The sequence below is a fragment of the Methylobacterium planeticum genome, from assembly GCF_008806345.1.
GTDB classification, from domain to species: domain Bacteria; phylum Pseudomonadota; class Alphaproteobacteria; order Rhizobiales; family Beijerinckiaceae; genus Methylobacterium; species Methylobacterium planeticum.
In genome coordinates, this window is the sequence record NZ_VZZJ01000036.1 from 1 (window position 1) to 50,067 (window position 50,067).

Genomic DNA, 50,067 nt, shown 5'->3' on the forward strand with positions numbered 1-50,067 from the left:
GCCTTCAGCGTCACCCCCGGCACCGCCCTCGGCGACGGCCCCTACGCGTTCACCGCCACCGCCACCGATGCGGCGGGCAATCTCGGCGCGCCCTCGGCGCCCGTCAGCCTCACCATCGATACGGCGGTCCCCGCAGCCCCGGTCGTGACGAGCGCAGGGGGCGCCACCAGCGACACCACGCCGGCGATCACCGGCACCGGCGAGGCGGGCGCGACCGTGACGCTCCTCGACGGCACCGCGCCGGTCGGCACGGCCACGGTCGGCCAGAACGGCGGCTTCACGGTGAGCCCGGGCGCGCCGCTCGGGGAGGGGCCGCACAACCTCTCGGTCCAGCTGACCGACGCGGCCGGCAATGTCGGCGCGCCCTCGCCGGCGGTGGCCGTCACGATCGATAGCCTGGCTCCCACGATCCCGGTCGTGACGGGGGGCGGCGGCGCGACCGCCGATACGACGCCGGCCGTCACGGGCACGGCCGAGCCCGGCGCCACCGTCACGCTCCTGAACGGCACCACCGCTCTCGGCACCGCCACGGTCAACCCGGACGGCAGCTTCACGGTCAGCCCGACCACGCCCCTGGGGCAGGGGACCTACGACCTCTCGGTCCGGGTCACCGACGCGGCCGGCAACACGAGCCCGGTCACGGCCGCCATCGGCGTCACGGTCGACACCACGCTTCCGACCACCCCGACCCTCACCGCACCCGCGGGTCCGACCAGCGACAGCACCCCGACCCTCACGGGAACGGCGGAAGCGAACAGCACCGTCACCATCGCCAACGGGAACACGGTGCTCGGCACGGTGACGGCCGATTCCGGCGGCGCCTTCAGCTTCACCCCGGTCCCTGCGTTCGGCGACGGCACCTACGCGCTCACCGCCACCGTCCGGGATGCGGCCGGCAATGTCGGCGCGCCCTCGGCGCCCGTCAGCCTCACCATCGACACGGCCGCCCCGGTCATGCCGGTGCTCACCAGCGCGGGCGGTCCGACCAGCAGCGCCGCACCGGCGATCACCGGCACCGGCGAGATCGGCGCGCGCGTGACGCTCCTCGACGGCACCGCGCCGGTCGGCACGGCCATTGTGGACCAGGACGGCAGCTTCACGGTGAGCCCGGGCGCGCCGCTCGGGGAGGGGCCGCACAACCTCTCGGTCCAGCTGACCGACGCGGCCGGCAATGTCGGCGCGCCCTCGATGGCGATCACCGTCACGGTGGACGTGACGGCGCCGGCCGCGCCGGTCTTCACCACCGCCTCGGGCGTCACCGCCGACGCCACGCCGGCCATCGCCGGCACGGCCGAGGCCGGCGCCACCGTCACGGTGTTCGACGACGGCACCCCCCTCGGCACGGTCCAGGCCAACGCCCGCGGCGCCTGGTCCTTCACCCCCGGGACGGCCCTCGCCAACGGCCCCAACCTCATCACCGCCACGGCCACCGACGCGGTCGGCAACATCAGCCCGGCCGCGACCGGCCCGACCTTGACCGTCGACACCGGCGCGCCGCCGGCCCCGGTCCTGACGATCGCGCCCGGCCCGACCAACGACAACACGCCGACCATCACGGGCACGGCGGAGGCCAACAGCACGGTCACCATCACCAGCGGGGGCATTCTCATCGCCACCGTCACGGCCGATGCCGGCGGCGCCTTCAGCGTCACCCCCGGCACCGCCCTCGGCGACGGCCCCTACGCGTTCACCGCCACCGCCACCGACGCGGCGGGCAATCTCGGCGCGCCCTCGGCGCCCGTGAGCCTCACCATCGATACGGCGGTCCCCGCAGCCCCGGTCGTGACGAGCGCAGGGGGCGCCACCAGCGACACCACGCCGGCGATCACCGGCACCGGCGAGGCGGGCGCGACCGTGACGCTCCTCGACGGCACCGCGCCGGTCGGTACGGCCACGGTCGGCCAGAACGGCGGCTTCACGGTGAGCCCGGGCGCGCCGCTCGGGGAGGGGCCGCACAACCTCTCGGTCCACCTGACCGACGCGGCCGGCAATGTCGGCGCGCCCTCGCCGGCGGTGGCCGTCACGGTGGACACCAACGTCGACGTCCCGCCGGCCCTCGCCTTCACGGTGGCGACGACGGCGGACGGCAGGCTCAACGCCACCGAGGCGCAGGCGACCGCCTTCACGATCGCGGGCCTCGATGCCGGCACGACCGGCACCGCCACCTTCACGGATGCCAGCACTGCCAGCGTGAGCGTCGCGATCGGGGCGAACGGCACCTACGCGGCGGACCTCTCCGGTCTCGACGGGCCGGTGACCACGAGCCTGCGCGTCACCGATCCGGCGGGCAACGCCGGCACGATCGCGGGGCCGTCGCTGACCCTCGACACGCTCGCGCCGGTCGGCACCGCGGTGGCCGACGCCTCCGGCGGCCCGGAGGTCGCGAGCTTCACCTACACGGTGAGCTTCCCCGAGGCGGTCGCCAATGTCGGCGCGGAGGATTTCACCCTGACCGGCACCAACGGCGCCACCGGCACCATCGCCGGCGTGACGGGCTCCGGCGGCACCTACACGGTCACGGTGGCGGAGGTCTCCGGCGCCGGCACGCTGAGCCTCGGCCTCGCGGCGGGCTCCGACATCACGGACCTGGCCGGCAACGCCGCGAGCCTGACCCCGGCCGACCGGGCGGTGATCGGCGTCGCCCCGGTGCTGCCGGTCATCACCGGCTACACGATCGATACCGGCGTGCCATCCGACGGGATCACTGGCGATCCCACCCCGACCCTCACGGGAATCGGAGCGGCGGGGTCCACCGTCACGGTGACCTACGCGACCGCGGCCGGCCCGGCGCAAGCCACCGGAACGGTCCTGGCGGACGGCACCTGGAGCCTGACCCTGCCGACCCTCGCGGACGGCGACTACAGCTTTACCGCGAGCCTCGCAACCGCGGGTGGTACCCCGATCGGGACCTCGGCCCCCCTCGCGCTCACGATCGACACCGGCGTGGATGCGGGCACGCCGACCACGCTCGTGGTCGACGGGACGGCCGACGGCCTCATCAACGCCGCGGAGGCGACCGCGGTCGCCTACACGGTGGCGGGGCTCGATGCCGGCACCAGCGGCACGATCACCTTCCGCGACGGGATCCGCGCGACGGAGGTCGCGGTGAGCCAGAACGGCACCTTCGCGGTCGACCTGTCGGGCTTCAGCGGGCCGGTGAGCGCGAATCTCGCCCTGCGGGACGTGGCCGGCAACGCCGCCACGCTGGCCGGCAACACCGTCAGCCTCGCGACGGGCGCCCCCGGAGCCCCGGTGATCACCGGCCTCGCCGACGATACCGGGACGCTCGGCGACACCCTCACCGCCGACACGAATCCGACCCTCAGCGGACTGGCCGACCCGGGCAGCGCGATCCGCCTCGACTTCACCACGGCGGCCGGTCCGCAATTCGTCGAGACGGTGGCGGGCGCGAGCGGAGCCTGGACCGCGACCCTGCCGCTGCTGCCGGACGGGGCCTACGCGGTCACGGCGTCGGCGCGCGACGCCGCCGGCAACGCCAGTGTGGCGAGCGCGCCCTTCCCGATCAGCATCGACGCGACGGCGCCGGCCGGCACCGCCGGCGCCGACACGGCCGGCGGACTGACCGCCGAGACCTTCACCTACACGGTGAGCTTCCCCGAGGCCGTCGCCAATGTCGGCGCGGAGGATTTCAGCCTGACCGGCACGAACGGCGCCACCGGTACCATCGCCGGCGTGACGGGCTCCGGCGGCACCTACACGGTCACGGTGGCGGGGGTCTCCGGCGCCGGAACGCTGAGCCTCGGCCTCGCGGCGGGCTCCGACATCGCGGACCGCGCCGGCAACCTCGCGAGCCTGACCCCGGCCACCCGCAACGTTGCCGTCGGCCCGGATGCGACCGTGCCGACGACGATCTCGGGCTTCACCGAGGATTCGGGCGTTGCCGGCGACGGGATCACCAGCGACGCCACCCCGACCCTGACGGGAACGGGCAATGCCGGCGGCACCGTCACGGTGACCTTCGCGACCGCGGCGGGCGCCCAGACCCTGACGGGCCCGGTCGATGCGCTCGGGAACTGGACCGTTCCCGTCCCGGAACTCGCCGACGGGCGCTACAGCTTCACCGCGACGACCTCGGGTCCTTCCGGGGCACCGGGCGGCACCTCGGCGCCGCTTGCCCTCACCATCGACACGGTGGCGGATGCCCTGCCGGCTGTGGCGCTCGCCCTCGACGGGTCGGCGGACGGCGTCCTGACCCCCGCCGAGGCCGCGACCGCGCGCTTCACCCTGAGCGGCCTCGACGCCGGCTCAGGGGCGGCCGTGACCTTCACGGACGCCGCGGGGACCCGCGTCGCGGCGACGGCTTCCGCCGACGGCACCTACACGGTCGACCTGTCGGGCCTCATCGGCCCCGTCACCTCCTCGGTCGTGGTCACGGATGCGGCGGGCAACAGCGCGGTCGGCAGCGGCAACCCGATCGTCATCGACGCGGGCACGACGACGCCCCCGCGGACGCCCGTCCCGACGATCACCGGCATCCAGGAGGATACCGGCACGCCGGGCGACGGGATCACCAGCGATGCGAGCCCGATCCTGGTCGGGACCGCGAGCCCCGGCAGCACCGTGACGGTGAGCTACACCGGCGCTGCGGGGGGCGCCGCGACGGCGACCGGCACGGTCGGCACCGACGGGGCCTGGCAGATCGCTCTGCCCGCGCTGGCGGATGGCAGCTACAGCTTCGTCGCGACCGCCCTGGCGCCCGGCAGCACATCCTCGCCGGCCTCGCAAGCCCTGCCGGTCGTGATCGACACGGTGGTGCCGGCCGCGCCGGTCTTCGGGGGAATCGTCGGCGATGACGGGGACGGGGTCGTCACCGACGCGTCCCCGACCCTGACCGGCACGGCCGAGCCCGGCAGCACGGTGACGGTCACCTACGAGACGCCGCAGGGCCCGGGTTCGGCCACCGGCACGACCGGGACGGACGGGCGCTGGACCGTCGACATCCCGACCCTCCCCGACGGCAGCTACAGCCTCACCGTGGGCACCACGGATGCGGCCGGCAATGCCGGCGCGCCGGCGGCTCCCGTCAGCCTGACGATCAACACCGGCACGGGAGGCGGCGGCACGGGAGGCGGCGGCACGGGAGGCGGCGGCACAGGTGGCGGCAGCACCGGCGGCGGTGGGACCGGCGGCGACGGGGGCACCGGCGGATCCGGCGGCTCGGGTGGATCCGGCGGCACGGCGCCCGTGCTGGTCGGCGACCTCAATCAGACGCTCGCCCACGCGCCGGCGGTCTCCGGCAACCTCCTGGCGAACGACACGGGCGCGGCCCTCAAGGTCACGGCCGTGCAGTTCTCCGGCGGGCTGCCGGTCGCGGTCCCGACCGAGGGCACCGTCAAGGTCGTGTCCGACCACGGCACCCTGACGGTCTCGGCGGATGGCAGCTACAGCTACCAGGCGATCGGCGCGAACAACCTCGACGACACCGTCAGGACCGCCGAGCACTTCACCTACACGGTGACGGACGCGGCCGGCGCGGTCGGGCAGTCGAGCCTCGACATCAGCCTCGGCGGCCAGGCGCCGCAGGCGAGCGCGAGCTTCGGCTTCGCCTTCACGGAGGCGCGGGTGACGCTCGCGGGCGAAGCCCTCGTCCTCGTCGGCCCCGACGGCGTGACGCGGGACATCAGCGGCATCGACACGCTGCGCTTCACCGACGGCGAGATCCAGAACAACGACGGGCATCACGTGGTGGACGACGTGTTCTACTACGCGAACAACCTCGACGTCTGGCGCGCGCATGTCGACGCCGACACGCATTACGAGACCTTCGGCTGGAAGGAGGGCCGGGATCCGAACGCCTACTTCCACACCCGCGCGTACCTCGCCGAGAATCCGGACGTGGCCGCGGCCAACATCAACCCCCTCGAGCATTACCTCACGTTCGGCGAGCGCGAGGGCCGCAGCCCGAGCCCGGGCTTCTCCGCCGAGGCCTATCTCCACGCCAATCCCGACGTGGCGGCGGCCGGGATCAACGCCCTGGCGCATTACCTGACGAACGGCCAGGACGAGGGCCGGACGGTCTTCGCGGGCGAGAGCGAGGGACCGGGCCGGGTGATCGGCGACTTCGACGCCGATTTCTACCTCGCCCAATACGCGGACGTGGCGGCGGCCGTGCCCGCCGGCCGGGAGGCCGCCTCCTACGCCCTGGAGCATTACCTCACCTTCGGGGCGCGCGAGCTGCGCAACCCGAATGCCGCGTTCGACACCGCGTACTACCTTCAGCAGAACCCGGAAGTCGCGGCCTCGGGCGCCAACCCACTGCTGCATTATCAGGAGGTCGGGTGGCACGAGGGCCGCAACCCGAGCGCGTCGTTCAACACGAACGCGTACCTGGCGAGCCATCCGGAGGTGGCCCAGGCCGGCATCGACCCGCTGGAGCATTACCTCCAGACCGGCGGCCACGCCCTGGCCTGAGGGACGCGACGCACCGCCGGCGGCGCCGAAGCCGCCGGCTCACCCGGAACGACCCGAGCCCTCCGCGCCGCCGCGCGGGGGACTCTCGTGCGGGCACCCGCCCCGGTGCCGACCGGGCCGTCAGGTCACCCGGGGAAGCGGCCGGCTGACGAAGCGCGAGCCGGCGAGCAGGAAGCGCCAGGGCGTCTCGGCGCCGCGGGTGATGCCGATCCGAGGCCCGGCAGCCGTCGCGACCGGCTCGGCCCGCGGGGTCCAGGCGAAGGGGAGCCGGTGCATCGGCAGGCCATCCTGCGCCCCCGTGATCCCGAGGGCCTGGCACAGGCGCCCGGGCCCGGCGCAGAGCCGGCGCGGATCGTCGAGGCCGCGGCGCGCCCGCATCCGATCGAGGCCGGCTCGCGGCTCGATCGCGCGGAGGAGCACGGCGCTGCCCGGCTCGCAGACGACGTTCAGGCACCAGTGCATGCCGTAGGAGCGGTAGACGTAGGCGTGGCCTGGCGGCCCGAACATGCTCGCATTGCGCCGCGTCGGCCCGATGAAGCTGTGCGAGGCCGGATCGCTCCGGTCATAGGCCTCGGTCTCGACCACGATCCCGCCGACGCCGTCGACGGCGAGCCCCACCCCGATCAGGTCGGCCGCCACGGACGCGGCATCGCGCGCGAAGAAGGCCTGTTCCACCCGAACCGCTCAGGCGCCGAGGACGGGACGGGAAGGGGGCGAACGGCGAGCGAGGCTCACGCCCGCGATCCTGGCCGGGATCGCGGGCGTTTTCGAGGAGCGGCAGGACTTCGCGGGGCCCGAGACCTCCGCCCCGACCGTCAAAAGAGCTGGACGACGGAGATGTAAAATTTCTGCGACATTGCCATCGGGGGAATGCAATTCTAAATGTCACTCTCGGTACAGAATCGTACGGCCGTCCCACGTTGATTCGGCTCTATTGGTTGTCTATCCAACCAATCAGCCGCAGAATCTTTCCGTGCCTTCGAATCACGTCCGACCTATCTTCAGTCCGATAGGAGTATCCGCACCTATGGCTCGATTTTTCTTCGACGTCTACGATCCCCGCGTCACCTATCACGATCCGGACGGCGTCGATTGCCCGGACCGCGCGGCGGTCTCGGAGGAAGCGCTCAGGGCCCTGTGCGAGATCGCGGCCGACGAGCCCGGCCGCTACGTCGACAATCCCCTGCGCATCGAGGTGCGGGATGCCGCCAATCGCGTCGTCATGACGGCGAGCGTCGGCCTGACGGCCGCGTGGCACGCCGAGGGCGAGAGCGCCGTGACGGCGCGGGATGCCGCCTGAGGCGGCGCGGAGCACCGCAAAACGAGCGGCCCGTGGTTTCCGAGGAAACCCGGGAGGCTCGCGGTGTTGGGACTGGCTCAGGCAGACCTGTTCGCACCGCTGATCGGGCTCGGCCCGGCGCGCGTCACGCTCGCCCACGCCCGGGAGACCAGGCCTGCGCCCGCCGCCCCGAACGATCGTCCGAGGCGCCGCCAAATCGTCAGTGCCGCAGCGCCCGGCCTCGAAGGGCCAGCGGTCAGTGCTCGAGGCCGGCGCGCGACTGCGCGAAGAGGTCGGCTCCGGTCTCGGCGCCGGCGGCCTTGATCAGCGTCGCCTCCTCGCAGGTGCTCGCGAGCTTCAGGGCCAGGGGCTGCAGCCGCTCCCGCTCGGTGCAGTAGGCGGCGATGCGGGCGCGGCCGTATTCCGGCATGGTGGAGACCAGCCGCCCGAACTCGCATTCGCTCGCCCGGTACAGAGCCGCGATCAGCTCGATCGGGATCGGATACTTGGCGAGGCTCGATGCCATGGGCCGGAGGGGGGTCGATGCCATGGGTCGCCTCATCGTGTTGCGGATGAGGCAGGATCTCCCGGCATGGTTAATGGACCGTTACGGGACCGGGTCCGACCGCTCAGGATTGCTGGCGCCGGCCGCTGCGGGCGATCTGGATCAGGTCATTGGTCGTGACGCAGCGATTGGCCGGAAGCAATCGCTCGAAGAGCGAGCAATCCTGGCTCGTCCACACGCTGACGGCGCTCGTAATATTGCGCCACGTGCGATCGAATCGCCCTGAAATCACCTGCGCTGCCATGGATCCGCCCCAACCCACACGCCCTGGGTCAAGACGGTATGCGCAACGCCGATCGGCCCATGCCCTCTTTTGTTAAACCCATCCGAAATTTCCGAATTGGCGCGAAACAGCTGCGCACATTTCGTCCGCTCCCGCACGATCCTCGTCAAAATCTGATCGAAGGTCTCTGAGTTCATCAAGCAGATCATCGGTCAGGCAAGATCATCGGCTCCGGAAGCGAGGTCGCAATTCGGCTTTCGCTCTTGCGAATGAGGATCCCGGACGCACCAGAACCGGTCGAGCGCGCGCAATACGAAGCCGTGTCGGCTGTTTCAGAGCGGTCAGTCGATGGGACTCTTCACGGCATCCGCGCCGCGCGCCGATCAGGCCGACGCGCCGGGCCGATCGTCGGTCTCCGGCGCGTGCGCGTTGAGCCAGCCGACCGCCCCGGTCAGGTCGAAGCCCCGGGCGGCGCCGAAAGGGAGGACGTCCGCGCGCCGCATGCGCCCGGCGAGCACCTCGCCGAGGACCCAGAGCGTGAGGGACCGGGTACCGCTGCGGCAATGGGCGAGGACCGGGCCGGAGGCGCCCGCGACCGCGTCCCGGAAGTTCTCGATCTCCGCGCGGGTGATCGTCGCGCCGGTCACGGGCAGGTGCCGGTAGGCGAGGCCGGCCGCCTCGGCCGATTCGCGCTCGGCCTCGGAGCCGGGCTGTCCCGCCTCCTCGCCGTCGGGGCGGTTGTTGATCAGGAGCGCGTAGCCCGCCGCTGCGAGCCCGGCGATGTCCTCGCCGTTCGGCTGGCCGGCGACCGTCAGGCCCGGCGCGATCTCCGTGCGTATCATCGGCGCTTCCACCTGTGCCCGTCGCCCGGCCAGCATAGAGCAAGGCGGCGGCGGGCACACCGTCATCGCCGCATCGCCAGCACGATGAAGCCCGAATAGGCGAAGGCCGCGGCCATGATGGTGAGGGAGAGGGAATCCATGGCCGGCCGATACGGCCTGGCCGGGGCTCCGGCCACGGCGCGTTCGGCCGCTGTGGCATCGTGACCCCGGCCTGGGACGGGGAGCCGACCCGGAGCCCATTCAGGCTCTAGCCTGCAGAATGAAACGTTGTTTATTCCGGCTGACAAGCAAAATTTCCCAGCCATAGCGAAAAAATTACACATAGGGACGCATTACCCCTTGATGCGGTGGCAGCAAGGTGATCATAGGCGCGCTGAGCAACTTCCAATGGGCCGTTGAAATGTCAGAAGAAAGCCAGGGGACGAACCCCGAATTCATTGCACTCGCCGGTGACATCGTTTCCGCCTATGTGTCCAACAACTCCGTTCCTGTCGCGGAGCTACCGAGCCTGATCGCCAGCATCCACACGGCCCTGCAGGGATTGTCCACCGGTGCCGCGACCGCCGCGGCCGCCGAGACGGTCGAGAAGCCGACCCCGGCGCAGGTCCGCAAGTCGATCACCCCGGACGCGCTGATCAGCTTCATCGACGGCAAGCCCTACAAGACCCTCAAGCGCCACCTCACCGGCCACGGGCTCGATCCCTACAGCTACCGCCAGCGCTACGGCCTGCCGAGCGACTACCCGATGGTGGCGGCGAACTACGCCGCACAGCGCTCCGAACTCGCCAAGTCGATCGGCCTCGGGCGCGCCGGCGGCCAGGCCGAGGATCCCGACGCGTCGCGGCCCCGCGGCCGCAAGGCGGGTTGAGGGACAACCCGTTCCAGGCGGCGGGCTCAGGGCGGCGGAACGGCCGCGCACGCGCCGCCTTAACGGCCCCGAAACCGGGGCCGCCTAGACCCGTCTCTCCGGTCGCCGTCACCGGCTCGCCGGGGCCGGAGAGAGGCTTCGCGTGCACGATCCCTTCGTTCCCGCCGTCCTGGCCGAGCGCCTGCGCGCCAAGCGCCGCCGGCCCTGCGCGGTCGCGGCCCTCGATCCGACGCCCGCCAAGCCCGTCTTCGCCGAACTCCTCGACGGCCAGGGCCGCGGCACCGGCCAGTTCGTGCGCCTGTCGCAGGGCATGGTCGAGCGCATCGCCCGCGCCGTGAAGGCCGCCGGCTGAGGGTGGATCGGGCGCGCCCGGGAACGCCGGGGGATCGCTGCCGTTGCGTTGATCGGACATCCATGCCGGGCGCGGGGCGCGCCGCCTCGCACCGGCCCCATCGAGGGACGCTCATGGTCGATCGATCGCAGGCAGGCCGCGCACCGGAACGCGCGCTGCCGAGCCGCTGGAGCCTGCTCGCGGAGGCCCTGCGGGCCGGCGGCGACCTGATCGGCAAGGAGCTGAAGCTGTTTCAGGTCGAGGCCGACGGCAATCTCCGCGCCATCGCGGCCCTGATCGCCCGCTTCGGCTTCGCGCTCATCCTGCTCGTCGGCGGCTTGCTTCTGCTGGTCCTGGCCCTCGTCAGGGCCATCGGCGCGCTGATCGGCTCGCAGGCGCTCGCCGCGCTCGGGGTCGGGGGCGCCTTCGCGGCCGTCACCGGGATCTTCCTCGTCCTCGGCCTGCGGCGCATGTCCCTCGACAATCTCGCCCCCCGGCGGACCGAGCGGCAGCTGACGCGGGATGCGGAGCTCGTCGGGGCCGGAGAGTAGAGCCGCCCCGGCGCCTCCGGCCCCGCTCAGGTGACGAGCCAGTCGCTCGGCACGTGGACCGTGAAGGCCTTGCCCTCGTCGACCCAGCCGGCCCCGGCGGCGCCCACCCGGATCGCGTCGGCCTCGCCCGCGCTCCCGGCGAAATGGTGGACGCCGCTCTGCGTGTTGAAGAACCGCTCGAGGGTGACGGCACCGGGGCCTCCCGCCGCCGGGCTCGCGTAGGCCTCGAAGGCGACGCCCTCGTAGACGTAGCTCGGCAGGGTCTTGATGATCTGGTCCCGCTCGGCGACGCCGGTGGTGTAGAAATGCGTGCCGTGGGCCGTGTCGAAGAAGCGGAACACGTCGATGGTGCCGGGGCCGGCATCCGGGGTCGCCCAGGCGACGCCCTCGTAGACGTAGCCGATCTTGCTGTTGATCAGCCAATCCCGCTCGGCCACGCTCGAGGTGTAGAAATGGTCGTTCGTGGCCGCGTTGAAGAAGCGGAAGCTGTCGTGCAGCCCCGCCGACGCGACGGTCGGCGACGGGACCGCGGCCGCCGTGGGGATCGCCGGAACCGGCGCGGGGCTCGCGCTCGCGACCGCGGGGGCGCCGTAGAGCGCCTGGATGCCGCTGATGTCCGAGGCGGTGAGGTCGGTCACGGCGCTGCTGAGATAGGGGTTCATTACCGCCGTCGCGCCGCTGTAATGATCGAGGCCGAGGGCGTGGCCGATCTCGTGCAGGGCCACGAGGAAGAGGCTGGCCTTGTGGTTGCTGACGATGCCGCCCGCCGCGGCGTGCCAGCCCTCGCCGCTGTCGAAGGTGATGTCGGCGGAGGTGAAGCGATTGCCGAAATAGGTGTAGCGCGTCTGGCCCAGGACGTTGTCGAGCCCGTCGATGGCGCCGTTGCTGAACCGGATAGCGGCGCCGGATGCCGAGGCGGCCTGCACGAAGGTGATGTTCGCGTGCGCCGACCAATCGGCGAAGGCCGCGGTCAGGATGGGCTGGAACGCCGCCGGGATGCTCGCGTCCACAGCCCAGGACACGGTCGCCCCCGCGCCCCAGAGCGGTCCCTCCAAAGCGTATGCTGCCATGCGTCACCTCCCTGGCGCCTGTCGGGACGGTGCGTGTGACTCCTTAATGCGGGGATAATGCGACGAAGCCGGTCCCGCCCCGCCGTATGCCGTCCTTGCGTCCGAATACGCACCGGCATCCCAGCGTTGTTCCCTTACAATCCGTTTATCATGGATCATTCTAAGAAAACATTCCAAATAAAAAACCCGATAGCGTCCAGCATCTGCCGGGTAAAGGCGTGAGTTCAACGTGAAATTGTCGCTGATAGGCTTTAAATTTCGGGAGTTCCTGCGGATGATTGCGTCGCTCGGGCTGATCGAAAACTGAAGGTTGACGTTTTCCACTCAGGAGCAAAGCTGGTCGCCAGGTCTCTTCAGAATTCCCGGTCTGGAAGCCGGCGCCGTCCGGCCCGATGACGAACTGATGCTTAGCCTCGTCCCTTCCGACGATCGCGCAGTGCTTGAAGGCAGCGCCGAGATCGTGCGCACGAGCCTCCTCGGCGACCGGGCCGTCCGGATCACCCGGCGGGACGCGACGATGCGGCTGGTGATGAGCCGGGGCGGGGTTTTCCACAGCGCGGACGGCGAGCCCGTCCGCAGCCGCCGGGACGCCGTCGCGGCGCTGCGCGCGGCCGGCATCGACGTCTTCCGCATGGCCGGCGAGGCCGTCGCCACCGCCAAGGTCGGCTGACAGCTGCCGGGGCCGGGCCGGGCCGGGGCCGGGCCGGTCTCGGGCGCGCGGCATCAGCGGGCCAGGATGCGGGCCGCCTCCTTCGTGGTGGCCACGGCCTGGGACACCCCCGAGAGGGAGCCCGAGATCGCCCGGACGTTGCCGGAGATCGCCGCCACCGCGTCGGCGGCCTCCTGCATGTTGGAGGAGATGTCCCGCGTCACCACGCTCTGCTCCTCCACCGCGGCGGCCGCGCTGACGACGTGGTCGCGCAGGGTCGCGACCGAGGCCCCGATCCCCCCGAGGGCGCCGACGACCTCCCCGGCGACGGCGCGGATGCCGTCGATCTCGCCCGCGATCTGCTCGGTCGCCCGGGCGGCCTGGTTGGCGAGGCTCTTCACCTCGCTCGCCACCACGGCGAAGCCGCGGCCGGCCTCGCCCGCCCGCGCCGACTCGATGGTCGCGTTGAGGGCCAGCAGGTTGATCTGGCCCGCGATGGTCTGGATCAGCCCGACGATTCCCCCCATGGCGCTCGCCGCCTGCGCGAGCCGCTCCGTGAAGGCGTTGGCGGCGGCCACCTGCGCATGGGCGTCGTCGGTGGCCCGGCGCGACTTCGCCATGCCCTCGGAGATCTCGCTCACCGAGGCTGCGAGCTCCTCGGTCGCCGCCGCCATCGTCTGGACGGCCTGGGCGGTGCTGCCCGCGGCCTGCGTCGCCGCGGTGGATTCCGCGTCGGTCCGGGCGATCGCCCCGTCGATCTCGCCGAAGTTCTGCGCGATCAGGCGCTGGAGATCGGCCAGGAGGGTGACCTGCGGGGTGATGTCGGTGGCGAACTTGACCACCTTGTAGGGGCGCCCGCCGGCATCCAGGATCGGGTTGTAGGAGGCCTCGATCCAGACCGCCCGGCCTCCCTTGCCGATGCGCTTGTACTGGCCGGCCCGGTAGCGGCCCTGGCGCAGGGTCTCCCAGAACGCCCGGTAGGCCGCGCTCTCCCGGTCGGCGGCCTCCACGAACAGGCCGTGATGGCGCCCGACGATCTCCGGAAGGGTGTAGCCGAGGGTCTTCAGGAAGTTCTCGTTGGCGTCCAGGATGGTGCCGTCGAGGGCGAAGGCGATCACCGCCTGGGAGGTCCGGATCGCGTCGATCTGGCCCTGGCGGTCGGCGTCCTCGGCCTTCTGGCGGGTGATGTCGGTGGCGAACTTGACCACCTTGAAGGGCCGGCCGTGCCGGTCGAGGATCGGATTGTAGGACGCCTCGATCCACACCTCACGGTTGTTTTTGCCGATGCGCCGGAACTGGCCGGCCTGGTAGCGGCCCTCGCGCAGGGCCGCCCAGAACGCCCGGTACTGCGCATCCTCGCGCATCGCGGGCTCGACGAACAGGCCGTGGTGCCGGCCCTGCACCTCCGACAGCGCGTAGCCGAGGACGCGCAGGAAATTGTCGTTCGCGTTCAGGATCCGCCCGTCGAGGTCGAACTCGATGATGCCCTGAGAGCGGTCGAGGGCGGCGAACTTCGCCGCCATCTCGACCGCAGACCGTTTCAAGCCTCCGAACATCCCGACAACTCCAAGCCTTCGGGCGCGTCGGTAGCGGCTCCGCGGTTCCGCAGGTTCCGCACGCGCCACCGGCACCACAACTGACAGTAGAACTTGCGCGCCGCAGACCTGAAGGTTCGGTTAACTCAGGTCGAATTTCGGCCAACATCCGAACCTGCGGTGCCGGAACGAAGCCCCGAAACCCGCCCGATGGACGGGCGAAGCCGGCTATTCGCGTGTCGGGGCGCCAGGGACTCGCAGCATTGGCCGAAGATCAACCTGGGACCGCGGGGGTGAATCGCGGCGAGATCCTGGCCGAACGGTGTCCGCTCGGATTCGAACAGAGCGATTAAGGGCCCGTCAAGCACCGGCGGGATAGCGTTGCACCTTAGGGTTACAGGTGTCGCGCGGATGCAGACAACCACAGTGAGCACGTTCCCGCTCTCCACGGCGGCGCCGTCGTTCAAGGCCTCGGTGGCCGAGGCGGCAGCGTTCCCGCGCCTCGTGCAGACGGTGGTGCGCAACATGATCGAGGCCTGGCCGGCCGAGGTCTACCGCGAGAGCCTGGTCGAGGCCCGCTTCCTCGGGCGCAAGACCGTCTTCGTCAGCGATCCGCGCCTGATCCACGACCTTCTGGTGACGCAGGCCGCGCAGCTCGGGCGCGAGGAATTCTTGACCCGCTCCCTCAAGCCGGCCCTCGGCGACGGGATCCTGACCTCGGACGGCGAGCGCTGGAAGGCGCAGCGCCGCACCGCCGCGCCGGTCTTCCGCCACGACCGGATCAGGGAATTCGTGCCCGCCATGACGGGCGCCGCCGCCGCCACCCGGGCGCGCTGGGACCGGCAGGGCGCAGAGCGCGGGGCCGCGCGCGGGGCCGAGTCCGCGCCGTTGGATGTCCTCGCCGAGATGATGCGCACGACCTTCGACATCATCGTCGCCACGATGATGTCGGACGAGGTCGGCCTCGATGTCGGGGCCTTCGGCCGGGCGATGAACGCCTATCTCGACCAGACCCGCTGGAAGATGGCCCTGACCCTCGTGGGCGCCCCGGCCTGGATGCCGCATCCGGGCTATTTCCGGGCGGTCTCGGCCGCGCGCTACCTGCGCGGCACCGTCGCGGCGGCGGTGGCGAGCCGCCGCCAGCGCGGCAAGACCGGCTCCGATCTCCTCGGCCTGATGCTGCAGGCCCGCGACCCGGAAGGGGGGGCGGCGATGTCGGATGAGAGCCTCACCGACAATCTCCTGACCTTCATCGCGGCGGGCCACGAGACCACCGCCATCACGCTCGCCTGGACCCTGTGGCTGCTGGCGGAGCACCCGGAGGTCGAGGCCCGCGTCGTCGCCGAGATGCGCGCCGCGGCCCAGGCGGGGCAGGGCCCGAACCTCGAGGTGCTGACCTATACCCGGCAGGTGCTCATGGAGGTAATGCGCCTCTACCCGGCGGCCCCCCTCCTGGTGCGCAAGACCCTCGGGGAGATCAGCCTCGGCGGCACCCGCATCCCGGCCGGGCGCTCCGTCCACGTGCCCGTCTACGCGCTCCATCGCCACGCCAAGCTCTGGTCCGAGCCCGCGCGCTTCGACCCCGACCGCTTCGGCCCGGCCCAGTCCGCCGCCCGCGACCGCTACGCCTACATGCCCTTCGGGGCCGGCCCGCGGATCTGCATCGGCATGGGCTTCGCCATCACGGAATGCCTCGCGATCCTGGCGGAGCTTCTCCCGGCCTACCGCTTCAGCCGCAACGGCTCGGGCCGCCCGGACGCGCGCTTCAGCGTGACGCTGCGTCCGCATGGCGGCGTGCGCATGGTCGTGACGCCGCGCCGGCTGCACTGATCGCCATGGCAAGTCCGCGACAGACGAAGACCGGGCCCGGCGCCGCCCGGCCGCGGCCGGCACCGCGGCCCGCGTCCTTGCCGGGCCGCCTCGGCGCGACGGGGGGGCGGCTGCGGCGCTGGCTCTGGCCGGGGCCCGCCGCGCAGGCGGCCCCCGAGGCCTCCGAGACGGCGCCGGCCGAGTTCGAGCGCTACGTCCTGGCGACGCGCTTCGGCCAGCTCGACGAGACCCTGAAGCTCGCCAACTACTCCGCCGTGACCCACGTGATCGTGGCGGCGGCGGTGCTGGTCTTCTTCTGGGGCGAGGCGTCGGCCAGCTACCTGATCGGCCTGTTCGTCGTCGTGACGACGACGAGCTGCATCGCGGTGGCGGCGGCCTGGGCCCATCGGCGCCAGCATTCCGAGTCGATGTCGGATGCCGACATCGCCCTCGGCTACCGGGTCTCGAACCTGATCGCCGTCGCCCTCGGGGCCGCCTGGGGCACGATGCCGATCGCCCTGTTCTCGTCGTCGGACAGCGACCACCGCATGCTGGTGGTGGCGATCGCCGCCGGCCTGATCGCCGACGCCTACGTGATCGGGCCGATCCTGTCGGTCGCCCTCGTCTTCACCGTGCCGCTGGTGGCCGGGAGCTTCCTCGGCCTCGCCCGCAGCGGGGAGCTGATCGGCGCGCACCTGGCGATCCTGCTCACGGTCTACGCCGCCTTCGTGCTGTTCAGCGTGCGGCGGATGAGCCACCTGTCCTACCAGCGCATCCTCGACCGCGTCCGCGTCAGCGATCAGAACGAGACCATCGGGCTTCTCCTGCACGAGTTCGAGGAGAGCACGAGCGACTGGCTCTGGGAGACGGACCGTGCCGGCTGCTTCAACCACGTCTCCCCCCGGGTCGCGCAGGTGGCCGGCCGGACGGTCGAGGCGCTGCAGGGCTCGCCCTTCGCGGCGTTCCTGGCCGGCGGGGCGGACCGCGCCCTCGGGGCCGGCGGTCCGGAGGTCCTGGCCCTGATCCGGGGCCGGACCGCCTTCCGCGACCACGTGGTCGAGCTGCCGCGGGGCGAGGAGACGCGCTGGTGGCAGCTCAGCGGCAAGCCGGCCTACGACAAGGCCGGCCGCTTCACGGGCTTCCGCGGCGTCGGCTCGGACATCACGGCGAGCCGCAAGTCCGAGGACCGCATCGCCTTCCTGGCGAGCTACGACCCCCTGACGGGCCTCGCCAACCGCGCCCTGTTCCAGGACCGCGCCACCAGCGAGTGCGCCCGGGCCGCCGTCTCGGGCACGTCCTGCGCGCTGCTCTACCTCGACCTCGACGGCTTCAAGGTCGTCAACGACACCTTCGGGCACGGGGTCGGCGACCAGCTCCTGCGCAGCGTCGCGGCCCGGCTCCAGCCCCTGAACGGGGAGGGCGTCTGGATCTTCCGCCTCGGCGGCGACGAGTTCGCGGTGCTGCAGCGCTGCAACGGCACCGCGGAGGCGATCGCGCTGGCCGAGCGCCTGATCGCCCTCGTCAGCGCCTCCTACCTGATCGACGCCGTCAAGGCCGAGATCGGCGTCAGCGTCGGCATCGCCCTGACGCCCCAGAACGCCGAGGACCCCGAGAGCCTGCTGCGCAAGGCCGACCTCGCCCTCTACCGGGCGAAAGCCAAGGGCAAGGGCAGCTTCTACGTCTTCGAGAACGAGCTGGAGGTGACGCAGCGCGCCCGCCGCGAGCTCGAGGCGGACATCAAGCTCGCCATCGAGCGCAACGAGCTCGCGCTGCACTACCAGCCCCTGACCAGCCTGCGCGACGGGCGGGTCGTCTGTTTCGAGGCGCTGCTGCGCTGGAACAACCCGGCCCGCGGCTCCGTCTCGCCGGTGGAGTTCATCCCCGTGGCGGAGGCGACCGGCATGATCGTCGCCATCGGCCGCTACGTCCTGCGCCAGGCCTGCCGCGAGGCGGCGCGCTGGCCCCGCCACATCCGCGTCGCCGTCAACATCTCGCCGATCCAGTTCCGCACCACCGGCTTCGTCGAGGACATCGCGGCGGCGCTCGCGTCGACCGGGCTCGACCCGGACCGGCTCGAGATCGAGATCACCGAATCGGTCTTCCTCGACAAGACCGCCATCACGATGACCAACCTCAACGAGCTGCGCGGCATGGGCATCCGCATCGCGCTCGACGATTTCGGCACGGGCTACTCGTCGCTCAGCTACCTGGCGAAGTTCCCCGTCGACAAGATCAAGATCGACCGCTCCTTCGTGCGCGACATCAACTCCTCGGACGAGAGCCTCGCGGTCATCGAGGCGATCCTGGCGATCGCCCAGAAGCTGTCGATCTCGGTGACGGCGGAGGGCGTCGAGACCGCCGAGCAGGCCCGGATCCTGAAGGCCCGCAACTGCAGCGACATCCAGGGCTACATCCTGAGCCCGGCCCGGCCCGCCGGCGAGATCTTCGACATCATCGACCGCATCCCGCAGGATTTCGCGCGCCTGCTCCCCGCGGAGGCGCCCCGCATCTGGGCGAGCCCCGTGCGCGCCGTCGGGGCCTGACCGGGCGCCCACCGCCCCACCGCCACCACCAGACCTCGGGCGCATCGCCGCAGCCGCGATCCGGAGCCGGGCGTTGCCTTGTCGGGACGTGTTGCCCGGCGGGGACAGACGCCGCCGGCCCGAGGCGCCATGATGGGGTCCGGTACCGTACGGGTGATGGCCCCCGAGGCGCGGGGGCGGCGGGGGGCTCCGCGTCGCGACGGCCCGCCGGCCGGGCGGCCCGGGGTCATCGCCCCCGGTCATCGCGTGCGAGGATCGATGACTCTGCGGACGCTGCGCTCCCTCGGTTGGGCCCCGACGATCGGCCTGTCCTGGCTCTGGGGCCTCGGCTTCTTCTACTCCATCCACGTCACCCTGACGTATGGCTGGCTCGGCTTCCTCGCCTTCGCGGGGCCGAACGCGGCGGGGCTCTACCTCTTCGGCCACGTCCTCGGGGCGCCCCACCGGAACCCCGCCGAGATCGTCCGGCGGGTGGAGGGCCGCTTCACCGGCCTGTTCCTGCTGGCCCAGGTCGCGGCGGTCGGCGTGACCGCCTACGGGCTCGTCGCCTACGTTCTGCTCCCGCTCTTCGGCCCGAACGCCCCGCTCGCGGCGATCCTCGTCCTGCTCGTCGGCGCCGCCACCGGACACGCGGCCTCGGTCCGGGCCCTGCGCTGGCTCCATGCGGGCTACCTCGCGGTCGGCGTCGCGGCGGCCCTCGTGGCGCTGGCGGGCCTCGCGGCGGGGCCGCCGGCGCCCCCCGTCCCCCTCGCGGCCTTCGACGAGCGCTTCTACGGCCTCGTCCTGCCCTCGCTGGTCGGCTTCCTCCTCGGCCCCTGGAGCGACGTGCAGCAATGGCAGCGGGTGGTGGCGATCCACCGGGACGGGGGCTCGATCCGGGTGGCCTATGCGGGCGGCGCGCTGCTGTTCCTCGGGCTCCTCGTCCTCAACGCGTCGCTCGCCGCCCTGTCCGGCCCCGGCGTCCTGATCCCCTCCGCCGACGGGATCCCGGGCGCCCAGGCCGCCGTGACCGGCGCGGTTGCCCGCGCGGGGATCGCCCCGGTGATCGGCGCCTACCTGCTCTGGACGCTCCTCGCGATGGTCTCGACCATCGACAGCTTCTACGCCGCCACCCGCTGGCTCCTGACCTCGGTGACGACCCGCAGCGTCAGCCCGATCCTCGCCTTCGTGCCCGCCGGCCTCGTCGCCTCGCCGCTCTGGACCCTCGCGGCCGCCCTCGCGGCCGCCGGGGCGGTCTGGTTCGCCGGCCTGTCGATGATGTACCTGATGCTGCCCTTCGCGACCCTGTTCGTGGGCGCCTCGCTCTGCCTCGTCTGCGAGACGGTGAGCGGGCGGCAGGGCTATGACGGCGTGCTCTGCGGCATGATCGGGCTCGCCGCCGCCCTGGTGTTCCTGGCGGGCTACATCGCGCCCGAGGGCGCGCTCCTGGGGATCTCCCCGATCGTCGGCGCCATCGGGGCGCTGCCGGCCCTCGGCGCCCTCGTCGGCCGCGCGAGCCCGCAGCCCCCGGCCGAGGCCGCCGGCGGGCCGCAGCCGCGGGCGGTCCCGACCCTCGTGGTGCCGCCGGAGGAGGCGGTGGCCTCCCACGGCTTCGACGGGCCCTGGTTCGTGCTGCAGCTGATCCCGACCTACGACGACACCAACTCGGTCGGGAACATCTACTTCGCCAATTACTTCCGCTGGGTCGGCAAGGCCCGGGAGCTGTTCTTCAACGTCTGCATGCCCGATTTCGACCTCGCCACCACGGGCTTCTACGTGTTGACGCGTTCCTTCACGCACGATTTCCGGCGGGAGGCCCGGGAGTTCGAGCCGATCTTCGTGCGCATCCGCATCGCGAGCCACAACCGGAAGTTCGTGACCCTGAGCCACGAGATCCACAGCCGGACGCAGGGGCTCCTGGGGCGGGGCGAGCAGACCCTGATGTTCGTCGACACGGTCCGCTACCGGCCCCTCGACATCCCGGCGAGCATCATGGCGGGCTTCATGCCCCACTTCGTCCGGGACGAGGCGGCCCCGCCGCTGCGGGCCCGCAGCGCCGCCGCGCTGATGCCCGAGGACGGCTGAGCCCCGCGCCGCACCCGTCCGGGGCCGGGCCTGACAGAGGTCCCGCCCTGTTGGGGACGCGTGCAATCTTCGCGTGCAATGCCGCGCCGCCCTCTTCAGTATGGGGTCGAGCCACGGACCACGGGCCGCTCCACGAGCCCGGGCCACGGCCGAGGGAACGCGCGAGGGCAGCATGACGGGTGATCGACGCGATTTTCTGAAGGCGACGGCGGCGGGGCTCGCCACCGCCTCGGTCGGCGGCCTGCCGGCGGCGGCGCAAGGACAAGGACAAGGCGGCAGCGGCGCCGGCGCCAGGGCGGGGGCAGCGGCCCGGACCTTCGCGATGCCCCGCGGCCTGACGCTCCTCAACCTGCGGCGCGCGGGCGGCTACGGCCTCGGCGTCAAGCTCGCGGGGGGCGTCCTCGACGTCACCGCCGCGGCCGAGAATCTCGGCCTGCCGGCGCCCGTCGACATGGACGACCTGCTGCAGAACGGCTGGGGCGCCGAGCTCGCGGCCGTGGTCGAGGCGGCGGGCAGCCGGCCCGACGCCCAGCTCCTCCTCGACCCGGACAAGGTCGCCTACGCGCCGCTCGTCACCCGGCCCGAGAAGATCATCATGATGGGCTTCAACTACCGCAGGCATGCCGAAGAGACGGACACGCCGATCCCCAAGGATCCGCCGCTGTTCAACAAGTACAACAACGCCCTCAACCACCACGGCGGCACGATCAAGCTGCCGACCGCCGCGGCGCGGGAGTTCGACTACGAGGTCGAGCTGGTGATGGTGTTCGGGCGCGAGTGCCGCGACGTCTCGGAGGCGGACGCGCTCGACTACGTGGCGGGCTACGCCACCGGCAACGACTTCAGCGCCCGCGACCTGCAGACGCTGACCTCGCAGTTCATGATCGGCAAGACCAGCGACGGGTTCGGGCCGCTCGGGCCCTACCTCGTCACCAGCGACCTCGTGAAGGACCCGAACAACCTGCGCCTCGAGACCCGGGTCAACGGCGTCCAACGCCAGGACTGGAACACCAACGACATGATCTTCAATTGCCGCCAGCTGATCAGCTTCGCCTCGAAGATCATGACCCTCAAGCCCGGGGACATCTTCTACACCGGCACGCCGCAGGGGGTGATCTTCGGCGAGAAGATCCCCCGCGCCGAGCGGCAATGGCTGAAACCCGGCGACCAGATCGCCTGCAGCCTCGAGGGCCTCGGCGAGCTCCGCTTCAGCCTGACCTGAAGCCCCGGCGCGGGCCGGAGAACGCAGGCAGGAGAACGCAGGCCGGAGGACGCTGGGCGTGGAACGCCGGGGCGCGCCAGGAGGGCGCGCGTCTCGGCACGGATCCGGACGGAACAAGATCTCGCCGCGCCGCTCCGGAGCCCTATCCTTTGAACCCGGCGCGCCCGGCTCGACCCGCCCGGGCCCAATCGGGAGACCGAACCATGGACGACGAGGCCTACGCCATCCGGACGCGCCCCGCGCACGAGATCGGCCAGAAGCTCGACGATCTCTCGGTCGACGATCTCGACTTGCGCATCGCGGCGCTCCGGGCCGAGATCGAGCGCCTGGAGGCGGCCCGCGCCGCCAAGCAGGCGGCCCTCGCGGCGGCCGGATCGATCTTCCGGCTCTGATCGCCCGCGGCGGCGGAGACGCCGCCGGCCCGAGCGGGAGCGCGCCCGCCCCGCCGACATCGTCGGCCCGTCACCCCGTCAGCACGGCCTCGATGCGCTCCATCGCCCAGTCGATCTCGTCGCGGGTGATGACGAGGGGCGGGGTGATGCGGATTGTGTGCTCGTGGGTGTCCTTGGCCAGCAATCCCCGCGCCCGCAGGGCCTCGACCACGGGGCGCGCCCCGCCGGCCTCCGGGTGGAACTCGATGGCGAGCATCAGGCCGCGCCCGCGCACCGCCCGGATGCGGTTGCTGCGCAGGGCCCCGAGCCGCTCCAGGAAGTAGGGCCCGAGGGTGGCGGCGTTCTCGATCATGCCCTCCTCGACCAGGACCCTCAGGGCCGCGCGCGCCACCGCGCAGGCGAGGGGGTTGCCCCCGAAGGTGCTGCCGTGCTGCCCCGGCTTCAGGGTGCCGAGCACGGCCGAGTTCGAGAGCACCGCCGAGATCGGGTAGAAGCCGCCGCCGAGCGCCTTGCCCACGAGGGTGACGTCGGCCACGATCCCCTCGTGCTCCTCGGCGAGCAGCCGCCCGGTGCGCCCGAGCCCGGTCTGGATCTCGTCGAGGATCAGGGTGATGCCGTGGCGCGTGCAGATCTCGCGCACCCGCCGCAGGTAGCCCGCGGGCGGGATGACGACGCCGGCCTCGCCCTGGATCGGCTCGACCAGGAACGCCACCGTGTCGGGGGTGATCGCGGCCTCCAGCGCCTGCGCGTCGCCGAAGGGCACGATGCGGAAGCCCGGCAGGAACGGGCCGAAGCCGCCGCGCGAATCCGGGTCCGTCGAGAACGAGACGATCCCGAGGGTGCGGCCGTGGAAATTGTCGGCGCAGACGATGATCTCGGCCCGGTCCTCGGGCACGCCCTTCACCTCGTAGCCCCACTTGCGGACGGCCTTGATGGCGGTCTCGACGGCCTCGGCGCCGCTGTTCATCGGCAGCACCTTGTGGGAGCCCGTCAGCCCCGCGAGCTCCTCGTAGAACAGGCCGAGCTGGTCGTTGCGGAAGGCCCGCGACGAGATCGTCAGGCGCCCGGCCTGCTCGGTGAGGGCGGCCAGGATCCTCGGGTGGCAATGGCCCTGGTTCACCGCCGAGTAGGCCGACAGGCAGTCGAGGTAGCGCCGCCCGTCCGTATCCGTGACCCAGACGCCCTCGCCCCGGGTCAGCACCACGTCGAGGGGCTTGTAGTTGTGGGCGCCGAGGCGGCTCTCGATCTCGATGAAATCCGGCTGGTACATCGTCGCGGGCCTCCTCGGCAGCGCGCCCGGCCGCGGGGCGGGCCGGCCGCGGCATCGGCCGTGCCCCCATCATAGCAGCCCCGGGGGCGCGGGGCAGGCCCGGGCCCCGGCGATTCCGGGCCTTTGCAGGCCTATGCCGGGCGCACGACTTCGAAGCCGGGGATCCGGGCCGTGGCTCTGGGCCGGCGAGACGCGACTGGCTCCCGTCTTGCCTGTACGCTCCGATTCGGAGATTCGGCGCGGCGACAGGCCCGGCCCGGCACCCCTGGCCGGCACCCCTGGCCGGCAGCCCCGGCCTGCGGGGAGGAACCCATGACGAGCGTGGCAGCGGCGGTCCCGGCCCGGCGCGCGGGGCTGCACCGATCCCTCTTCGTCCAGGTCCTCGCCGGCCTCCTCCTCGGCATCGCCCTCGGCATCCTGGCGCCGGATTTCGCGCAGGGGCTGAAGTTCTTCAGCGACGCCTTCCTGCGCCTCATCGGCATGATCGTGGCGCCGATCGTGTTCTGCGTCGTCGTCCACGGCATCGCGGGGGCGGGCGACCTCGGCAAGGTCGGGCGGGTCGGGGTCAAGGCCCTGATCTATTTCGAGGTCATGACGACGCTGGCCCTCGTGATCGGCCTCGTCCTCGCCTACGCGGTCGGCCCCGGCCACGGCATGAACATCGACCCGGCGAGCCTCGACCCGAAGGCGATGGCGGCGGCCTCCGAGAACGCCCGCAAGCTCCAGGGCAGCGGCGTCGGCAGCTTCATCCTCAACGTCCTGCCGCTGACGATCTTCGACGCCTTCGCGCGCAACGACGTGCTGCAGGTGCTGGTCTTCGCGATCCTGTTCGGGGTCAGCCTCGCGCTGGTCGGGGGCGAGACGGCCCGCAGCGTCAGCGGCTTCATCGAGAAGCTCTCGACGGTGCTGTTCCGGGCCATGGGGCTGATCGTGCGGCTCGCGCCCGTCGGCGTCCTCGGGGCGGTCGCCTACACGGTCGGGCGCTACGGCGTCGGCTCGCTGCAGCAGCTCGTCTCCCTGGTGCTGCTGTTCTACGCCGCGGTGCTGTTCTTCGTCCTCGTGGTGCTCGGCGCGGTGATGCGGCTCGCCGGCTTCTCGATCCTGCGCTTCCTCGCCTATCTGCGGGAGGAGCTGACCATCGTGCTCGCCACCGCCTCCTCGGACGCGGTGCTGCCGCAGGTGATGCGCAAGCTCGAGGCGATGGGCATCCGCCAATCCGTCGTCGGGCTCGTGGTGCCCACCGGCTACTCCTTCAACCTCGACGCCTTCTCGATCTACCTGACCCTCGCGGTGGTGTTCATCGCGCAGGCGACGAACACGCCGCTCGCCTTCACCGACCTCCTCGTGGTGCTCGGCGTCTCGCTCATCACCTCGAAGGGCGCGCACGGGGTGCCGGGCTCGGCCATCGTGATCCTGGCCGCGACCCTCAACGCGGTGCCGAGCATCCCGGCGATCGGCCTCGTGCTGGTACTCTCGGTGGATTGGTTCGTCGGCATGGCGCGCGCGGTCGGAAACCTCGTGGGCAATTGCGTCGCCACCGTCGTGGTGGCGGCCTGGGAGGGCGACATCGACCGGCCGCGGGCGCAGGCGGTCCTGGCCGGGGAGGACGTGCCCGAGGATGTCGCCTGAGGCGTCCCCGGGGATCGCCCGCGGACCCCGCGGGGCCCAACTCGACAGGCCGCCGGAACGGTGCGAACAAGGGCGCGGACGCCCCGCGCGAACCGGCCCGGGGCCAGGCCGATCCGCGGATCGCCGCGGATCATCGAATCACCGGAGCGCGCGCACGCATGTCGCCGGAGTTACGCGAATCGCGCGCGGCCCTGATCCTGCTCGCCGTGGCCGTGCTCTCCGTCCTCGTCTTCGGGGCGGTGACCCTGTTCAGCCAGATCGGTTGAGGCCTCGCCCGGCACCCGGGCGGCCGCGAGGGCGGTTGCGCGGCTTGGCCGCGCCAGAGAGCAACCTGCTGCATTTGAGCAAGTTTTTTTCAAGTGCCGTACGCCGGGTGCCGCGTCCAGACCTGCCGGATCGCCAGCATTCGCAAGCCATACCTGCCGGAATTAACCCTATTCGCAGGGATGCCACCGTACCGTGGCGAGCCCTGCAACTTCCCCGGGGCTGCCGCGTATGACGGGATCGCAGCTGTGCTCATGGCCGGCACAGCTTGAATAGTTTTTGCATTTGCGGACCTCGAAATGTATCCCCCGAGCCTCAGAGGAACCTCGCCGCGGAGGAAGGTCTTGTTCGTGAACGCGATCGACGGCGCCCGCGAGCCGCTCGACCATCTGAAGGCGGCCCTCGACGCCTCCGGAGTCGTCGGCACCTGGGCGTGGTCCGGCAGCCAGGACCAGTGCATCCTCGATGCCGGCGCCGCGAGTGTCCTCGCCGGGGACCCGGGGCTCGCCGGAACGCCGATCCGGCTGGAGCGCGCCAAGGCCTGCGTCCACCCCGACGACCGGGACGCGCTGTTCCGCCAGTTCCGCGCCCTCGGGCGCACCGGCGGCCTCTTCGTCGCCGAGTACCGCACCCTCTCGCCCTCGGGGCAGCTGCGCACGATCCTCGACCGCGGCCGCATCTTCCGCGACGCCGCCGGCACCGTCACGCACGGCCACGGCATCATCCTGGACGTCACCGAGAGCAGCCGCGCGGTGCCGATCCCGGAGGCGGCGCAGCAGCCCCTCGAGCGCGCCGCCGGCCACGCCATCGCCTGCCGGAGCGCCATCGACGAGCTCGGCGTCGCCGATCTGCGCCTGCTCGTCGACATGCTGCTCCTGCGCCTCGGGCAGGAACTCGGGCGGAGCGTCCGCGCCAGCGCCGGCGACCTGCACTGATCGGTCCGGCGAATCCCGTCTCGGGGCGCGTCACGCCGGGTGACATGGGCCGGCTTTCGGGCCACACTCGCGGCCCGGTCCAGGGTGGCGAAAAGCCCGGGCCTCGGTTGGGGGCAGGGCGACGGAAGCTGCCATGCCGAAATACTTCTTCGACGTCCGGACCCCGTCGGGGGTCGTCTGCTCCGATTACCAGGGACTCGATTGTCCCGACGCCGCGGCGGCCCTCTCGGAGGCCCAGCACGGCGCGCGCTTCGTGACACCCGGGGATTGCGCCCGGAACCCGATCTTCTCCGGCTACAGGTTCGCCGTCACCGACGAGGCGCACGAGCTTCTGTTCACGGTGCCCTTCACCGACCTGCAGCTCGACGACGACCCGCCGCCCGCCAAGGCTCCCATGCAGGCCCCCGTGCAGGCCCAGGCCCCCGTGCAGGCCCAGGCCCCCGTGCAGGCGGCCGCCCGGCGCAAGCGCAGCCGCACCGGCGCCCCGGCCCGCGCGAGCCGCGCCGCCCGGCCCGCCTGACGAAGCCGGCGACGGCCCGCGTCCCGGGGAGCGGGCGACGGCCCCCCGTGTGGCTTCCCGGCGACAGGTGCCGGACACGCGGTCCCGCCCCGGGGCCGCCGCCGGACCGATGTGCAGAATCGCACGCCATCGCGGCATCCGCGTCCTTAGACATGAGCGCGCAACACAGGTTCCAGGGCCGGTCCGCGCTCAGCCGCGGACGGCCGAAGCGAAGATGCACGCCCCATGAAGACGCCCCTGTCCGCAGCCACCCTGGCGCTCGGCATCGTCCTCGCGCTGCCCCTGGCCCCCGCCCTTGCCGAGGGCCGCAAGCCCACCGGCCGTCCCTCCCTCGACGCGACCAGCCAGAGCTTCGCGGTCCGGATGAACCGGCTCGATGCCCTGATGGGCGCGCCGCCCTCCGCGAGCCTCCTGTCGCGCGCGGCCGCCCCCGGCGCCGTCCGCCACACCGGCCGCATCCGCGACGCCAACGCCGAGCGCTGAGGCGGCCGGCGTCCCGGCCCCGGAGAGATCCCGCGCCGGCCGGTCCCGCACCCGCGGGGCCGGCCGTCTTCCTGTCGGGGGCCCCGTGAGGGGCCCCCGACAGGGCCGATCCGTGGCATGATGCGTGCCCGCCGGAGGGGATGCGGCCGGAGGCGGCCGCCCCCGGGACCCGAAGCACGAGGCTGCCCATGACCGAGACGCGTCCCCTCACGCGCTATGGCGTCGAGCCCCTGTCCGCCCTGACGCGCCGGCTCGCCGATGTCGCGGGGGGACGCGCCGAGCCCGACCTCGTGATCACGGGCGCGCGGGTGCTCTCGGTCTATTCGGAGCGCATCCTGCCCGAGCGCGAGGTCTGGATCGTGGGCGGGCGCATCGCGGCGGTCAAGCCCGCCGGGGTGCACCGGGGCGGGGCGCCGCGCTACGATGCCCGGGGCGGCCTGCTCGGCCCCGGCCTCGTCGACCCGCACCTGCACATCGAGAGCAGCATGGTCACGGCCTGCGCCTACGCGGAGGCGGCGCTCCTCAACGGCACCACCACGATCGTCTGCGACAGCCACGAGATCGGCAACGTGCTCGACGCGAAGGGCATCGCCTGGATGCTCGAGGACGCGCGGGCGGCCGCGCTCAACATCTACCTGACGGTGCCCAGCACGGTGCCGGCGACCTCGCCGGACCTCGAGACCGCGGGGGGCGACCTGACGCCGGAGAAGATCGCCGCCCTGTTCGATGCCTGGCCCGAGGCGATCGGCCTCGGCGAGAAGATGGATTTCGTGGCGGTCGCCGAGGGCGATCCCCGCGCCCACGCCATCCTGCGGGCGGCGCTGGAGCGCGGGCGCCCGGTCTCGGGCCACATCTACGGCCGGGACTTCGTGAGCGCCTACGCGGCGAGCGGCGTCACCGACACCCACGAGGCCATCGACCGGGACATCGCCGACGACCTGCTCGAGGCCGGGCTCTGGATCTACCTGCGGGGCGGCCCGCCGACGACGCCCTGGCACAGCCTGCCCAAGGCCATCGGGACGATCTCGGATTACGGCGCCGCCTGGAAGCGGGTCTGCGTCTGCACCGACGACCGCGATGCCGACGACCTCCTCGAATTCGGCCTCGACTACGTGGTGCGCGAGGCGGTGCGCCACGGCATCCCGAAGCCCGCCGCCTGGGCCATGGGCTCGCTGCACCCGGCCACCCGCTACGGCCTCGACGGGGAGATCGGCGGGTTCGGCGGCGGGCGCCGGGCCGACCTCGTCCTCCTCGACGACGACCTCGTGCCCCAGGCGACGTGGTACGGCGGCGAGCTCGTGGTTGAGAACCGCCGCATCACCCCCCGGCTCGAGGCGGCCATGTCGCGGCCCTACCGCTACCCCGAGCCCGCCTACGCCACCGTGCACCTGCCCGCGCCGCTGCCCGCCCTGGTGCCGGCGCTGCCCGCCGGCCCCTGCACGGTCAACGCCATCCGCACCACCCTGCCGGGCATCGAGCTCGTCCACGAGCGCGTGCCGGTGACGCCCGGGCCCGACTGGGCCGCGACCCTCGCCGGCAACGACCTCTGCCACGTGGCCGTGGTGGAGCGGCACGGCCTGCGCGGCAGCGTCGCGCACGGGCTGCTGCGCGCCTTCGGGCTCCGGCGCGGCGCCGTGGCGAGCAGCGTCGGCCACGATTCGCACAACCTCGTGGTGGCGGGGCTGGACGAGGCCGACATGCGGGTCGCCCTCGACGCCATCCGGGCGAGCCAGGGCGGCGTCTGCGTGGTCGAGGCGGGCCGGGTCGTCGCGATGGTGCCCCTGCCCGTGGCCGGGCTCCTCTCGGACAAGCGCGTCGGCGCCGTCGCCGCCGAGGTGAGGGCCCTCAAGGCCGCCTGGACCGAGGCCGGCTGCAGCATCCCCTATATGGGCTTCAACCTGATCCCCCTCTCGGTGATCCCGCAGATCCGGCTCACCGACCGGGGCCTGGTGCTGGTGCCGGAGATGCGCCTCGTGCCACTGTTCGAGCCGGCCTGACGCCGCCCCGCTCAGCCGAGGCCCCCCGCCGTCTCGATGAAGCGCGCGACGACGTCCGCCCCGTGGCCCTCGCGCAGCGAGGCGAAGACGTAGGGCCGGCTGCCGCGCATGCGCCGAGTGTCCGCCTCCATCACCCCGAGATCGGCGCCGACGAGGGGCGCGAGGTCGGTCTTGTTGACGATCAGCAGGTCCGAGCGGGTGATGCCGGGGCCGCCCTTGCGGGGGATCTTCTCGCCGCCGGCCACGTCGATGACGTAGAGGGTGAGGTCGGCGAGCTCCGGCGAGAAGGTCGCCGCGAGGTTGTCGCCGCCGGATTCGATCAGAACGAGGTCGAGCTTGGGGAATTTCCGGCGCATCTCCGCCACCGCCGCGAGGTTGATCGAGGCGTCCTCGCGGATCGCCGTGTGCGGGCAGCCCCCGGTCTCGACGCCCATGATGCGCTCCTCCGGCAGCGCCCCCGCCACCGTGAGCAGGCGCGCATCCTCCTTGGTGTAGATGTCGTTGGTGATGGCGCAGATCTCGTAGCGCTCCCGGAAGCGCTTGCAGAGCTGCTCCATCAGCGCCGTCTTGCCGGAGCCGACGGGGCCGCCGATGCCGACGCGCAGGGGACCGTTCTGGCCAGTCATGTCAGTGCCTCACGAGCGGAAGATGCGGGAATACTGGGTCTCGTGCCGGAGGGTGCCGAGATCGAGGCGCAGCGTCGCGGAACCGAGATCGTCGAGGCCGGCCCCCCTGACGGATTCCGCCAGCGCGGCGACCCGGGGGCTGAGGGCGGCGACGACCCGCATGCCGGCGCTCTGGCCGATCGGCGCGATCCGGAGCGCCGCCGAGACGAGGTTCTGCACGAAGGCGAGGCCGCTGGCCGCCGTGAGGGGACCGAGCGCCATGGCGTGCGCGCCCGCGGCGGTCCCGAGCGCCACCGGGTAGGCCACGGCGCCGGGGAGCGCGCCGGCCAGCGCCTCGAGGGCCGGGCAGGGCCAGGCGGCGCGGGTCGCGTCGAGGAAGCTGCGGCCCTGCTGGCTCGTCTCGAGATGGAGCTCTCGCGATGGGGCCAGCGCCAGCGCGAGGTCGTTCAGCGCGGACAGCTCCGCGTGGTCGCCCGCCCGGGCGGCGCGGTGGGCGTGGCCGAGCAGGATCATGTCGTTGCGCCCCGCCCCCCGCTCCAGCACGTCGGCGAGCCAGGCCTCGAGGCTCGCGGCGTCGCGCACGTCGCCGGCCTCCACGGCCCATTCGAGGCCGTGCGAGTAGGCGTAGGCGCCGACCGGGTAGGTCGGCGACAGCCACGCCATCAGCCGCAGCGCCTCAAGCGTCGGCAAGTGGGTGGACATGGGGGTGGTCATGGGGGTGGGCATGCGGGTGGGCATGCGGGTGGTCATGACCCTGCGCCGGGTCGTGTCCGTGCCCGCCCGCGTAGGCGCCGCCCTCGGGGCGGAACGGGCGGGTGACGGGCTCGGCGCTGCCGCCGAGGCCCCGCACCATCGCGGCGAGCACGTGGTCGTCCCCGATATAGACCGCGTCCTCGGTGATCTCGGCCGGGATGTGGCGGTTGCCGATGTGCCAGATCAGGCGCTGGAGGGCGAGGCGCGAGGGCGCCCGGATGGCGAGCAGGCGCTCGGGCGCGGCCTCGACCCAGACGAGGCGCCCGTCCTCGAGGGCGAGGGCGTCGCCGTCGTCGAGGATGGCGGGCTCGGGCAGGTCGAGGAGGAACGCGAGCCCGCCGACGCCCCGCATGGCGAGGCGGCGGCGGTGGCGGTCGCCGTGGTCGAGGACGATGCGGTCGACGATCTCGGCGGCCCCGAGATGGTCGCGGCGGACGACGCGGATGGCGCGCAGCATGGTCAGGACCGGGGCCGGCTCAGAACAGGAAGTAGCGCTGCGCCATCGGCAGCACCTCGGCGGGCTCGCAGACCAGCAGGGCGCCGTCGGCGCGCACGTCGTAGGTCTCGGGGTCGACCTCGATCACCGGGGTGGCGTCGTTGAGGATCATGCTCTTCTTCGAGATGCCGCCGCGCACGTTCTCGACGGCGACGAGGTCCTTCTGCACGCCGAGGCGCCCGCGCAGATCGTCCTCGAGCGCGGCCTTCGAGACGAAGGTCAGCGCGGTGGCGTAGGGGGCGCGGCCGTAGGCGCCGAACATCGGGCGGTAATGCACGGGCTGGGGCGTCGGGATCGAGGCGTTGGGGTCGCCCATCGGCGCCACCGCGATCATGCCGCCCTTGAGCACGAGGTCGGGCTTCACCCCGAAGAAGGCCGGGGTCCAGAGCACGAGGTCGGCGAGCTTGCCCGGCTCCACCGAGCCGACATGCCGCGAGACCCCGTGGGCGATGGCCGGGTTGATCGTGTACTTGGCGATGTAGCGGCGCGCCCGCAGGTTGTCGTTGCCTGACGCGTCGCCCGGCAGGCTGCCGCGCTGGCGCTTCATCTTGTCGGCGGTCTGCCAGGTGCGGATCGCGACCTCGCCGACCCGGCCCATGGCCTGGCTGTCCGAGGACATCATCGAGAGCGCCCCGAGATCGTGCAGGATGTCCTCGGCCGCGATCGTCTCCCGGCGGATGCGGCTCTCGGCGAAGGCCAGGTCCTCGGGGATCGACGGATCGAGGTGGTGGCACACCATCAGCATGTCGAGATGCTCGTCGATGGTGTTGCGGGTGTAGGGCCGCGTCGGGTTGGTGGAGGAGGGGAGCACGTTCGACAGCCCCGCCACCTTGATGATGTCCGGCGCGTGGCCGCCCCCCGCCCCCTCGGTGTGGAAGGCGTGGATGGTGCGGCCCCGGAAGGCCGCGATCGTGTCCTCGACGAAGCCCGATTCGTTGAGGGTGTCGGTGTGGATCATCACCTGCACGTCGTGGGCGTCGGCCACGCTCAGGCAGGTGTCGATGGCCTGGGGCGTCGTGCCCCAATCCTCGTGCAGCTTCAGCGCGCAGGCCCCGGCCCGCACCATCTCGACGAGGCTGTCGGGGCGCGAGGCGTTGCCCTTGCCGGCAAACGCGAGGTTCATCGGGAAGGCGTCGACGGCCTCGATCATCCGGGCGATGTGCCAGGGCCCCGGCGTGCAGGTGGTGGCGAAGGTGCCGTGCGCCGGCCCGGTGCCGCCGCCCAGCATCGTGGTGATGCCCGAGCACAGGGCCTCCTCGATCTGCTGCGGGCAGATGAAGTGGATGTGGCTGTCGAAGCCCCCGGCGGTGAGGATCTTGCCCTCGCCCGCGATCACCTCGGTGCCGGGCCCCACGATGATGTCGACTCCCGGCTGCACGTCCGGGTTGCCGGCCTTGCCGAGCCGGACGATGCGCCCGCGCTTGATCCCGACATCGCACTTCACCACGCCCCAATGGTCGAGCACCACCGCGTTGGTGATCACCGTGTCGACGGCGCCGCCGGCATTCGTCACCTGCGACTGCCCCATCCCATCGCGAATGACCTTGCCGCCGCCGAACTTCACCTCCTCGCCGTAGGTGGTGAGGTCGCGCTCCACCGCGATCTCGAGGCTGGTGTCGGCGAGCCGGATGCGGTCGCCGACCGTCGGCCCGAACATCGCCGCGTAGGCGGCGCGGGGGAGGGCGGCGGGCTTCGGGGTGTTCGGCGGGCGGGGGGCGCTCGGGGGATTGGTGGGGTTCGCCATGGCCTTCAGAGCTTTCCCATCACGTCGCCGCGGAAGCCGTAGACGGTGCGGCCGCCGGAGAGGGGCACCAGCGCGACCTCGCGGGTCGAGCCCGGCTCGAAGCGCACGGCGGTGCCCGGCGCGATGTCGAGGCGCTGGCCCCGCGCCTTCTCGCGCTCGAAGACGAGCCCCGGATTGACCTCGTAGAAGTGGTAGTGCGAGCCGACCTGGACCGGCCGGTCGCCGGTATTGGCCACCGTCACCAGGGTGCGGGGGGCGCCGGCGTTGAACACGATCTCGCCGGGCAGGGTCGTGACCGTCCCGGGCACGTCGTCCGAGGGGGCGCCGCGGATCGGGTGGTGGACGGTGACGAGCTTGGTCCCGTCCGGGAACGTCGCCTCGACCTGGATGTCGTGGATCATCTCGGCGATTCCCGGCATCACCTGGTCGGCGGTGAGGACCTGCGCGCCGGCCTGCATCAATTCGGCGACGCTGCGCCCGTCCCGCGCCCCCTCGACCACGCAATCGGTGATCAGCGCCACCGCCTCCGGATGGTTCAGCCTGACGCCCCGCGCGAGCCGGTTCCGGGCGACCTGCGCGGCCATGGCGACGAGGAGCTTGTCCTTCTCGCGAGGGGTGAGCAGCACGATGCGGGTCTCCGGGGGCGGGCCGGCCGGGGCCGGTGCGGGGGGAGAGCAAGGATCATGCTGGGCCGGGGGTCAAGGGGTGGCGGGCTCGCTGTGCGCGGCGCCGATTCAGACGACATTCGGGCAACGATCAGGGATCGGGCCGATCGGGGCATTCTCCCGAAAACAGGAGGGACGCACGATCCGACGTCTCGGATGACGGGGCCGGCGCCGACGAACGCCAAAGCCCCACCTCTCCCGCACGGGAGAGGGGGCGCGTCGCGCCGCCCGCGCCCATCAACCCGTCCTCCCGGAACGGCGGCCCGCCCCACCTCTCCCGTCCGGGAGAGGTCGAGTGCGCGACAGCGCACCGGGTGAGGGGTGCGACCTTTCCGGACAAGGCGCATCCCTCACCCCAACCCTCTCCCGCACGGGTGAGGGGGCGCGTCGTGCCACCCGCGCCATTTCCGACACGTGCGCCCTCATCAGAACTCACCGGCAAGCGCCCCGGAGCGACGCCCTGGCGCGAATGGCGGTGCGCCCCCCCTCTCCCGGACCGGAGAGGGGACCCGCGGTGGGGCCGGTCGTCGCGGTGACGGACTTGCGAGGGGCCCCCCTCACATCTGCCACACCCGCGGCAGCGCCTCGTCGCGATAGCCCGTCCAGAAGGCCGCCACGGCCCGCCGGAGGGCGTCCGCGTCCGGGGCCAGCATGCGCACGGCCAAAAAGCCGTTCCAGGCGCTGGCGCCCGCCTCGACGCCGCCGGGACTGTTGGTGCCGGCGGCCTCCAGGAGGGCGCGGGCCTCCGCGAGGCGGGATTCGGCCTCCGGCGAGAGGTCGAGGAGGGTCGCCAGCGCCCGGGCGCCGCCGCCGAGGGCCGGGCGGGCGAGGCGCTCCGTGACCGGGCCCGAGAGGGCGAGGTGGTCCGCGTAGACGAGGCGGCCGCCGCGGCGGATGCGCCAGACATCGGAGAAGAGCCCGGTCTCGACGCGCTCCCCGTGGGCGGCGCGGCCGAACAGCACCGCCTCGCCGACGAGGAGCCGGGCGTCGGGGGCGAGGTCGGCCTCGAGGCGGCGCGCGAGCCGGGCCCGGTCGTACAGGATCGTCTCCTGCGGCAGCCAGGCGAGGCGGGCGCCGGCCCCGAGGCAGAGGCGGTTCGCGATGCGGCTCACCGGGCCGTCCGAGCGGTAGACCTTCTCCGCCGCCGTCGTGGTCAGGACGAGGTCGGCGCCGGGCTCCAGGGCGACGTCGACCGAGACCTCGTCGCCGCAGGCGATGCCCCCGGCCGTGTTGACCAGGATCGCCTCCACCCGCGGGCCCGTCCGCCGGGGGAAGCGCAGGCGCGACGGGCCGGATTCCGCGAGGTCGCGGATGATGCTCGCGCCCCCGGGGACGGCCACCCCGACGCGCAGGCTCACCGCGCCCTGCGAGCGCTGGCGCCCGGGCGGGGCCGGACCCTCCGCATCCGCCCGCGCCGCATCCCCGGGCACCGGGCCCGCCGCGCGCTCCGTCATGCGTGGGCCCGCCGGATGCGTGTCGGGGTGGGGGCGGCACGCCGCGCCCCCTCTCCCGTGCGGGAGAGGGTTGGGGTGAGGGGTGCGACGTATCCGGAGGGGTCGCACCCCTCACCCGGTGCGCGTGCCGCGCACTCGACCTCTCCCGTGCGGGAGAGGGTTGCCCGCGGAGCGGGCCGGATCAGGCGAGGACGGGTGCGCCGCCCCGGGGCGGGACCGGGCAGGGGGGTGGGCATGCGGGGATCCTCGGGGCGCGCGGGGTCAGGCGCCCGGGTCGCGGGGGACGGCCTCGATGACGGGGGTCGGGCGGTCGAGGATGCGGCGGCCGAACAGGCTCGCCACCAGCTCCACCAGCACCCGGGCGCTGCGGCCGCGCTCGTCGAGGAAGGGGTTGAGCTCGACCACGTCGAGGGAGCGCACCAGCCCGGAATCGCAGAGCATCTCCATGATCAGGTGGGCCTCCCGGAAGGTCGCGCCCCCCGGCACCGTGGTGCCGACCCCCGGCGCGATGCCGGGATCGAGGAAGTCGATGTCGAGGCTGACATGCAGGTGGTCGCCCGCCGCCGCCACCCGCTCCAGCACCCGCCGGAGGGGGGCGACGACGCCGAACTCGTCGATCGCCCGCATGTCCGTGACGGCGACCTGCCGGGCGGTGACGAGGGCGCGCTCCCCCGCATCGATCGAGCGCAGGCCGAACAGGTGGAGCTGCCGCGGGTCGAGGCGGGGCCGGTCGGCCTCGTCCGCGAACAGCCCGTCGAAGCCGGGCTCGCCGCAGAGGGCGGCGAGCGGCATGCCGTGCATGTTGCCCGACGGCGAGGTCTCCGGCGTGTTGAAATCCGCGTGCGCGTCGAGCCAGAGCACCGTCAGGGTCCGCCCGGTGCGGGCGCAGTGGCGCAGCGCCCCGTCGACCGAGCCGAGGGAGAGGCTGTGGTCGCCCCCCGCCACCACCGGCAGGTCGCCGGCCGCGAGGCTCGCCTCGACCCGCCCCGAGAGCGCCCGGGTCCAGGCCGCCACGGCGGGCAGGCCGCGGGCGTCGCGCGGGCAATCCGGCACCACGTCGCCGAGATCCGTCACCGCGTGGCCGAGATCGGCGAGCGTGCGCACCAGCCCCGCCGTGCGCAGGGCCGCCGGACCCATCAGGGCGCCGGGCTCGCTGGTGCCGACCTCGATCGGCGCCCCGATGATCGCGATCCTGGCGGTTGCATCCATGTCGGGTCCCGGCATCCTGTCTCGGCGCGTGCGGGCCCGATCCTAGCCGCGGTTGCCGACCGCGCGAAGGCGGCGCGAGACCGCCGGACCGCTCATGAACTGGTCCAAGCCGCGTTCCGGGGTCCGGACCCGCTCGGACGGACCTTGACGGGACGGTCCGCAGGCCGTTTCGCTCGCGCCCTGAGCCCCTGCCCTCGAGACCCCGCTCTGCAAGGCGAATGCCGTGACCTATCCCCGCGACCTGATCGGCTACGGCCGCACCCCGCCCCGGGCGGACTGGCCCGGCGGCGCCCGCATCGCCCTGCAGATCGTCCTGAACTACGAGGAGGGCGGCGAGAGCTCGATCCTCCACGGGGACCCGGCCTCCGAGGCCTTCCTGTCCGAGATCGTCGGCGCCGAGCCCTGGCCGGGGCAGCGCCACATGAACATGGAATCCCTCTACGAATACGGCTCCCGCGCCGGATTCTGGCGTCTTCACAGGCACTTCACCGAGCGCCGGATCCCCCTGACGGTGTTCGGCGTCGCCACCGCGCTCGCCCGCAACCCCGAGGCCGTCGCGGCCATGCGGGAGGCCCGGTGGGAGATCGCCAGCCACGGCCTCAAGTGGATCGACTACCGGGGCTTCACGCCCGAGGCCGAGGCCGCCCACATGGACGAGGCGATCCGGATCCACGCCGCCGTCACCGGCGCGCCCCCCGAGGGCTGGTACACCGGCCGCTCCTCGGCCCACACCCTCGACCTCGGCATCGCCCGGGGCTTCACCTACCTGTCGGATTCCTACGCGGACGACCTGCCCTACTGGCTGCGCACCGGGGCTGGCACCGGCCTCGTCGTGCCCTATACCCTCGACGCGAACGACATGCGCTTCGCCACCCCCCAGGGGTTCAACGCGGGCGACCAGTTCTTCAGCTACCTGCGCGACAGCTTCGACGTGCTCTACGCCGAGGGCGCGACCACCCCCAGGATGCTCTCGGTCGGCCTGCATTGCCGCCTCGCCGGGCGGCCCGGCCGGACCGCGGCCCTCCTGCGCTTCCTCGACCACGTGGCGGCGCACGAGCATGTCTGGATCGCCCGGCGCGTCGACATCGCCCGCCACTGGATCGCCCGCCACCCGGCCTGATGGCCGCTTGCGCAGCATCAGCACAGATTTTCATCATGTCTGCGGACCGCGACGGCAGATTTCCGGGCCTCCCCGGGGCCGGACGGCCGCGATCGGTGCGGATCCGGACCGAATCTCCGCCTTCGCCTAAAAAATAGCCTGATCGCCTAGAAGGTTATCGAGCTTGGCACATCCTTTGCCATGCGGGCCTGCATCCGAAAAGGGCAGGGGAACCGCATGAGCAAGATGAAGCAGATCACGCGCCGGACCGCGCTCGGGGGCTGGCTCACGGCCGCCGCCCTGGCGGGAAGCCTGGGGCTTGCCGCCTCCGGGCCGGCCGCCGCGCAGGAGACCATCAAGGTGGGCATCCTGCACTCGCTCTCGGGCACGATGGCGATCTCCGAGACCACCCTCAAGGACGCCATGCTGATGCTCATCGCCGAGCAGAACAAGCGCGGCGGCCTGCTCGGCAAGAAGCTCGAGCCGGTGGTGGTCGATCCGGCCTCGAACTGGCCGCTCTTCGCCGAGAAGGCCCGCGAGCTGATCTCCAAGGACAAGGTCTCGGCGGTGTTCGGCTGCTGGACCAGCGTCTCGCGCAAGTCCGTGCTGCCGGTCTTCAAGGAGCTCGACTCGATCCTGTTCTACCCGGTCCAGTACGAGGGCGAGGAGAGCGAGCGCAACGTCTTCTACACTGGCGCCGCCCCGAACCAGCAGGCGATCCCCGCCGTCGACTACCTCGCCAAGGACGAGGGCATCCAGCGCTGGGTGCTGGAGGGCACCGACTACGTCTACCCGCGCACCACGAACAAGATCCTCGAAGCCTACCTCAAGGCGAAGGGCGTGGCGCCGGAGGACATCTCGATCAACTACACGCCCTTCGGCCAGTCGGACTGGCAGACCCGCGTCGCCGCGATCAAGGCCTTCGGCTCGGCCGGCAAGAAGACCGCCGTGGTCTCGACCATCAACGGCGACGCCAACGTGCCGTTCTACAAGGAGCTCGCCAACCAGGGCATCAAGGCCACCGACATCCCGGTGGTCGCCTTCTCGGTGGGCGAGGAGGAGCTCGCCGGCGTCGACACCAAGCCGCTCCTCGGCCACCTCGCGGCCTGGAACTATTTCCAGTCGATCGAGACGCCCGAGAACAAGGCCTTCATCGAGCAGTGGCGCGCCTTCACCAAGAACCCGAAGCGCGTCACCAACGACCCGATGGAGGCCCATTACATCGGCTTCAACATGTGGGTGAAGGCCGTCGAGAAGGCCGGCAGCACCGATCCCGACAAGGTGATCGCGGCGCTGCCCGGCATCGAGCAGAAGAACCTCACCGGCGGCACCGCCACCATGCTGCCGAACCACCACGTCACGAAGCCGGTCTTCATCGGCGAGATCAAGGATGGCGGCCAGTTCGACGTCGTCTGGAAGACCGAGGGGCTGATCCCCGGCGAGGCGTGGTCGAAGCAGCTCGAGGGCTCGAAGGACCTCGAGGCCGACTGGGTGAAGCTCAATTGCGGCAACTACAACACCAAGACCAAGAAGTGCGGCGGCGCCTGAGGCCGTGAGCAAGGCTCCTCCCCCACCCGGGGGCGGGGCCGGGACGGACGCCCCGCGCCGCGCGCGGATCTCTCCCGATCCATCCCCATCACCGGCTCCTCCCCGCCCGGGGGAGGAGAGGCCCCGCCCCAGAGCCGAGCCCCGATGATCCGACGCCTCGCCCTCCTCTGCCTGCTCCTCGGGCCGCTCCTGGCCGGCCCCCTCCCGGCCCGGGCGCAGGCCCCCGCCGACGCGGCCTATGCCAGGCTCGCGAGCGACAGCTACGCCGACATTGAGGCCGGCATCGTCGGGCTCGCGGCGAGCGGCGACCCGCGCGCCGGCGCCGTCGTGGCCGCCCTCGCCGACGGGCGCCTGCTCTACCGCCCGGCCGACAAGGCGCTGTTCCTGCGCGAGGGAGCCGGCCTCGTCGAGGCCCGCACCGGCGCGCCGGCGAGCGCCGAGGGCCTGAAGCCCGTCCGCGCCAACAACAAGGTCCGGCGCGCCCTCGACGCGGCGACCGGCGCCCTCAACCTGACGAGCCCCGACCTCGGCAAGCGCCGGGAGGCGGCGGATGCCGTGTTCAAGGCCCGCGACGCCGCGGCGCTGCCGGCCCTCGACGCCGCGCTCGCCCGCGAGACCGACCCGGGCATCCGCCGGGTCGTCGGCGAGGCCCGCGCGGCGGTGATCCTCGGCCGCGCATCGGCGCCGGAGGCCGAGCGCGTCGCCGCGATCCAGACGATCGCGGGGCGCGGCGACGGCGACGCCCTCGGCCTCCTGCGGGCGCTCTCCGCCGATCCGAGCGAGGCCGTGAAGGCGGCGGCCAACCGCGGCATCGGGACGATCGAGACCCGGCTCGCCCTGATCGGGGCGGCGCAGAACGTCTGGTACGGGATCTCCCTCGGCTCGGTGCTGCTGCTCGCGGCCATCGGGCTCGCCATCACCTTCGGGGTGATGGGCATCATCAACATGGCGCATGGCGAGATGGTGATGCTCGGCGCCTACACGACCTACCTGGTGCAGGACGCGATCCGCGCCCGGGCGCCCGGCCTGTTCGAGTGGTCGCTCGCCATCAGCATCCCGGCGGCCTTCCTGGTGGCGGGCGCGGTCGGGGTCGCGATCGAGCGCGGCATCATCCGCTACCTCTACGGGCGCCCGCTCGAGACGCTGCTCGCCACCTTCGGGGTCAGCCTCGTGCTGCAGCAGGGGGTGCGCTCGATCTTCGGGCCGACGAACCGCGAGGTCGGGGCCCCGGCCTTCATGACGGGCGCCTTCGATCTCCTCGGCCTGTCGCTGACCTGGGGCCGGCTCTGGATCGTGCTGTTCTCCCTCGCGGTCTTCCTCGGCCTGCTCTTCGTGCTGCGCCGGACCTCGTTCGGGCTCAAGACCCGGGCCGTCACCCAGAACCGCCGCATGGCCGCCGCCATGGGCATCCGCACCCCGTGGGTCGACGCCCTGACCTTCGGGCTCGGCTCCGGCATCGCCGGCATCGCGGGCGTGGCCCTGTCGCAGATCGACAACGTCTCGCCCAATCTCGGCCAGGGCTACATCATCGATTCCTTCCTGGTGGTGGTGTTCGGCGGCGTCGGCAACCTCTGGGGGACGCTGGTGGCGGCCCTCACCCTCGGCGTCGCCAACAAGCTGTTCGAGCCGTATTTCGGCGCGGTGCTGGCCAAGATCGGGCTCCTGATCTTCATCATCCTGTTCATCCAGAAGCGCCCGCGCGGCCTGTTCGCGCTGAAGGGCCGGGCGGTGGAGTCGTGACCATGGGCCCGCGCACCCCGCTCCTCGCCCGGATCGACCTGAAGGGCTGGATCTTCCTCGGCGCGCTGGCGGCGGCCTGCCTGATCGTGCCGCTGCTCAATCTCGGCCTGCCCGAGGGCTCGGCCCTGCACCTGCCGACCTACCTCGTCTCGCTCTTCGGCAAGTACCTGGCCTTCGCGCTCCTGGCCCTCGCCCTCGACCTCGTCTGGGGCTATTGCGGCATCCTGTCCCTCGGGCACGGCGCCTTCTTCGGCCTCGGCGGCTACGCCATGGGCATGTACCTGATGCGCCAGATCGGCCCGCGCGGGGTCTACGGCGACCCGGTCCTGCCCGATTTCATGGTGTTCCTGAACTACAAGGAACTGCCCTGGTACTGGCTCGGCTTCGATCATTTCGGCTTCGCGGCCGTGATGGTCCTGCTCGTGCCCGGCCTCCTGGCCTTCGTGTTCGGCTGGCTCGCCTTCCGCTCGCGGGTGACGGGCGTCTACCTGTCGATCATCACGCAGGCGATGACCTACGCGCTGATGCTGGCCTTCTTCCGCAACGACATGGGCCTCGGGGGCAACAACGGGCTCACGGACTTCAAGGACATCCTCGGCGTCCCGGTCCAGGCGCAGGGGGTGCGGGTCGGGCTGTTCGTGGCGACCGCGCTCGCCCTCGGGCTCAGCTACCTGATCGCCCGGTTCATGACGGTCTCGGCCTACGGCAAGATCCTGGTCGCGGTGCGGGACGCGGAATCGCGCACGCGCTTCCTCGGCTACCGGCCGGAGCACTTCAAGACGCTCGCCTTCGTGGTCTCGGCCATGATGGCGGGGGTGGCGGGCGCCCTCTACGTGCCGCAGGTCGGCATCATCAACCCCTCCGAGTTCGCGCCGACGAACTCGATCGAGGCGGTGATCTGGGTGGCGGTCGGCGGGCGCGGCACCCTGGTGGGGGCGGCGCTCGGCGCCGTCCTCGTCAACTACGCCAAGTCGCTGCTCACCGGCGCGCTGCCCGATGCCTGGCTGTTCGCCCTCGGGGCGCTCTTCGTACTCGTCACCCTGTTCATGCCCAAGGGAATCGTCGGGACGGCGATCGAGCGCTTCGGCAGTCGGCGGGCGGCCGCGAGGCTTCCCCCGGAGCCCGACCTCGCCCCGAAGCTTGCCGAGGAAGGACGCGGCTGATGAGCGACGCCGACCTCCTGACCCCGCCCGCCGCCGTCGCCGGCGGCGGCCCGGCCACCGAGCGCAAGCTGACGCGGGCGCTCCTCTACCTCGACGACGTCCAGGTCACCTTCGACGGCTACCGGGCCCTGCGCGGCCTCTCGCTGACCCTCGGGCGCGGCGAGATGCGGGCCATCATCGGCCCGAACGGAGCCGGCAAGACCACCATGATGGACGTGATCACGGGCAAGACCCGGCCGGATGTCGGCATCGCGGTGTTCGACGGCGTGCACGACCTCACCCGCCTCGACGAGCCGACGATCGCCGATCTCGGGATCGGCCGGAAGTTCCAGAAGCCCACGGTGTTCGAGAGCCACACGGTGGCCGACAACATCGTGCTGGCGCTCAAGGGCCCGCGCGCGGCGCTGGCCTCCCTGTTCGGCTGGCGCAACCGCGTCCCGCCCGACCGCGTCGACGAGCTTCTCACCACGGTCGGGCTCCTCGCCCACCGCGAGCGCCCGGCCGCCGACCTCTCGCACGGGCAGAAGCAGTGGCTCGAGATCGGGATGCTGCTCGCCCAGGACCCGAAGCTGCTCCTCGTCGACGAGCCCGTCGCCGGCATGACCGATGCCGAGACCGAGGCGACCGCGACGCTCCTGCGCGGCATCGCCCGCGACCACGCGGTGGTGGTGGTCGAGCACGACATGCACTTCGTGCGGGCGCTCGCCTGCCGGGTCACCTGCCTGCACGAGGGCGCGGTGCTGGCGGAGGGCTCGATCGACGCCGTCTCGGCCGATCCCCGCGTCGTCGAAGTCTATCTGGGACGCTGAACATGCTGAAGGTCGAGGGCATCGATCTCCATTACGGTGCCGCGAAGGCGCTGAGGGACGTCTCGCTCACCGCCGAGATGGGCCGGGTCACCTGCGTGCTCGGCCGCAACGGGGTCGGCAAGACCTCGCTGATGCGCGCCATCGTGGGCCAGCAGCCGATCTCGAAGGGCGCCATCCGCCTCGGCGAGCAGGACATCTCCCGCCTCGCCCCCTACGACCGGGCGCGCAGCGGCATCGCCTTCGTGCCGCAGGGCCGCGAGATCTTCCCGCTCCTGACCGTGAAGGAGAACCTCGAGACCGGCTTCGCGCCGCTGAAGCGCCGCGACCGCTACGTCAGCACCGAGATCTACGACCTCTTCCCGGTGCTCAAGGACATGCTGCACCGGCGCGGCGGCGACCTCTCGGGCGGCCAGCAGCAGCAGCTCGCCATCGGGCGGGCGCTGGTGACGCACCCGCGCCTCCTCGTCCTCGACGAGCCGACCGAGGGCATCCAGCCCTCGATCATCAAGGATATCGGCCGCGCCATCACCTACCTGCGGGGCAAGGGCGAGATGGCGATCGTGCTGGTGGAACAGTATTTCGAGTGGGCCCGCGACCTCTGCGACACCTACGCGGTGATGGATCGCGGCCAGGTCGTCGAGGCCGGCCCGCGCTCCGGGATGGTCGAGAGCGAGGTGCGCAAGTGGCTCTCGGTCTAGGGCGCGGCCGAGCGCCAGCCCGGGCCTCGTCGAAGCGGGGGGGCGATCCGCCTCAATCGGCGGAGGCGGTCGCGACGGTCTGGGGCCGGGCGTCGCGCAGGATCTCGTCGGCGGCGGCGCGGGCGAGGAGGGCGTAGCCGGCATCGGCCATGTGGAGGCCGTCGGCCGAGAACAGCTCCTTGCGGGTGAGCTTGGCCTCGGCGATCCAGTCCTTCATCAGCTCGGAGCGGCGGATCACCGGAAGCTCGAGCTCGTCGCCGATCTCCCGGACCACGTCGCGGAAGCGGTAGGCGCCCGGCGTCGCGTCGAGCTTCGGGCACCATTGCGGCTCCATCAGCACCACGTCGATGCCGGCCTCCCGCATCCGCAGGATCGCCGCCGTGGTCTCGCTGCGGAAATGCTCCAGCGGCACCCCGCGCAGGGGGTCGTTGCTGCCCGTCTGCCAGATCACCAGGTGGGGCTTGGCGGCCAGCACGTCCCGGTCGAGGCGGCGCAGCATGTCGTCCACGTGCTCGCCGCCGATGCCGCGGTTCAGGACCGTGACCTGGCCGGCGAACTGGGGCAGGGCGCGCTTCAGGGCGGCTTCCAGGCGAGGCGGGTAGGCGGCGGCCGGGGTGCTGGCGCCGATGCCCTCGGTGGAGGACGACCCGAAGGCGACGATGCGCAGAGAATCGCCGTGGGCGAGCTGATAGGCGACGTGGGGCAGCTCGGACGGGGACGCGTCGGACCAGAGCGTCCCGAGGTCGAAGCTCTCCGGCAGGAGATCCGCGTAGGCCAGGACCGCCGTCGGCAGGACCAGCAGCCCGACCAGCAGCGATGCGCCGCGCAGCAGCGATCGCAGGGGCTTCACGCGAGTGCGGATCGAGGAGGCGGTGAACATCGGGGCGATCATCGGGCAACCGGAGGGCGGCATCTTCTGATAGCGTATCTACACGCCGAACCGGAAGATCCTCCTCGTCCTCTCACTTGAATGCGGCGGAAGTTCGTAACACAAAATTCATTATGCCGACAGCGCGGCCGTAAGGACAGCCCCATCCACCGGCCTCCGGGGCCGGCCCGCGCCGGCCCGCGCCGGGACGCGAGCGGGCCCGTTCTCCGCCGCATCGCCGCCGGACCCGACCTTGGCCGAAAGCTTGCTTGGGTTCCCGGGGCGATCCGCGCGATATCGCGCTCGGCACCGATGCGATCGCGTCTCTTCGGTGCGCGGCTGCATCCCGGTGCCGCCCCGGACGTTGGTGCATGCGCGAGCGCCCGCCCGTGCGGGGCGGGTCGCGACGCGGAGAGGATGGTTCGATGCCCCACGAGGAGCCCTTCGTCTCCTACAGCCTGTTCGCCCAGGATCAGGAGGGCGGCCTGTGCTGCGCCGTGCGCCAGGACCAGCCGGTGCCGCGCTTCGTCGAGGGCTGGACGTTCACGGGCGTGATCGCGGAGGCCGCGGCGGCGCCGCCCGACTTCAAGCTGCGCGCCGCCCAGGCCGCGACGGAGCTGACCGGCTTCTACCTGTTCCACAGCCTGCGCACGGCCCGCATGAGGCTGCCCGATTCGGTGGCAGCGTAACGGGCCGGCACCCTCCCGGGCCGCCCGATGTTCCGGCGCGCGGCGGGGCGGCGCCCGCGCGGGAGCGGCACGGGGTCGTGGCGGGCCTTTCCGTTCATGACATGTTCCATTCATTTTCCGGGCGAGGCCGCAGGGGCGGGCGGCCCGCACCGGGTCCGGCCGGGCTCAGGCGTCGCTTAGCGCCTGCATCCGGCGCGAGCAGGCCGCGTAGGCCGCGAGGTGGCGTTCGGCGCAGGCGCGCCAGCCGTGGCCGGCGGCGAGGCGCGGGCCGGCGCCCGAGAGGTAGGCGTGCAGCGTCGGGTCGAGCGCGGCGCGCAGGGCGCCGAGAATTGCGCCGGCATTCTCGGGATCGACGAAGAGCGCATCGTCCGGCGTCAGGTACTCGGTGAAGGGCGGCTGCCCGGCCACGATGGCCGGCGTGCCGCAGGCCATGGCCTCGAGCACGCAGAGGCCGAACCCCTCCCGGAGCGAGGGGAACACCAGGGCCCGGGCGAGCCGGTAGAAGCCCGGCATCGCGGCCTGGGGCACCGGCCCGGTCTGGACCACGGCCCGGCCGATCCCGACCTCGAGGCCCGCCCGGTCGAGGGCGGCGCGGCAGCGGGCCTGGTAGGCCGCGTGGTCGAGGAGCGAGGCACCCCCGACGACGACGAGCTGCGCCGCCGGCTCCTCGGCCCGCAGGGCCGCGAAGGCCTCGATGATGCGCAGGGAATTCTTGCGCTCCTCGAATCCCCCGACGCTGAGGAAGACCGGCCCGGCGCCGAGCCCCCACCGCGCCCGCAAGTCCGCGTCCTCCGCGGCCGGCTCCGGCCCGTAGAGATCGAGATCGACGCCGTTGCCCACGATTTCGGCGGCGCGGCCGTAATCGCGCACGAGGCACTCCGCCCAGAGCCGGCTGACGCCGAGCAGGCGGTTCGCGTCGAAGATGGCCCTGTCCTGCCAATGGGCGAGCTGCGGGTCCGCGAAGCTGTCGATGTGGTGGACCGTGCGGACGAAGCCGTGGATCAGGCGGCGGCGGGCCAGCGTCGCCAGGGCGTTGCCGGTGATGCCGCAATGGGCGTGGAAAACGTCGAAGTCGCAGGCCGCGGGCGTCGCGAAGTGGCGCAGGTAATCCTCGATGCGGCTGCGCACGAGGTCGGTGGTCGGGCCGCCGACGGGCTTGGACGCCACCGAGACGACCGGGCAGCGCGCCGGGCGGAAGAAGCCCCGGCCGGTGGGATCGGGGGCGTGCACCACCGCCTCGTGGCCGAGGTCGCACAGGGCCTCCGCGAGGGCGAGGGCATGGACCACGCCCCCGCGCGGATTGGTGGAATGTGTCAGGATCGCAATGCGTTGGCGCGCGCCCATGGGCCTCGGCTCCTGCGGCGCCCGCGGCGGGCGGCTCGTCGCGACGGCAGCTCGCATCGATCGTGCCGCGGGGCGACGAGCCCCGGCCGGGCCCCGAGTTCTTCGCCGACAGGTTGCGTTCAGCCGGTACTTGCACGGAACGCGGGCGCGCGCCGCCGCGCCCCGCCGGATTCCGTGCGCGGCGCGGCCAAGCATGGCAGAATGCCCCGGCACGGTGGCACCAGCGCGGGCTGTACGCGTTGGGCCGGATCCTGTGCTGGCAGACGGACGAGACCGCATGAGCGCCCCGCGCGAGATCGAGATGAAGCTGGAATGCGACGGGCCGGACCTTTCCGCCCTGGCCGCGCATCCGCTCCTGCAGGGCGAGGGGGATTCGCCCGAGCTGACCGCCTCCACCTATTACGACACCGCCGGCGGGGACCTGCGCCGGGCCGGCCTGACGCTGCGCGTCCGCCAGCGGGGCGAGCATCGCATCCAGACCGTCAAGGCGGCCGCGTCCGGTGCCGGGCTGTTCGACCGGTCCGAGTGGGAATGCGCCCTCGCGGGGGACGAGCCCGATCCCGGCGCCCTCGCGGACGCCCCCGTGGCGGGCCTCCTCAAGGGCCTGAAATCCCCCGGCCTCGTGCCGCAATTCACCACCGTGGTGACGCGCACGGAGCGGTCCCTGCGCTACGGCACGGCGCGGATCACCGCGACCCTCGACGAGGGCCGCGTCGAGACGCCCGCGGGCGACGTGCCCCTGTGCGAGCTGGAGCTGGAGCTGGCGGAGGGCGCGCCCGCCGACCTCTTCGCCCTGGCCCAGGCCCTGGCCGAGACCGTGCCCCTGCGCCTCGGTGCCCTCGCCAAGAGCGAGCGGGGCTTCGCCCTGATCGACGGGACCCTGCGCCGTCCGAGCAAGTCCGGCTCCGTGGCGCTGCCGGAGGGGGCCTCCACCGCCGAGAGCTTCCGCCGCATCGCCCATGCCTGCCTGCGGCACCTGCGCCTCAACGAGGCGGTGTTCCTGGCCGACCGCGACCCCGAGGCGCTGCACCAGATCCGGGTCGCCCTGCGCCGCCTGCGCTCGGCTTTCAGCCTGTTCAAGCCGATCCTCGCCCCGGATCCGCGGGCCCTCAGCCTCAGCGACGAGATCAAGCGCGTCACCGAGCCCTTCGGGCGGGCCCGCAACCTCGACGTCTTCCTCGAGACGACGCTGCCCGCCGAGATCGCGCGGCGCCCCGACGAGCCGGGCCTGCACGACCTGCGCGCGCGCCTCGAGGCGGAGCGCGACAAGGCGCACGACGCCGTGCTGGCGACCCTGGCTTCCCCGGCCTGGCGCGGCCTCATCCTCGATCTCGTCACCTGGATCGAGACGGGCCCCTGGCTCGGGGCGGACGGGCATCCTGAGCGCGATGCCCCCGCGCGCGCCTACGCGGCGGACGTGCTGGAGCGCTTCCGGCGCCGCATCCGGAAGCGCGGCCGGCACCTGCGCAAGCTCGACCCCGAGGCGCGCCACCGGGTCCGGATCGCGGCCAAGAAGCTGCGATACGGCGCGGATTTCTTCGCCACGCTGTTCCCGGAGAAGAAGGCGCGCAAGCGCCACAAGGCCTTCGCGGGCGCGCTCTCGGACCTGCAGGACCACCTCGGCGCCCTGAACGACCTCGCCACCGCCCACGCGGTGATGGCGAGCCTTGCCGACCCGGAGGCCGGCCCCGTGCACGGGGTGCCGGCGACGGGGCCAGCCCTGTTCGCGGCCGGCCTCACCGCCGCCGACGGCGAGGCCCACGCCGACACGCTCCTCGAAGCCGCCGAGGAGGCGCACGAGGAGTTGATCGACGTGAAGCCGTTCTGGCGCTGAGGGGGGCGGGGCGCCCTCAGCCCTCGGGCCGGCGCAGGGCGTAGAGGGTGATCGCGGCGGCGTTCGAGACGTTGAGGCTGCGGATCTCCCCCGTGAGCGCGATCCGAGCGAGCACGTCGCAGCACTCGCGGGTGCGCTGGCGCAGGCCCTTGCCCTCGGCCCCGAGCACGACCACGACGGGGCGCCGCGCACCGACCGTGTCGAGGGCAGCCTCGGCCTCGGAATCGAGCCCGATCCGGGTGAAGCCGCGTGCGCCGAGCTCGATCAGGGCCTCGGCGAGGTTGCGCACCACGATCAGCGGCACGTGCTCGAGACCGCCCGAGGCCGACTTCGCCAGGACGCCGGTGGCGTTGGGCGAGTGCCGCGCCGTGGTGACGATGCCGGCGACCCCGAAGGCGGCGGCCGTGCGCACGATCGCCCCGACATTGTGCGGATCGGTGATCTGGTCGAGGGCGAGGAGCAGCGCGTCATCCGGCAGGTCGTCGAGGCCGGGGGCCGGGAGGGGGTCGGCCTCCAGATAGAGGCCCTGGTGCACCGCGTCCGGCCCAAGGAGCGCGTTGATGGCGCTCGGGCGCACGAGCTCCGCATCGATGCGCAGCGCGCCAAGCTCCTCGGTGAGGCGCGCGAGCGCGTTCTCGGTGGCGAGGAGCCGGTGCAGGTGACGCTCGGTGTTGGCGAGCGCCTGCGCGACCGGATGCCAGCCGTAGAGCACCACCGGGTCGTCCGGTCCGCCCCGTGGGCCGGTCGGCGGCCCGCCGCGCCGCTGCGGCGGGCGCGGGGTGCCCCTCGGCTTCCGGAAGCCCCCCGGGCGTTCCCTCGATTCGAAGTTGGATCCGGGGCCGGCTCCCTGGCCAGATCCCGGACCGGCTCCTGGGCCGCCTGGGCCGTCGCGTCGGGTCGTCATGCTGCACAGGCCCCCTGGCGCGCACGGCCCGGTGCCGTCCGCCTCGAAGTGGAAGCCTGCGACAAACCGGCCCCGGCCCCGCACGTCAAGTCGCACGTCCCCCGTTGCCCTCCCCGGTCAAGCCGATTATAGAACGCCTCGCTCCAGCACGCGCCCTTCGTCTAGCGGTCTAGGACGTCGCCCTTTCACGGCGAAAACACGGGTTCGATTCCCGTAGGGCGCGCCAGCAAAATCAAACACTTAGCTGCTTTGCGGCGGGTTCGGCGGCGGTCTCGTCCCAAATTCTGTCTGATATGCGGATGTCGACCTTCAAGCCGGCGCGTCGGCGGGTTCGGCCAATGGGTTCGGATGTCGCGAATTCGGCCTGAGCCGGGTTTGGGAAGCTCCAATCGTTCGCAGCAGCCCTTCAGGGGCGATGAAAGCTCGGCTCGGTGTCGAAAAGAAATCTGATTTTGGTGGACAAGCTGCTGGAGTGGCATCGAAGAAGCGAAGGCGATGAGCCTGCGGTACGGTAGTGACGCGATCATTCCCTTCGGCAATCCCGTCTCGCCAGAAACTCTAACGGACTCTTATGCGCAGCGAGGCGGCAGAACTCACCTATCTGAGGGCAGCCGCAGAAGTGCTTCGACAAGCTGGCAGGCCGCTATCTGCCCCGGAGATCGTTGACAGAGCGCTCGCCGATGGATTGCTGCCGAATGCGACCACGGCAAAGACGCCGCAGAAATCGATGCAAGCACGGCTCAGCATGCACATTCTGAGGAAGGGGAGCCAATCCACCTTCGTGCGTACCTCGGCCGGACGCTTTCAACTTCGTGCCTCACTGAAGGCAGTCGACGAACGACCTATTGAGTCCTTTGACCGCAACATGCATCGCGAGCGGGCGTGACCCTGACCCAGCAAACTGGTCCGCGCTAAGCGCGAGTTTTTCGGGCATCCTGAACCCTGAAGGAG

The 50,067-nt window shown here is 72.2% G+C and carries 41 protein-coding genes, 1 tRNA gene and 1 pseudogene; 26 read left to right on the forward strand and 17 right to left on the reverse strand.

The genetic code is table 11. The annotated features are described in order from the left end of the window. A partial coding sequence (locus F6X51_RS24725; RefSeq protein ID WP_191970257.1) for an Ig-like domain-containing protein occupies positions 1 to 6,432 on the forward strand: 6,432 nt, incomplete at its 5' end. Between the two features lie 120 nt (positions 6,433 to 6,552). Here the strand turns inward: F6X51_RS24725 and F6X51_RS24730 are convergent. After that, complete coding sequence (locus tag F6X51_RS24730) at positions 6,553 to 7,107, reverse strand: DNA-3-methyladenine glycosylase (protein ID WP_150966496.1); 555 nt, start codon at positions 7,105 to 7,107, stop codon at positions 6,553 to 6,555. 352 nt (positions 7,108 to 7,459) lie between these two features. Between F6X51_RS24730 and F6X51_RS24735 the strand changes: the two genes are divergently transcribed. Continuing rightward, complete coding sequence (locus F6X51_RS24735; RefSeq protein WP_150966498.1) at positions 7,460 to 7,732, forward strand: DUF6894 family protein; 273 nt, start codon at positions 7,460 to 7,462, stop codon at positions 7,730 to 7,732. A gap of 235 nt (positions 7,733 to 7,967) precedes the next feature. Here F6X51_RS24735 and F6X51_RS24740 read toward each other — a convergent pair whose 3' ends face one another. The 3 genes from F6X51_RS24740 to F6X51_RS24750 form a co-directional block, all read right to left on the reverse strand. After that, positions 7,968 to 8,261 carry a hypothetical protein gene (locus F6X51_RS24740; RefSeq protein ID WP_150966500.1) on the reverse strand — a complete coding sequence of 98 codons (294 nt, stop codon included), beginning with the start codon at positions 8,259 to 8,261 and terminating at the stop codon, positions 7,968 to 7,970. Between the two features lie 79 nt (positions 8,262 to 8,340). Continuing rightward, complete coding sequence (locus F6X51_RS24745) at positions 8,341 to 8,520, reverse strand: hypothetical protein (protein WP_150966502.1); 180 nt, start codon at positions 8,518 to 8,520, stop codon at positions 8,341 to 8,343. A 362-nt stretch (positions 8,521 to 8,882) separates the two neighbouring features. Then, on the reverse strand, positions 8,883 to 9,341 hold the full coding sequence (locus tag F6X51_RS24750) for a TIGR01244 family sulfur transferase (protein WP_150966504.1): 459 nt from the start codon (positions 9,339 to 9,341) through the stop codon (positions 8,883 to 8,885). Positions 9,342 to 9,741: 400 nt separating this feature from the next. Here F6X51_RS24750 and F6X51_RS24755 point away from each other — a divergent pair, with 400 nt between their 5' ends. The 3 genes from F6X51_RS24755 to F6X51_RS24765 all read left to right on the forward strand — a co-directional run bounded on the left by F6X51_RS24755 (position 9,742) and on the right by F6X51_RS24765 (position 11,091). After that, positions 9,742 to 10,209: a MucR family transcriptional regulator gene (locus F6X51_RS24755; RefSeq protein WP_150966506.1), complete on the forward strand. Its 468-nt coding sequence runs from the start codon at positions 9,742 to 9,744 to the stop codon at positions 10,207 to 10,209. A 142-nt stretch (positions 10,210 to 10,351) separates the two neighbouring features. Beyond that, positions 10,352 to 10,561, forward strand: coding sequence for a hypothetical protein (locus F6X51_RS24760; RefSeq protein ID WP_150966508.1), 210 nt, complete (start codon positions 10,352 to 10,354; stop codon positions 10,559 to 10,561). Between the two features lie 113 nt (positions 10,562 to 10,674). Further along, positions 10,675 to 11,091: a phage holin family protein gene (locus F6X51_RS24765; protein ID WP_191970258.1), complete on the forward strand. Its 417-nt coding sequence runs from the start codon at positions 10,675 to 10,677 to the stop codon at positions 11,089 to 11,091. Between the two features lie 26 nt (positions 11,092 to 11,117). Here the strand turns inward: F6X51_RS24765 and F6X51_RS24770 are convergent, their stop codons facing one another. Continuing rightward, the gene (locus F6X51_RS24770; RefSeq protein WP_150966512.1) at positions 11,118 to 12,161 is read right to left on the reverse strand and encodes a matrixin family metalloprotease; all 1,044 of its coding nucleotides are present in this window, start codon (positions 12,159 to 12,161) and stop codon (positions 11,118 to 11,120) included. A 310-nt stretch (positions 12,162 to 12,471) separates the two neighbouring features. On the opposite strand from F6X51_RS24770, the gene F6X51_RS24775 reads away from it, so the two are divergent. Further along, entirely contained in the window at positions 12,472 to 12,831 is a 360-nt protein-coding gene (locus tag F6X51_RS24775) for a PAS domain-containing protein (protein ID WP_150966514.1), read from the forward strand. A 53-nt stretch (positions 12,832 to 12,884) separates the two neighbouring features. Here the strand turns inward: F6X51_RS24775 and F6X51_RS24780 are convergent, their stop codons facing one another. Then, positions 12,885 to 14,366, reverse strand: coding sequence for a methyl-accepting chemotaxis protein (locus F6X51_RS24780; protein WP_150966516.1), 1,482 nt, complete (start codon positions 14,364 to 14,366; stop codon positions 12,885 to 12,887). Positions 14,367 to 14,756: 390 nt separating this feature from the next. On the opposite strand from F6X51_RS24780, the gene F6X51_RS24785 reads away from it, so the two are divergent. The 5 genes from F6X51_RS24785 to F6X51_RS24805 all read left to right on the forward strand — a co-directional run bounded on the left by F6X51_RS24785 (position 14,757) and on the right by F6X51_RS24805 (position 22,375). Then, a complete protein-coding gene (locus F6X51_RS24785; protein WP_150966518.1) occupies positions 14,757 to 16,175 on the forward strand; it encodes a cytochrome P450 in 1,419 nt (472 codons plus the stop codon). A gap of 5 nt (positions 16,176 to 16,180) precedes the next feature. Then, a complete protein-coding gene (locus tag F6X51_RS24790; RefSeq protein ID WP_150966520.1) occupies positions 16,181 to 18,697 on the forward strand; it encodes a putative bifunctional diguanylate cyclase/phosphodiesterase in 2,517 nt (838 codons plus the stop codon). 258 nt (positions 18,698 to 18,955) lie between these two features. After that, positions 18,956 to 20,761, forward strand: a complete 1,806-nt coding sequence (locus F6X51_RS24795; protein WP_150966522.1) for an acyl-CoA thioesterase — start codon at positions 18,956 to 18,958, stop codon at positions 20,759 to 20,761. A 172-nt stretch (positions 20,762 to 20,933) separates the two neighbouring features. Beyond that, complete coding sequence (locus F6X51_RS24800; protein ID WP_150966524.1) at positions 20,934 to 21,983, forward strand: fumarylacetoacetate hydrolase family protein; 1,050 nt, start codon at positions 20,934 to 20,936, stop codon at positions 21,981 to 21,983. 203 nt (positions 21,984 to 22,186) lie between these two features. Continuing rightward, positions 22,187 to 22,375 (forward strand): DUF1192 family protein, encoded by a 189-nt coding sequence (locus tag F6X51_RS24805; protein WP_150966526.1) that lies wholly within the window; start codon positions 22,187 to 22,189, stop codon positions 22,373 to 22,375. Between the two features lie 70 nt (positions 22,376 to 22,445). On the opposite strand, the gene rocD is transcribed toward F6X51_RS24805, so the two are convergent. Next, positions 22,446 to 23,645, reverse strand: coding sequence for an ornithine--oxo-acid transaminase (gene rocD, locus F6X51_RS24810; protein ID WP_150966528.1), 1,200 nt, complete (start codon positions 23,643 to 23,645; stop codon positions 22,446 to 22,448). A 312-nt stretch (positions 23,646 to 23,957) separates the two neighbouring features. Here rocD and dctA point away from each other — a divergent pair, with 312 nt between their 5' ends. From dctA to F6X51_RS24835, 5 genes are all read left to right on the forward strand, one after another. Beyond that, entirely contained in the window at positions 23,958 to 25,274 is a 1,317-nt protein-coding gene (dctA, locus tag F6X51_RS24815) for a C4-dicarboxylate transporter DctA (RefSeq protein WP_150966530.1), read from the forward strand. Between the two features lie 614 nt (positions 25,275 to 25,888). Beyond that, on the forward strand, positions 25,889 to 26,473 hold the full coding sequence (locus tag F6X51_RS24820; protein ID WP_246696991.1) for a PAS domain-containing protein: 585 nt from the start codon (positions 25,889 to 25,891) through the stop codon (positions 26,471 to 26,473). 133 nt (positions 26,474 to 26,606) lie between these two features. Continuing rightward, the gene (locus F6X51_RS28760) at positions 26,607 to 26,993 is read left to right on the forward strand and encodes a DUF6894 family protein (RefSeq protein WP_246696992.1); all 387 of its coding nucleotides are present in this window, start codon (positions 26,607 to 26,609) and stop codon (positions 26,991 to 26,993) included. A gap of 225 nt (positions 26,994 to 27,218) precedes the next feature. Beyond that, entirely contained in the window at positions 27,219 to 27,476 is a 258-nt protein-coding gene (locus F6X51_RS24830; protein WP_150966534.1) for a hypothetical protein, read from the forward strand. Positions 27,477 to 27,664: 188 nt separating this feature from the next. Further along, the gene (locus F6X51_RS24835) at positions 27,665 to 29,473 is read left to right on the forward strand and encodes an adenine deaminase (RefSeq protein ID WP_150966535.1); all 1,809 of its coding nucleotides are present in this window, start codon (positions 27,665 to 27,667) and stop codon (positions 29,471 to 29,473) included. Between the two features lie 11 nt (positions 29,474 to 29,484). Here F6X51_RS24835 and ureG read toward each other — a convergent pair whose 3' ends face one another. From ureG to rocF, 7 genes are all read right to left on the reverse strand, one after another. Then, positions 29,485 to 30,099 (reverse strand): urease accessory protein UreG, encoded by a 615-nt coding sequence (gene ureG, locus F6X51_RS24840; RefSeq protein WP_150966537.1) that lies wholly within the window; start codon positions 30,097 to 30,099, stop codon positions 29,485 to 29,487. Positions 30,100 to 30,108: 9 nt separating this feature from the next. Then, the gene (locus tag F6X51_RS24845) at positions 30,109 to 30,837 is read right to left on the reverse strand and encodes an urease accessory protein UreF (RefSeq protein WP_150966539.1); all 729 of its coding nucleotides are present in this window, start codon (positions 30,835 to 30,837) and stop codon (positions 30,109 to 30,111) included. Next, positions 30,776 to 31,309, reverse strand: coding sequence for an urease accessory protein UreE (locus tag F6X51_RS24850; RefSeq protein ID WP_150966541.1), 534 nt, complete (start codon positions 31,307 to 31,309; stop codon positions 30,776 to 30,778). Before F6X51_RS24850 ends, F6X51_RS24845 begins: the two co-directional genes overlap by 62 nt. Positions 31,310 to 31,328: 19 nt before the next feature. Then, positions 31,329 to 33,092, reverse strand: a complete 1,764-nt coding sequence (gene ureC, locus F6X51_RS24855; protein WP_150966543.1) for an urease subunit alpha — start codon at positions 33,090 to 33,092, stop codon at positions 31,329 to 31,331. 5 nt (positions 33,093 to 33,097) lie between these two features. After that, the gene (locus F6X51_RS24860) at positions 33,098 to 33,718 is read right to left on the reverse strand and encodes an urease subunit gamma (protein WP_150966545.1); all 621 of its coding nucleotides are present in this window, start codon (positions 33,716 to 33,718) and stop codon (positions 33,098 to 33,100) included. A gap of 596 nt (positions 33,719 to 34,314) precedes the next feature. After that, positions 34,315 to 35,211, reverse strand: a complete 897-nt coding sequence (locus F6X51_RS24865; RefSeq protein ID WP_150966547.1) for an urease accessory protein UreD — start codon at positions 35,209 to 35,211, stop codon at positions 34,315 to 34,317. Between the two features lie 261 nt (positions 35,212 to 35,472). Beyond that, positions 35,473 to 36,420 (reverse strand): arginase, encoded by a 948-nt coding sequence (gene rocF / locus F6X51_RS24870; protein WP_150966549.1) that lies wholly within the window; start codon positions 36,418 to 36,420, stop codon positions 35,473 to 35,475. 223 nt (positions 36,421 to 36,643) lie between these two features. On the opposite strand from rocF, the pseudogene puuE reads away from it, so the two are divergent. From puuE to urtE, 6 genes and pseudogenes are all read left to right on the forward strand, one after another. Further along, positions 36,644 to 37,537: pseudogene (puuE, locus tag F6X51_RS24875) on the forward strand (allantoinase PuuE); the annotation flags it as partial. A 228-nt stretch (positions 37,538 to 37,765) separates the two neighbouring features. Further along, complete coding sequence (gene urtA / locus F6X51_RS24880; protein ID WP_150966571.1) at positions 37,766 to 39,067, forward strand: urea ABC transporter substrate-binding protein; 1,302 nt, start codon at positions 37,766 to 37,768, stop codon at positions 39,065 to 39,067. 144 nt (positions 39,068 to 39,211) lie between these two features. Further along, entirely contained in the window at positions 39,212 to 40,807 is a 1,596-nt protein-coding gene (gene urtB / locus F6X51_RS24885; RefSeq protein WP_150966553.1) for an urea ABC transporter permease subunit UrtB, read from the forward strand. Between the two features lie 2 nt (positions 40,808 to 40,809). Next, positions 40,810 to 41,970, forward strand: coding sequence for an urea ABC transporter permease subunit UrtC (gene urtC, locus F6X51_RS24890; RefSeq protein WP_150966556.1), 1,161 nt, complete (start codon positions 40,810 to 40,812; stop codon positions 41,968 to 41,970). Beyond that, positions 41,970 to 42,779 carry an urea ABC transporter ATP-binding protein UrtD gene (gene urtD, locus F6X51_RS24895; protein WP_150966558.1) on the forward strand — a complete coding sequence of 270 codons (810 nt, stop codon included), beginning with the start codon at positions 41,970 to 41,972 and terminating at the stop codon, positions 42,777 to 42,779. The genes urtC and urtD overlap by 1 nt, the downstream gene beginning before the upstream one ends. Positions 42,780 to 42,781: 2 nt before the next feature. Further along, a complete protein-coding gene (gene urtE, locus F6X51_RS24900) occupies positions 42,782 to 43,477 on the forward strand; it encodes an urea ABC transporter ATP-binding subunit UrtE (RefSeq protein ID WP_150966560.1) in 696 nt (231 codons plus the stop codon). Between the two features lie 52 nt (positions 43,478 to 43,529). Here urtE and F6X51_RS24905 read toward each other — a convergent pair whose 3' ends face one another. Next, entirely contained in the window at positions 43,530 to 44,357 is an 828-nt protein-coding gene (locus tag F6X51_RS24905; RefSeq protein WP_150966572.1) for an SGNH/GDSL hydrolase family protein, read from the reverse strand. Between the two features lie 413 nt (positions 44,358 to 44,770). Here F6X51_RS24905 and F6X51_RS24910 point away from each other — a divergent pair, with 413 nt between their 5' ends. After that, positions 44,771 to 45,034 carry a hypothetical protein gene (locus tag F6X51_RS24910; protein ID WP_150966562.1) on the forward strand — a complete coding sequence of 88 codons (264 nt, stop codon included), beginning with the start codon at positions 44,771 to 44,773 and terminating at the stop codon, positions 45,032 to 45,034. A 165-nt stretch (positions 45,035 to 45,199) separates the two neighbouring features. On the opposite strand, the gene F6X51_RS24915 is transcribed toward F6X51_RS24910, so the two are convergent. Next, on the reverse strand, positions 45,200 to 46,378 hold the full coding sequence (locus tag F6X51_RS24915; RefSeq protein ID WP_150966564.1) for an MSMEG_0565 family glycosyltransferase: 1,179 nt from the start codon (positions 46,376 to 46,378) through the stop codon (positions 45,200 to 45,202). Positions 46,379 to 46,655: 277 nt separating this feature from the next. Here F6X51_RS24915 and F6X51_RS24920 point away from each other — a divergent pair, with 277 nt between their 5' ends. Further along, on the forward strand, positions 46,656 to 48,212 hold the full coding sequence (locus F6X51_RS24920) for a CYTH and CHAD domain-containing protein (RefSeq protein WP_150966566.1): 1,557 nt from the start codon (positions 46,656 to 46,658) through the stop codon (positions 48,210 to 48,212). 16 nt (positions 48,213 to 48,228) lie between these two features. Here F6X51_RS24920 and rlmB read toward each other — a convergent pair whose 3' ends face one another. Beyond that, positions 48,229 to 48,924 carry a 23S rRNA (guanosine(2251)-2'-O)-methyltransferase RlmB gene (gene rlmB, locus F6X51_RS24925; RefSeq protein ID WP_191970259.1) on the reverse strand — a complete coding sequence of 232 codons (696 nt, stop codon included), beginning with the start codon at positions 48,922 to 48,924 and terminating at the stop codon, positions 48,229 to 48,231. 342 nt (positions 48,925 to 49,266) lie between these two features. Here rlmB and F6X51_RS24935 point away from each other — a divergent pair. Together F6X51_RS24935 and F6X51_RS24940 are read left to right on the forward strand one after the other, a co-directional pair. Continuing rightward, positions 49,267 to 49,342: transfer RNA gene (locus F6X51_RS24935), tRNA-Glu, on the forward strand. A gap of 345 nt (positions 49,343 to 49,687) precedes the next feature. Continuing rightward, on the forward strand, positions 49,688 to 50,002 hold the full coding sequence (locus F6X51_RS24940) for a winged helix-turn-helix domain-containing protein (RefSeq protein ID WP_150966570.1): 315 nt from the start codon (positions 49,688 to 49,690) through the stop codon (positions 50,000 to 50,002). Positions 50,003 to 50,067 lie beyond the last annotated feature (65 nt).

Coding starts and splice junctions, on each gene's coding strand:
- F6X51_RS24735 (WP_150966498.1), top strand. CDS start 7,460: ATGGCTCGATTTTTCTTCGACGTCTACGATCCCCGCGTCACCTATCAC.
- F6X51_RS24740 (WP_150966500.1), bottom strand. CDS start 8,261: ATGGCATCGACCCCCCTCCGGCCCATGGCATCGAGCCTCGCCAAGTAT.
- F6X51_RS24745 (WP_150966502.1), bottom strand. CDS start 8,520: ATGGCAGCGCAGGTGATTTCAGGGCGATTCGATCGCACGTGGCGCAAT.
- F6X51_RS24750 (WP_150966504.1), bottom strand. CDS start 9,341: ATGATACGCACGGAGATCGCGCCGGGCCTGACGGTCGCCGGCCAGCCG.
- F6X51_RS24755 (WP_150966506.1), top strand. CDS start 9,742: ATGTCAGAAGAAAGCCAGGGGACGAACCCCGAATTCATTGCACTCGCC.
- F6X51_RS24765 (WP_191970258.1), top strand. CDS start 10,675: ATGGTCGATCGATCGCAGGCAGGCCGCGCACCGGAACGCGCGCTGCCG.
- F6X51_RS24770 (WP_150966512.1), bottom strand. CDS start 12,161: ATGGCAGCATACGCTTTGGAGGGACCGCTCTGGGGCGCGGGGGCGACC.
- F6X51_RS24780 (WP_150966516.1), bottom strand. CDS start 14,366: ATGTTCGGAGGCTTGAAACGGTCTGCGGTCGAGATGGCGGCGAAGTTC.
- F6X51_RS24785 (WP_150966518.1), top strand. CDS start 14,757: ATGCAGACAACCACAGTGAGCACGTTCCCGCTCTCCACGGCGGCGCCG.
- F6X51_RS24790 (WP_150966520.1), top strand. CDS start 16,181: ATGGCAAGTCCGCGACAGACGAAGACCGGGCCCGGCGCCGCCCGGCCG.
- F6X51_RS24795 (WP_150966522.1), top strand. CDS start 18,956: ATGACTCTGCGGACGCTGCGCTCCCTCGGTTGGGCCCCGACGATCGGC.
- F6X51_RS24800 (WP_150966524.1), top strand. CDS start 20,934: ATGACGGGTGATCGACGCGATTTTCTGAAGGCGACGGCGGCGGGGCTC.
- F6X51_RS24805 (WP_150966526.1), top strand. CDS start 22,187: ATGGACGACGAGGCCTACGCCATCCGGACGCGCCCCGCGCACGAGATC.
- rocD (WP_150966528.1), bottom strand. CDS start 23,645: ATGTACCAGCCGGATTTCATCGAGATCGAGAGCCGCCTCGGCGCCCAC.
- dctA (WP_150966530.1), top strand. CDS start 23,958: ATGACGAGCGTGGCAGCGGCGGTCCCGGCCCGGCGCGCGGGGCTGCAC.
- F6X51_RS28760 (WP_246696992.1), top strand. CDS start 26,607: ATGCCGAAATACTTCTTCGACGTCCGGACCCCGTCGGGGGTCGTCTGC.
- F6X51_RS24830 (WP_150966534.1), top strand. CDS start 27,219: ATGAAGACGCCCCTGTCCGCAGCCACCCTGGCGCTCGGCATCGTCCTC.
- F6X51_RS24835 (WP_150966535.1), top strand. CDS start 27,665: ATGACCGAGACGCGTCCCCTCACGCGCTATGGCGTCGAGCCCCTGTCC.
- ureG (WP_150966537.1), bottom strand. CDS start 30,099: ATGACTGGCCAGAACGGTCCCCTGCGCGTCGGCATCGGCGGCCCCGTC.
- F6X51_RS24845 (WP_150966539.1), bottom strand. CDS start 30,837: ATGCCCACCCGCATGCCCACCCCCATGACCACCCCCATGTCCACCCAC.
- F6X51_RS24850 (WP_150966541.1), bottom strand. CDS start 31,309: ATGCTGCGCGCCATCCGCGTCGTCCGCCGCGACCATCTCGGGGCCGCC.
- ureC (WP_150966543.1), bottom strand. CDS start 33,092: ATGGCGAACCCCACCAATCCCCCGAGCGCCCCCCGCCCGCCGAACACC.
- F6X51_RS24865 (WP_150966547.1), bottom strand. CDS start 35,211: ATGACGGAGCGCGCGGCGGGCCCGGTGCCCGGGGATGCGGCGCGGGCG.
- rocF (WP_150966549.1), bottom strand. CDS start 36,420: ATGGATGCAACCGCCAGGATCGCGATCATCGGGGCGCCGATCGAGGTC.
- urtA (WP_150966571.1), top strand. CDS start 37,766: ATGAAGCAGATCACGCGCCGGACCGCGCTCGGGGGCTGGCTCACGGCC.
- urtB (WP_150966553.1), top strand. CDS start 39,212: ATGATCCGACGCCTCGCCCTCCTCTGCCTGCTCCTCGGGCCGCTCCTG.
- urtC (WP_150966556.1), top strand. CDS start 40,810: ATGGGCCCGCGCACCCCGCTCCTCGCCCGGATCGACCTGAAGGGCTGG.
- urtD (WP_150966558.1), top strand. CDS start 41,970: ATGAGCGACGCCGACCTCCTGACCCCGCCCGCCGCCGTCGCCGGCGGC.
- urtE (WP_150966560.1), top strand. CDS start 42,782: ATGCTGAAGGTCGAGGGCATCGATCTCCATTACGGTGCCGCGAAGGCG.
- F6X51_RS24905 (WP_150966572.1), bottom strand. CDS start 44,357: ATGTTCACCGCCTCCTCGATCCGCACTCGCGTGAAGCCCCTGCGATCG.
- F6X51_RS24910 (WP_150966562.1), top strand. CDS start 44,771: ATGCCCCACGAGGAGCCCTTCGTCTCCTACAGCCTGTTCGCCCAGGAT.
- F6X51_RS24915 (WP_150966564.1), bottom strand. CDS start 46,378: ATGGGCGCGCGCCAACGCATTGCGATCCTGACACATTCCACCAATCCG.
- F6X51_RS24920 (WP_150966566.1), top strand. CDS start 46,656: ATGAGCGCCCCGCGCGAGATCGAGATGAAGCTGGAATGCGACGGGCCG.
- F6X51_RS24940 (WP_150966570.1), top strand. CDS start 49,688: ATGCGCAGCGAGGCGGCAGAACTCACCTATCTGAGGGCAGCCGCAGAA.